At 72.5% G+C, this 56726-nt stretch carries 50 protein-coding genes and 2 tRNA genes (2 of these 52 only partly in view); 20 read left to right on the top strand and 32 right to left on the bottom strand.

Annotation, left to right across the window (positions count from 1 at the left end):
* From WBQ80_RS12665 to WBQ80_RS12650, 4 genes are all read right to left on the bottom strand, one after another.
* Nucleotides 1–643, bottom strand: the 5' portion of a protein-coding gene (locus WBQ80_RS12665; RefSeq protein WP_336572183.1) for a carbohydrate ABC transporter permease. It extends 299 nt beyond the left edge of the window; 643 of the gene's 942 nt are visible here — the first part of the coding sequence; it begins with the start codon at nucleotides 641–643; the stop codon falls past the left edge of the window.
* Nucleotides 640–1647 (bottom strand): carbohydrate ABC transporter permease, encoded by a 1008-nt coding sequence (locus tag WBQ80_RS12660; protein WP_336572184.1) that lies wholly within the window; start codon nucleotides 1645–1647, stop codon nucleotides 640–642. The genes WBQ80_RS12665 and WBQ80_RS12660 overlap by 4 nt, the downstream gene beginning before the upstream one ends.
* Entirely contained in the window at nucleotides 1647–3032 is a 1386-nt protein-coding gene (locus WBQ80_RS12655) for an ABC transporter substrate-binding protein (protein ID WP_336572185.1), read from the bottom strand. The genes WBQ80_RS12660 and WBQ80_RS12655 overlap by 1 nt, the downstream gene beginning before the upstream one ends.
* 158 nt (nucleotides 3033–3190) lie before the next feature.
* The gene (locus WBQ80_RS12650) at nucleotides 3191–4372 is read right to left on the bottom strand and encodes an alcohol dehydrogenase catalytic domain-containing protein (protein ID WP_336572186.1); all 1182 of its coding nucleotides are present in this window, start codon (nucleotides 4370–4372) and stop codon (nucleotides 3191–3193) included.
* A 104-nt stretch (nucleotides 4373–4476) separates the two neighbouring features.
* On the opposite strand from WBQ80_RS12650, the gene WBQ80_RS12645 reads away from it, so the two are divergent.
* Nucleotides 4477–4800: a DUF7882 family protein gene (locus tag WBQ80_RS12645; protein ID WP_067948241.1), complete on the top strand. Its 324-nt coding sequence runs from the start codon at nucleotides 4477–4479 to the stop codon at nucleotides 4798–4800.
* 27 nt (nucleotides 4801–4827) lie between these two features.
* On the opposite strand, the gene WBQ80_RS12640 is transcribed toward WBQ80_RS12645, so the two are convergent.
* Complete coding sequence (locus WBQ80_RS12640) at nucleotides 4828–5031, bottom strand: hypothetical protein (protein WP_336572187.1); 204 nt, start codon at nucleotides 5029–5031, stop codon at nucleotides 4828–4830.
* A gap of 139 nt (nucleotides 5032–5170) precedes the next feature.
* On the opposite strand from WBQ80_RS12640, the gene WBQ80_RS12635 reads away from it, so the two are divergent.
* On the top strand, nucleotides 5171–5749 hold the full coding sequence (locus WBQ80_RS12635) for an SRPBCC family protein (RefSeq protein WP_336572188.1): 579 nt from the start codon (nucleotides 5171–5173) through the stop codon (nucleotides 5747–5749).
* Nucleotides 5750–5753: 4 nt separating this feature from the next.
* On the opposite strand, the gene WBQ80_RS12630 is transcribed toward WBQ80_RS12635, so the two are convergent.
* Both WBQ80_RS12630 and WBQ80_RS12625 read right to left on the bottom strand, forming a co-directional pair.
* The gene (locus WBQ80_RS12630) at nucleotides 5754–6119 is read right to left on the bottom strand and encodes a DUF7882 family protein (RefSeq protein ID WP_336572189.1); all 366 of its coding nucleotides are present in this window, start codon (nucleotides 6117–6119) and stop codon (nucleotides 5754–5756) included.
* Between the two features lie 78 nt (nucleotides 6120–6197).
* Nucleotides 6198–6362: a hypothetical protein gene (locus WBQ80_RS12625; RefSeq protein ID WP_204391644.1), complete on the bottom strand. Its 165-nt coding sequence runs from the start codon at nucleotides 6360–6362 to the stop codon at nucleotides 6198–6200.
* A 279-nt stretch (nucleotides 6363–6641) separates the two neighbouring features.
* Between WBQ80_RS12625 and WBQ80_RS12620 the strand changes: the two genes are divergently transcribed.
* The 4 genes from WBQ80_RS12620 to WBQ80_RS12605 all read left to right on the top strand — a co-directional run bounded on the left by WBQ80_RS12620 (nucleotide 6642) and on the right by WBQ80_RS12605 (nucleotide 10077).
* Nucleotides 6642–7523, top strand: a complete 882-nt coding sequence (locus WBQ80_RS12620) for an SDR family oxidoreductase (protein ID WP_336572190.1) — start codon at nucleotides 6642–6644, stop codon at nucleotides 7521–7523.
* Nucleotides 7524–7557: 34 nt separating this feature from the next.
* Nucleotides 7558–7830: a DUF7218 family protein gene (locus WBQ80_RS12615; RefSeq protein ID WP_336572191.1), complete on the top strand. Its 273-nt coding sequence runs from the start codon at nucleotides 7558–7560 to the stop codon at nucleotides 7828–7830.
* Between the two features lie 10 nt (nucleotides 7831–7840).
* A complete protein-coding gene (locus tag WBQ80_RS12610) occupies nucleotides 7841–8821 on the top strand; it encodes a DNA topoisomerase IB (protein ID WP_336572192.1) in 981 nt (326 codons plus the stop codon).
* Nucleotides 8822–8970: 149 nt separating this feature from the next.
* Nucleotides 8971–10077 (top strand): fatty acid desaturase family protein, encoded by a 1107-nt coding sequence (locus WBQ80_RS12605; protein ID WP_336572193.1) that lies wholly within the window; start codon nucleotides 8971–8973, stop codon nucleotides 10075–10077.
* A 69-nt stretch (nucleotides 10078–10146) separates the two neighbouring features.
* On the opposite strand, the gene WBQ80_RS12600 is transcribed toward WBQ80_RS12605, so the two are convergent.
* The 3 genes from WBQ80_RS12600 to WBQ80_RS12590 form a co-directional block, all read right to left on the bottom strand.
* On the bottom strand, nucleotides 10147–10494 hold the full coding sequence (locus WBQ80_RS12600) for a DUF7882 family protein (RefSeq protein WP_336572194.1): 348 nt from the start codon (nucleotides 10492–10494) through the stop codon (nucleotides 10147–10149).
* Nucleotides 10495–10604: 110 nt separating this feature from the next.
* Complete coding sequence (locus tag WBQ80_RS12595; RefSeq protein WP_336572195.1) at nucleotides 10605–13091, bottom strand: ATP-dependent DNA ligase; 2487 nt, start codon at nucleotides 13089–13091, stop codon at nucleotides 10605–10607.
* 37 nt (nucleotides 13092–13128) lie between these two features.
* A complete protein-coding gene (locus tag WBQ80_RS12590) occupies nucleotides 13129–14946 on the bottom strand; it encodes a glycoside hydrolase family 15 protein (protein WP_336572196.1) in 1818 nt (605 codons plus the stop codon).
* Nucleotides 14947–15059: 113 nt separating this feature from the next.
* Between WBQ80_RS12590 and WBQ80_RS12585 the strand changes: the two genes are divergently transcribed.
* The 3 genes from WBQ80_RS12585 to WBQ80_RS12575 all read left to right on the top strand — a co-directional run bounded on the left by WBQ80_RS12585 (nucleotide 15060) and on the right by WBQ80_RS12575 (nucleotide 17780).
* The gene (locus tag WBQ80_RS12585) at nucleotides 15060–16457 is read left to right on the top strand and encodes a glucose-6-phosphate dehydrogenase (RefSeq protein ID WP_442892700.1); all 1398 of its coding nucleotides are present in this window, start codon (nucleotides 15060–15062) and stop codon (nucleotides 16455–16457) included.
* Nucleotides 16458–16461: 4 nt separating this feature from the next.
* Nucleotides 16462–17394: a non-homologous end joining protein Ku gene (gene ku / locus WBQ80_RS12580; RefSeq protein WP_336572198.1), complete on the top strand. Its 933-nt coding sequence runs from the start codon at nucleotides 16462–16464 to the stop codon at nucleotides 17392–17394.
* Between the two features lie 74 nt (nucleotides 17395–17468).
* Nucleotides 17469–17780, top strand: coding sequence for a hypothetical protein (locus tag WBQ80_RS12575; protein WP_336572199.1), 312 nt, complete (start codon nucleotides 17469–17471; stop codon nucleotides 17778–17780).
* A gap of 15 nt (nucleotides 17781–17795) precedes the next feature.
* On the opposite strand, the gene WBQ80_RS12570 is transcribed toward WBQ80_RS12575, so the two are convergent.
* The 6 genes from WBQ80_RS12570 to WBQ80_RS12545 form a co-directional block, all read right to left on the bottom strand.
* On the bottom strand, nucleotides 17796–18926 hold the full coding sequence (locus WBQ80_RS12570) for a hypothetical protein (RefSeq protein WP_336572200.1): 1131 nt from the start codon (nucleotides 18924–18926) through the stop codon (nucleotides 17796–17798).
* 71 nt (nucleotides 18927–18997) lie between these two features.
* Nucleotides 18998–19543, bottom strand: a complete 546-nt coding sequence (locus WBQ80_RS12565) for a ClbS/DfsB family four-helix bundle protein (RefSeq protein WP_336572201.1) — start codon at nucleotides 19541–19543, stop codon at nucleotides 18998–19000.
* 9 nt (nucleotides 19544–19552) lie between these two features.
* A complete protein-coding gene (gene treZ, locus WBQ80_RS12560) occupies nucleotides 19553–21319 on the bottom strand; it encodes a malto-oligosyltrehalose trehalohydrolase (RefSeq protein WP_337282573.1) in 1767 nt (588 codons plus the stop codon).
* Nucleotides 21316–23730: a malto-oligosyltrehalose synthase gene (gene treY, locus WBQ80_RS12555; protein ID WP_336573187.1), complete on the bottom strand. Its 2415-nt coding sequence runs from the start codon at nucleotides 23728–23730 to the stop codon at nucleotides 21316–21318. Before treY ends, treZ begins: the two co-directional genes overlap by 4 nt.
* Nucleotides 23727–25934 (bottom strand): glycogen debranching protein GlgX, encoded by a 2208-nt coding sequence (gene glgX, locus WBQ80_RS12550; RefSeq protein ID WP_336573188.1) that lies wholly within the window; start codon nucleotides 25932–25934, stop codon nucleotides 23727–23729. Before glgX ends, treY begins: the two co-directional genes overlap by 4 nt.
* A 177-nt stretch (nucleotides 25935–26111) precedes the next feature.
* Nucleotides 26112–26570 carry a hypothetical protein gene (locus tag WBQ80_RS12545; RefSeq protein ID WP_336573189.1) on the bottom strand — a complete coding sequence of 153 codons (459 nt, stop codon included), beginning with the start codon at nucleotides 26568–26570 and terminating at the stop codon, nucleotides 26112–26114.
* A 227-nt stretch (nucleotides 26571–26797) separates the two neighbouring features.
* On the opposite strand from WBQ80_RS12545, the gene WBQ80_RS12540 reads away from it, so the two are divergent.
* Nucleotides 26798–29227, top strand: a complete 2430-nt coding sequence (locus WBQ80_RS12540; protein WP_336573190.1) for a PxKF domain-containing protein — start codon at nucleotides 26798–26800, stop codon at nucleotides 29225–29227.
* 92 nt (nucleotides 29228–29319) lie between these two features.
* On the opposite strand, the gene WBQ80_RS12535 is transcribed toward WBQ80_RS12540, so the two are convergent.
* Both WBQ80_RS12535 and WBQ80_RS12530 read right to left on the bottom strand, forming a co-directional pair.
* Entirely contained in the window at nucleotides 29320–29964 is a 645-nt protein-coding gene (locus WBQ80_RS12535; RefSeq protein ID WP_336573191.1) for a response regulator transcription factor, read from the bottom strand.
* Entirely contained in the window at nucleotides 29958–31430 is a 1473-nt protein-coding gene (locus tag WBQ80_RS12530; protein ID WP_337282572.1) for a sensor histidine kinase, read from the bottom strand. Before WBQ80_RS12530 ends, WBQ80_RS12535 begins: the two co-directional genes overlap by 7 nt.
* A gap of 185 nt (nucleotides 31431–31615) precedes the next feature.
* Here WBQ80_RS12530 and WBQ80_RS12525 point away from each other — a divergent pair, with 185 nt between their 5' ends.
* Nucleotides 31616–32791, top strand: coding sequence for an adenosylhomocysteinase (locus WBQ80_RS12525; protein WP_336573194.1), 1176 nt, complete (start codon nucleotides 31616–31618; stop codon nucleotides 32789–32791).
* Nucleotides 32792–32810: 19 nt separating this feature from the next.
* Nucleotides 32811–33545 (top strand): IclR family transcriptional regulator, encoded by a 735-nt coding sequence (locus WBQ80_RS12520; protein WP_336573195.1) that lies wholly within the window; start codon nucleotides 32811–32813, stop codon nucleotides 33543–33545.
* Between the two features lie 17 nt (nucleotides 33546–33562).
* On the opposite strand, the gene WBQ80_RS12515 is transcribed toward WBQ80_RS12520, so the two are convergent.
* From WBQ80_RS12515 to serS, 6 genes are all read right to left on the bottom strand, one after another.
* Nucleotides 33563–33651: transfer RNA gene (locus WBQ80_RS12515), tRNA-Ser, on the bottom strand.
* Between the two features lie 87 nt (nucleotides 33652–33738).
* Nucleotides 33739–35040, bottom strand: coding sequence for an LCP family protein (locus WBQ80_RS12510; RefSeq protein WP_336573196.1), 1302 nt, complete (start codon nucleotides 35038–35040; stop codon nucleotides 33739–33741).
* 48 nt (nucleotides 35041–35088) lie between these two features.
* Nucleotides 35089–35173, bottom strand: a tRNA-Ser gene (locus tag WBQ80_RS12505).
* A 139-nt stretch (nucleotides 35174–35312) separates the two neighbouring features.
* Complete coding sequence (locus tag WBQ80_RS12500) at nucleotides 35313–36722, bottom strand: LCP family protein (protein WP_336573197.1); 1410 nt, start codon at nucleotides 36720–36722, stop codon at nucleotides 35313–35315.
* Nucleotides 36723–36820: 98 nt separating this feature from the next.
* The gene (locus WBQ80_RS12495; RefSeq protein ID WP_336573198.1) at nucleotides 36821–37666 is read right to left on the bottom strand and encodes an HAD family hydrolase; all 846 of its coding nucleotides are present in this window, start codon (nucleotides 37664–37666) and stop codon (nucleotides 36821–36823) included.
* A gap of 8 nt (nucleotides 37667–37674) precedes the next feature.
* Nucleotides 37675–38943, bottom strand: a complete 1269-nt coding sequence (serS, locus tag WBQ80_RS12490) for a serine--tRNA ligase (protein WP_337282571.1) — start codon at nucleotides 38941–38943, stop codon at nucleotides 37675–37677.
* Nucleotides 38944–39042: 99 nt separating this feature from the next.
* On the opposite strand from serS, the gene WBQ80_RS12485 reads away from it, so the two are divergent.
* Nucleotides 39043–40311, top strand: a complete 1269-nt coding sequence (locus WBQ80_RS12485; RefSeq protein ID WP_337282570.1) for a diacylglycerol/lipid kinase family protein — start codon at nucleotides 39043–39045, stop codon at nucleotides 40309–40311.
* Here WBQ80_RS12485 and WBQ80_RS12480 read toward each other — a convergent pair.
* The 3 genes from WBQ80_RS12480 to pheA are packed head-to-tail and all read right to left on the bottom strand — an operon-like array spanning nucleotide 40308 to nucleotide 42182.
* A complete protein-coding gene (locus WBQ80_RS12480) occupies nucleotides 40308–40595 on the bottom strand; it encodes a hypothetical protein (RefSeq protein ID WP_336573201.1) in 288 nt (95 codons plus the stop codon). The genes WBQ80_RS12485 and WBQ80_RS12480 overlap by 4 nt on opposite strands.
* On the bottom strand, nucleotides 40592–41218 hold the full coding sequence (locus WBQ80_RS12475; protein WP_336573202.1) for a hypothetical protein: 627 nt from the start codon (nucleotides 41216–41218) through the stop codon (nucleotides 40592–40594). The genes WBQ80_RS12480 and WBQ80_RS12475 overlap by 4 nt, the downstream gene beginning before the upstream one ends.
* A gap of 4 nt (nucleotides 41219–41222) precedes the next feature.
* A complete protein-coding gene (gene pheA, locus WBQ80_RS12470; RefSeq protein WP_336573203.1) occupies nucleotides 41223–42182 on the bottom strand; it encodes a prephenate dehydratase in 960 nt (319 codons plus the stop codon).
* Nucleotides 42183–42264: 82 nt separating this feature from the next.
* Here pheA and WBQ80_RS12465 point away from each other — a divergent pair, with 82 nt between their 5' ends.
* Together WBQ80_RS12465 and pgm are read left to right on the top strand one after the other, a co-directional pair.
* Nucleotides 42265–43554, top strand: coding sequence for a DUF445 domain-containing protein (locus WBQ80_RS12465; RefSeq protein WP_336573204.1), 1290 nt, complete (start codon nucleotides 42265–42267; stop codon nucleotides 43552–43554).
* 58 nt (nucleotides 43555–43612) lie between these two features.
* On the top strand, nucleotides 43613–45247 hold the full coding sequence (pgm, locus tag WBQ80_RS12460) for a phosphoglucomutase (alpha-D-glucose-1,6-bisphosphate-dependent) (RefSeq protein WP_336573205.1): 1635 nt from the start codon (nucleotides 43613–43615) through the stop codon (nucleotides 45245–45247).
* A gap of 12 nt (nucleotides 45248–45259) precedes the next feature.
* Here the strand turns inward: pgm and WBQ80_RS12455 are convergent, their stop codons facing one another.
* From WBQ80_RS12455 to WBQ80_RS12435, 5 genes are all read right to left on the bottom strand, one after another.
* Nucleotides 45260–46573: a glycosyltransferase gene (locus WBQ80_RS12455; protein ID WP_336573206.1), complete on the bottom strand. Its 1314-nt coding sequence runs from the start codon at nucleotides 46571–46573 to the stop codon at nucleotides 45260–45262.
* On the bottom strand, nucleotides 46570–48735 hold the full coding sequence (locus WBQ80_RS12450; protein WP_336573207.1) for a glycosyltransferase: 2166 nt from the start codon (nucleotides 48733–48735) through the stop codon (nucleotides 46570–46572). The genes WBQ80_RS12455 and WBQ80_RS12450 overlap by 4 nt, the downstream gene beginning before the upstream one ends.
* 147 nt (nucleotides 48736–48882) lie before the next feature.
* A complete protein-coding gene (locus WBQ80_RS12445) occupies nucleotides 48883–49299 on the bottom strand; it encodes a hypothetical protein (protein ID WP_336573208.1) in 417 nt (138 codons plus the stop codon).
* Nucleotides 49300–49398: 99 nt separating this feature from the next.
* Nucleotides 49399–50217 (bottom strand): M15 family metallopeptidase, encoded by an 819-nt coding sequence (locus WBQ80_RS12440; protein WP_337282569.1) that lies wholly within the window; start codon nucleotides 50215–50217, stop codon nucleotides 49399–49401.
* Entirely contained in the window at nucleotides 50217–50888 is a 672-nt protein-coding gene (locus tag WBQ80_RS12435) for an amidase domain-containing protein (protein WP_336573574.1), read from the bottom strand. Before WBQ80_RS12435 ends, WBQ80_RS12440 begins: the two co-directional genes overlap by 1 nt.
* Before the next feature lie 281 nt (nucleotides 50889–51169).
* Between WBQ80_RS12435 and WBQ80_RS12430 the strand changes: the two genes are divergently transcribed.
* The 5 genes from WBQ80_RS12430 to WBQ80_RS12410 all read left to right on the top strand — a co-directional run.
* Nucleotides 51170–52444: an ABC transporter substrate-binding protein gene (locus WBQ80_RS12430; RefSeq protein ID WP_442893187.1), complete on the top strand. Its 1275-nt coding sequence runs from the start codon at nucleotides 51170–51172 to the stop codon at nucleotides 52442–52444.
* An 84-nt stretch (nucleotides 52445–52528) separates the two neighbouring features.
* Complete coding sequence (locus tag WBQ80_RS12425) at nucleotides 52529–53506, top strand: carbohydrate ABC transporter permease (RefSeq protein ID WP_336570851.1); 978 nt, start codon at nucleotides 52529–52531, stop codon at nucleotides 53504–53506.
* Nucleotides 53507–53508: 2 nt separating this feature from the next.
* A complete protein-coding gene (locus tag WBQ80_RS12420; RefSeq protein WP_442892666.1) occupies nucleotides 53509–54450 on the top strand; it encodes a carbohydrate ABC transporter permease in 942 nt (313 codons plus the stop codon).
* Nucleotides 54447–55904, top strand: a complete 1458-nt coding sequence (locus tag WBQ80_RS12415) for a GH1 family beta-glucosidase (RefSeq protein WP_336570850.1) — start codon at nucleotides 54447–54449, stop codon at nucleotides 55902–55904. Before WBQ80_RS12420 ends, WBQ80_RS12415 begins: the two co-directional genes overlap by 4 nt.
* 57 nt (nucleotides 55905–55961) lie before the next feature.
* Nucleotides 55962–56726, top strand: partial view of a LacI family DNA-binding transcriptional regulator gene (locus WBQ80_RS12410; RefSeq protein WP_336570849.1) — the 5' portion only. Its footprint extends 261 nt past the window's final position; only the first 765 of its 1026 coding nucleotides appear in the window; the start codon lies at nucleotides 55962–55964; the stop codon falls past the right edge of the window.

Genomic DNA, 56726 nt, shown 5'->3' with positions numbered 1-56726 from the left:
CGCCCCATTGGCTCGCGCCGTCGATGCGCGCCGCCTCGAACAGGTCGCGCGGCAGGCCGAGGAAGAACTGCCGCAGCAGGAAGATGTAGAACGCGCTGCCGAACAGGTTGCCCGCCCACAGCGGGGTGAGCGTGCCGACCTGGCCCAGCGCGTTCCAGATCAGGAACGTCGGGATCATCGTGACCGCGCCCGGCAGCATCATCGTCGCCAGCACGAGGCCGAACAGGAATCCGCGCCCGCGGAAGCGGAAGTACGCGAAGCCCCACGCGACCATCGCGCTCGAGATCGTCACGGTCACCGCCGCGAGCACGGTCACGATCGCAGTGTTCAGGAGCCAGAGGGCCAGCGGCGCCTCCTGCCAGACCTGGATGTAGTTGTCCCACGTGAAGGTCTCGGGGATGAGCCGGTTGTCGAAGACGTCGCTGCGGGGCTTGAACGAGGCGCTCACGAGCCACACGAACGGGTACACGAAGACGATCCCGACGAGCGTCAGCGCGATCCACGCGACCACCGTGCCGACCCGGCGCCGCGTGCGCGCCGGCCCTCGCCCGGCCGGGATGGTCCGCCGCGGGATCTCCGTGCCGTCGCCGTCGAGCTGCACCGCCTGCGATTCGGCGGCCGCCACTCGGATGTCGGTGCTCATCGGTCCCCCTCGTAGTAGACGAGCCGGCGCGAGACCACGAGCTGGATCGCGGTGATCACCATGATCACGAGGAACAGCAACCACGCCATGGCGGAGGCGTAGCCCATGTTCAGGAACTCGAATGCCTGCTGGAACAGGTAGATGACGTAGAACAGCGCGGCGTCGTTGCTGTACGTGGAGTTGCCGGCTCCGAAGAACGCCGTGTACGCCTCGTCGAAGGTCTGCAGGGCGGCGATCGTGTTGACGACGATGATGAAGAAGAGCGCCGGGCTGATCATGGGCAGGGTCACGCTCGTCGCCTGTCGCCAGAAGCCGGCCCCGTCGAGCTGGGCCGACTCGTACAGCTCCTTGGGCACGTTGCGGAGCGCCGCGAGCAGGATGATGATCGACGCGCCCACCGTCCACAGCGACATGAGGACGAGGCCGGGCTTCACCCAGGCCGGGTCCGTGGTCCATGCCGGTCCGTCGATGCCGAGCCATCCGAGCGCGGTGTTCACCATGCCGTTGGAGCCGTTGAACAGCAGCAGGAACAGCACGCCGACCGCGACCGGGGGCGTCATCTTCGGCAGGAAGAAGATCGTCCGGTAGAAGCCGGACGCGCGCCCGGCCCGGTCGAGCAGCAGTGCGAGCGCGAGCGAGACGACCACGTACAGCGGCACCTGCAGCAGGGCGAAGAACACCGTGTTGCCGAGCGCGAGGAGCAGCTTGTCGTCCGCCGCCATGTCGACGTAGTTCTGGATGCCGACGAACTCCGGATCGTTGATCACGTCGTAGTCCGTGAGCGAGAGGAAGGCGCTGTAGATCATCGGCCACGCCGTGAAGACGAGGAAGCCGATCATCCACGGGCTGAGGAAGAGCAGCGCCGACAGCAGGTTGCGTCGCCGTGCGCGACCGCGGTTGCGGGGGGCCGCCCCGGCCGGCGCCGCGCGGCGCGCGCCGCCGGCCGGGGTCTCGGACTCATCCGGCTGGGAGCCGACGCCCCCGGGCCGGGCCACGGTGGTCATCACTCACCGCCCTCGAGCTCCGCCCATCCCTCGTCGAGCGCCGCCTGCGCCGTCTCCTGGGCCTCGGCGAGCGCCTCGGCCGGTTCGGCCTGGCCGTTCAGCACGCGGTTCACGGCCTCCTGCATGGCGTCGTCGAACTCCGCGTCGGCCGGGTTGGCCGGCAGGGTCCGGGTGTTCTGGTTCGCCTCGTACATCGCGGCGACGCCCGAGCTCCACGGCTCCTCGTCGGCGCTCGTCATGCCCTCGATCTCCTCGTCGGCGACGGTGTTGCCGGTGAGGATGCCCGTGAAGGGCAGCCCGTCCTCCTCGCGCAGGGCGACGCGGGCGTCCGCCGCGGCGCGCCATGCGTCGACCGAGGTCATGGCGCGAGCCCAGCGGCACGCGGCCTCGGGGTTGTCGCTGCCGGCGGGGATGGCCCACGCCGACCCGCCGGCGAAGGCGATGGGCTCGCCCTCGGTCGTGCGGACCGTGTCGAAGGCCATCGGGGCGTCGGGCGAGACCTCGTTCAGCACGTTGAGGTACCACTGCTCCATCGGCATCGCGCCGAGCGTGTTCGTGGCGTACTGGTTGCCGCCGCCGAAGAAGTCGGCCGCGTCGCGGGTCGCCTTGACGGCACTGAAGCCGCCCTGCGCCTCGTAGATGCCGACGGCCCACTCGAGCGCCTCGACGGTGGTCTCGTCGTCGAGCTGCGCGGTGCGGCCGTCCTCGCTCATGACGGAGCCGCCCGCGGCGGCCACCCAGAGCGGCAGGAACTCGGGGAGCTTGGAGTCCACGCCGATGACGGTCACGTTGTCGCCCTCGCGCTGCACCATGGCACCCGCGGCCTCGGTCATCGCCTCGCGGTCGGACCCGTTGACGTCGTCGATGGTCACGCCGGCCGCCTCGAGGAGGTCGGCGTTCGCCATCGTCAGCTGGACGGTGTTGAACTCGGGGATGCCGTAGACCGTGCCGTCGAGCGTCACCTGGTTCAGGGCGGACTCGACGAAGTCGCCGGTCTCGATGCCCTCACCCTCGATGCAGTCCTCGAGCGGGAGGATCGCGCCGCGCGCGGCGAGCGATCCGATCTGGTCGCGGTCGGCGTAGAGGAGCGAGGGCGGGTCGCCCGTGGCGACCGCGGAGAGGAACTGCTGGATGTCGAGCTCCCCCTCGATGAGCTCGACCTGGACGTCGCCCAGTTCGGACTCCGCGAGTTCCATGCGCGACGTCGCGACCTCGTCGACGCCCGAGAACCCCATCACCGTGAGGTCCCCCGACAGCTCCGCACCGGAGTCGAATTCGGCGTCGGTCTCAGCGGACTGGCCTCCGGTGCCGACGGCGCAGCCGCTCAGCAGCAGGCCTGCGGCGGCGACCACCCCCAGTGCACGCGCCCCTCGATCGATTCGCATCCCAACCCCATTCGCTCGCGTCCCAGGTCCCCCGGACGCTGCAAAGCTAGGCCGGGCGAAGCGCTTGCCAGAAGGGCCTTGACAGAACCGCTTCCCTGGAGAAGCGCTTGTCCCCCGGCAGGGGGACGGCCGTCGTCCTCGGTTCCGCGCGCGCGGACTCAGGGCTTCAGGACGACCTTGATGCAGCCCTCCGCCTTCTCCTTGAACAGGTCGTACATCTCGCGGGCCTGCGACAGCGGCGCGCGATGCGTGGCGAAGTCCTCGAGCCCGAGCGGGTCGTCGTCGGACTCGGCGAGCGGGAGGAGGTCGTCGAGCCATCGCTGCACGTTCGCCTGCCCCAGGCGCACGGTGAGCTGCTTGTCGAAGATCGTCATCATGGGCATCGGGTCCGCGTTGCCGCCGTAGACGCCGACCACCGAGAGCGTGCCGCCGCGGCGCACGGCGTCGATGCCGAGCTGCAGCGCCGTGAGGCGATCGACGCCGGCCTTCATCAGCATGGGCTTGGCGATGCCGGAGGGCAGCGAGCCCACCACGTTCTGCATCAGCGCGATGCCCGGGCTGCCGTGCGCCTCCGTCCCGACGGCGTCGATGACGGCGGCCGGACCGGCACCCCCGGTCGCACCCGCCAGCTCGCCCACCGCCTCGGCGTGGTCTGCGTAGTCGAACACCTCGACCCCGTAGCGCTCGGCCATCAGCCGGCGCTCGGGCACGGGATCCACGCCGAGCACCCGATGGCCGCGGTGCCTCGCGATGCGCGCGGCCATCTGCCCCACGGGGCCGAGGCCGATCACGGCCACCGTGTCGCCGGGCTCGAGGCCGGCGTACTCGACCGCCTGCCATCCGGTCGGGGCCACATCGGTCAGGAAGAGGTAGCGCTCGTCGGGCAGGTCGCGCCCCACGACGCGCAGGTTCGCGTCGGCGAGCAGCACGCGCAGCGCCTCGGCCTGGCCCCCCATGACGCGACCGTAGAGCTCGGTGTAGCCGTAGAGCTTCGCACCCGTGCCCTGGTCGTCGTTGCGCGTCGTCTCGCACTGGGTCGTGAGCCCGGCACGGCACATCCGGCAGGCTCCGCACGAGATCACGAAGGGCACGATCACGCGGTCCCCCACCGAGACGCGGTGCACCCCCGACCCCACCTCCTCGACGACGCCCATCGCCTCGTGGCCGAGGATGTCGCCGCGGTGCATCACCGGGCCGAACACGTCGAGCAGGTGGAGGTCCGATCCGCAGATCGCGGTCGACGTGATGCGCACGATCGCATCGGTCGGGTCGACGATCCGCGGATCGTCGACCTCGTCGACGCGGACGTCGCGGGCGGCGTGCCAGGTGACGGCTCTCATGGCACAACATCCAACGCGCGCCCCGCCGCCGCGTCACGGGGTTGACACCCGCCACGTCCGGTCACGGTGCGGTACGCCGCCCTCGCGGGCATTAGAGTCTCGGCATGGGCAAGCTCATCTACAACTCCTCGAACCGCGAGATCGAGATCGAGGACCGGACCCTCGCGCACCTGCGCGTGGCGATCATCAACAAGCTGCGCCGCTCCGAGAGCTTCGCCATGACCTGGGAGCACGGCATCGAGCACGGGAGCGGTCGCACGACCCTGTGGCTCCACGAGTCCATCCCGCTGCAGTTCGTCTTCAGCGGCAACCGGCCCCCGAAGCTCAACCGGCTCTGGATCGAGCAGCTCCTGCTCTCGGCGAACAGCACGGCCGGCCTGCAGTACGTGCCCGAGCCCACCGAGGACGAGCCGCTCGAGATCGAGTGACGCCCCCTGACGGATGACGCGGGTCGGTCAGTCGACCGACCCGATCTGCGTCCGGATGAAGAGCACGTCCGCGGGCGGGAGCCGCTCGGGCGCCGCTCCCCCGGAGAGCCGCGCGATCTCCGTCCGCACGTCGTCGGACAGCGCCCCCTCGGGATCGTCGAGGATGGCGTGCTTCGATTCGATCGAGAGTTGCGGCCACCACCGCTCGGCACTCGTCGCCTGTTCGCCCATCGCGCACCCCCGAGCACTCGTGTCCGTGACTCCGTGGTATCAGCGGCCGACGGATGCTGCAACCCCTCGACCCCTCGGAGGCTCCTGCCTAGCGTGAGGGATGGGCGCGCACCCCGCGTGCCCGGAACGGAGGATCAGCATGAGCACGACCGTCACCGCTGACATCGAGGTGGACGTGCCGGTTCGCGTGGCCTACGACCAGTGGACGCAGTTCGAGTCGTTCCCGGAGTTCATGAGCGGCGTCGAGTCGGTTCGCCAGATCGACGACACGACCACGCACTGGGTCGTCTCGATCGCCGGCGTCAAGCGCGAGTTCGACGCCGACGTCTCCGACCAGGTTCCCGACGACCACGTCGCCTGGCGCAGCACCGCCGCCGAGGTCCAGCACCGCGGCCGCGTGGACTTCCGTCCGGGGTCGGACGGCCGGACGCGGATCGACCTCACGATCGAGTGGGAGCCCGAGGGCTTCATCGAGAAGGCCGGCGCCGCGCTGCAGCTCGACGACGCCCAGGTCAAGCGCGACCTGCACCGCTTCAAGGAGTACATCGAGAAGCGCAACACGCCCACGGGCGCATGGCGCGGCGAGGTCCACGGCGGCCAGGAGACGACTCCGGGCAGCGGCACCACCGGCGTGGGCGGCACGACCGCCACGCCCGGGACGGTGAACCCGCCCACGAGCGGCGGGGTCGCGGGCAGCGACCCCGACCTGCGCGCGTGACCGACTAGTCCACGCGCACCCCGGCACCGGGTTCGATCGCGAGCGGGTCCACCGCCGCGATCGGCCCGGTGTCGAGCTGTTCCGGCACGAGCTGGATGCCGCCCGTGGAGTTCGCGGAGCGCATGAGCTCCTCGATCCACGCGCGGCTGAGGTCCGGCGGCTCCGGGTCGTCGAACACGAACCGGAGCGGGATGTTCGGGTGGAGCCACAGCGTGGAGCGCCCCCGCGGCTGGTCGTCGGAGTGTCGCCACGACACCGTGAACGACTCCCCGCGCCGCAGCTTCGTGACGATCGCGACCTTGAGGTGGGCGAGCGCGCGGTCCTCGATGCCGATCGGGGTCGCGGCGTCGCCGTAGAACAGCGTGCCCATGCCATGAGGGTACCGCCGACACGACGACGGCGGGCGCCTCCGAGAGGAGGCGCCCGCCGTGAGGTCGGGGTCGGTCGGTCAGACCGCCTTCTTCCCGCCGAGGTAGCGCACCAGGAACACGATGACGGCCAGGACCGCGAGCACGAGGCCGACCCACAGCAGGAACTGCAGGGACTGCACGGCGCCGCCCGTGATCAGCAGCACGATGGCGGCGACGGCGATGATGGCGATGAGGATGTTCATGATCTCTCCTTCGGTTCCGTCGCGTGGACGGTTCACGGCCCGCCGGGGTCGGCGGGCCTCCGAGGCAGCCGATGGCCTCGTGGACTCGACGGTACGGGGCGCCGCCCGGCCGGCGCGAGGGGTTGCCCCCCGTTCGCGGGGCATGGTACTCGTGGGCCGGTCGGCTGCCGGTACCGGACGCGCCGCCGTCGTGAGCGGGCTGTCAACCCTTCGCGAGGCGCCCGGGCCCGAGCGTACGGTTGCAGGATCCCCTCGAGCGGAACCGACTGAGGAGGTCCCATGACCGACCACCTGATCGACCCGACCACCAAGCACGCCACCGAGCCCTTCCCGCGCCAGGAGCAGCAGCCCCCGGGCCTCACGCCGGCCATGTCGCCGCAACCCGACCACGGGGAGTACAGCTACCGGGGTTCCGGTCGGCTCGCCGGTCGGCGCGCGCTCATCACGGGCGGCGACTCCGGCATCGGCCGTGCCGTCGCGATCGCCTTCGCCCGCGAGGGCGCCGACGTGGCGGTCTCGTACCTGGAGTCCGAGCAGGCGGATGCCGAGGAGACCGCGCGCTGGGTCACCGACGCGGGACGTCGCGTCGAGCTCCTCCCCGGCGACCTGCGCGACGAGCAGCACTGCGCCGACCTCGTCGATCGCACGTGCGACGCCTTCGGGGGCATCGACCTCCTCGTGCTCAACGCGGCCCACCAGCGCGACCGGGGCGGCATCGACGAGGTGCCCTCGGCCGACTTCGACTCGGTCATGCGCGTCAACCTCTACGCGAGCGTGTTCCTCGCACGGGCCGCGGTCCCGCGCATGCAGGCGGGCGCCTCCATCATCACGACCTCGTCGATCCAGGGCTTCGACCCGTCGTCGCGGCTCGTCGACTACGCCATGACCAAGGCGGCGCTCGTGGCGTTCACGAAGGCGCTCGCCGAGGAGCTCGGGCCACGCGGCATCCGGGTCAACTCGGTCGCGCCGGGTCCGATCTGGACTCCGCTGATCCCGGCCACGGGATGGCCCGACAAGCTGCCGAAGTTCGGACAGGACACCCCGCTCGGTCGCGCCGGGCAGCCGGCGGAACTCGCGGGGGCGTACGTGTACCTCGCCTCGGACGACGCGTCCTACACGTCCGGGGCGATCCTCCCGGTCACGGGGGGCAAGCCGCTCTGATCGACGGGCGGCTCGGAACAGGAAGGAGCAGGCGATGCCGGCGAATCGACGGGGGCAGTCGTCCCTGAAGGATCCGGAGTTGTACGAGAAGCTGCGCGACCAGGGCGACTCCAAGGAGAAGGCGGCGCGCATCTCGAACGCGGCCGCCGCGCGCGGCCGCAGTGCCGTCGGCCGGAAGGGCGGCAGGTCGGGCGACTACGACGACTGGACGGTGCCCGAGCTGAGGAACCGGGCGAAGGAACTGGGACTCACGGGCTACAGCGGCAAGCGCAAGGGCGAGCTCATCGACGCCCTGCGCAACCACTGAGGGGCGGCGGATGCCACGGCTGCGACGCGTCGAACCGTACGCGTCGCCCGGCATCACCCGCCAGCGACGCGGTCGCGGGTTCGCGTACCGGCACACCGACGGCACGCTCGTGGATCGCGTCGACCGCAACCGGATCGCGGACCTCGCGATCCCGCCCGCCTGGAACGACGTCTGGATCGCGGAGGCGCCGAACGCGCACATCCTCGCGGTCGGGGTCGACGCGGCCGGGCGCCGGCAGTACCTCTACCACCCGGTGTGGCGCGAGCAGCAGGACATGGAGAAGTTCCTGCGCATGACCGCGCTCGCCGAGGCGCTTCCCGGCGCGCGCCGGGGCGTCCGCCGCGATCTCGCCCTCGACGAGCTCGTGCGCGAGCGCGTGCTCGCGGCGGCGTTCCGCACCCTCGACCTCGGCGCCATCCGGATCGGATCCGAGGAGGCGCTCGCGACGGCGCGCAGCCGCGGCCTGACGACGCTCCTGGTGCGCAACGCGCGCCTCGAGGGCGACGACGTGGTGCGCCTGAAGTTCCGGGCGAAGGGCGGGATCGCGCAGGACCTCACGCTGTCGGACGATGCGCTCGCGGCGTTCGTCGCCGCGATGGAGGGCCGCTCGCCCTCGTCCCGGCTGTACGCCTTCACGCATGGGCGGCGCCTGCGCCCCCTCGGACCGGTCGACGTCAACGAGGACATCCGACTGCGCACGGGCGGGGACTTCACGGCGAAGGACTTCCGAACCCTCCGGGGCACGGTCGCGGCGGCCGACCGGCTCGCGCAGCTCGGCACGGCGGGGACGAAGCGGGCGCGGGCCGCCTCGGTCAAGGAGGCGATCGTCCACGCGAGCGAGGTGCTCGGCAACACGCCCGCGATCGCGAAGGCGAGCTACGTCGACCCGCGCGTCATCGAGGCGTACGAGCACGGCCGGCTGGTGAGCCTCCGGGGCCTCCGCGAGACGGCGCTCCTGCAACTGCTCGTCGACGACGCCGGGGAGGGATGAGCTCCCATCCCGTGTGCAGGGTGACGGTCTGCTGGGGATCCGCCGGACATTCCGCACCGCGTACACGTGCCGACGTACGCTGGCCATATCTATTCGGGTGATCGCCCGTGACTCACCGGCTGGGAAGTCGACGACGACGGGCCGGCATCATGTCCACCGCATCTCTCTCCGTCCCCGGCCGCCTCGGCGCGGTCCGCGACACGAAGGCCCGCGGCGATCGCCCCGCGGTCACCCAGAGCTATTCCGCCCTCTCCCACGTGGTGAAGGAGAGCGGCCTGCTGCGGCGGACGCCGTGGTTCTACGGCCTGCTCGTCGGCGGCCTCGCGCTCGCGCTCGGCGGCGCGATCACGGGATTCGTGCTGCTCGGCGACTCGTGGTTCCAGCTGCTCATCGCGGCGGCCCTGGGCATCATCTTCACCCAGTTCGCGTTCTTCGCCCATGAGGCCTCGCATCGAGCGGTCCTGACCTCCGGCAAGGCGAACGACCGGGTCGGCCGCGTGGTCGCGACGGCCGTGGTCGGCATCAGCTACCAGTGGTGGATGACGAAGCACACCCGTCACCACGCCAACCCGAACCAGGTCGGCAAGGACCCCGACATCGCGTTCGACACGATCTCGTTCACCGAGGAGTCGGCGGCGGAGCAGCGCGGCATCGTGCGGTGGATCACCCAGCGCCAGGGCTGGCTGTTCTTCCCCCTCCTCACGCTCGAGGGCATCAACCTGCACGTCACGTCGATCCGCTCGCTGTTCGAGCGCCGACCGGTGCAGGGCCGTGCGCTCGAGCTGGGGCTCATCGCGGCGCGACTGGTCCTGTACGTCGGCGTCGTGTTCTGGTTCCTCCCGGTCGGCATGGCCTTCGCGTTCCTCGGCGTCCAGCTCGCCGTGTTCGGCGTCTACATGGGCGCGTCGTTCGCGCCGAACCACAAGGGCATGCCGCTCGTGCCGGCCGGCGCCAAGCTCGACTTCCTGAGCAAGCAGGTGCTGACCTCGCGCAACATCACCGGGCGCTTCACCAGCACGCTGATGGGCGGCCTCAACCACCAGGTCGAGCACCACCTGTTCCCGAGCATGCCCCGACCGCACCTCGCCAAGGCGCGCGACATCGTGCGGGAGCACTGCCGCTCGCTCGGCATCCCCTACACCGAGACGACCCTCATGCGCTCGTACGGCATCGTCGTGGAGTACCTGAACCGCGTCGGACTCGCGGCGCGCGACCCGTTCGACTGCCCGGCCGCCGGCGAGCTGCGCCGACGCTGACGGAACGACACGACGCCGGTCCGCTCCGAAGGGAGCCGACCGGCGTCGTGGTACGAAGGAGTCGTCGGGTCAGGCCGCTTCGACGGGCTTCGGCCCGACGTGCCGGCCGAGCTCGGACGCCATCCGCTCGGGATCGAGCTGGATGCCGCCGCCCGAGTTCGCCGAGCGCATCAGGTCCTCGATCCACTCGCGGCTGAGGTCGCCGGCCTCCACCTCCTCGAAGACGAAGCGGAGCGGGATCGCGGGGTGCAGCCAGAGCGAGCTCCGGCCTCGGGGCTGGTCGGGGCCGTGCCGCCACGAGAGCATGAAGCTCTCGCCGCGCCGCAGCTTCGTGGTGATCGCGATCTTGAGGTGCGCCAATGCGCGGTCCTCGACCTCGACCGGAGTGCCGGAATCGCCGTAATAGAGAGTGCCCACGGCCTCACGGTACCCCCGTTCGGGGGCATTCGCACGCTTCTTGTTCCACAATGGACCGGATGTTCGCGGATTCACAGGTCGTTCAGCCAACCGGCGTCCGCTGAACGACGTCATCCGTCGCGCTCCGGCGCCCCCGACGGCTCCTCGAGCCGGACGTCCTCCGGCCGCTTGTCGGGCCGGAGCCCTCGCCAGCGCGGATGGCGCGCGACGCCGGTGCGCGTCCACTCGCCGAACTCGATCTCGCCCACGAGCGCGGGGCGCACCCACACCGCGTCGACGAGGTCCTCGGCGGGCACCCCGTCGATCGGCGGCCCGGGCACCGTCATCCCGTCCAGCCGCTCCAGCAACCGCTCGGCGTCGCGTTCCCGGAGGCCCGACCCGACGCGGCCCGCGTAGCGCCATCCGCCGTCCACCGTCGGCACGCCGAGCAGCAGCGAGCGGATGCGTCCGGTCCGCCCGCCCGTGCCCCGGCGGTACCCTGCGACCACGACCTCCTGGGTGCGCGACAGCTTGACCTTCAGCCAGTCGTCGCTGCGCACCCCGGGGCGGTAGAGGGACCGGCGCCGCTTGCCGACGACGCCCTCGAGCCCGCGTCGACGGGCCTCCTCGACCGCCGCCTCGGGGTCGGCCTCGATCGCGGCGGGAACGTCGACCGAGCTGTCGTCGCGCCGGCGCACGAGCCGGTCGAGCCGTTCCCGCCGCCGCTCGTACGGCTCGTCGACGGTCGGGATCCCCGCCACCTCGAGCACGTCGAACAGGTGCAGCACCACGGGCACGGATGCCGCGGCCGCCTCGACCTCGCGCGGCTTCGCCAGGTTCATGCGCCGCTGCAGCAGCCCGAAGTCCGGACGCCCGGACCCGTCGAGCGCCACGATCTCGCCGTCCACGATCGCATCGGCCCGAAGCACCCCGGCGAGGTCGCCGAGCTCGGGATACGTCGCCGTGACGTCGATGCCGTTGCGGCTCACGAGCCGAGTCACGCCGTCGTCGACCTGCGCGATGACGCGGATGCCGTCCCACTTCCACTCGAGGGCCCAGTCGTCGCCGGCCAGCCGTCCGATCGCGCCGGGGGTGGCGAGCATGGGCTTGGGCACGGCGGGCATGCGCGCGGATCGCGCGGTTCCGGCGCCGCCCGCACGCCTCCGCGCCGACGCCGCCGCCTCCGTCGGCGGCGCCTCGGCCCTCGTCGGCACCGCCTCGTCCGCCGGGGCACCGGCGTGCTGCTCCTTCATGCGGTGCAGCAGCCACTGGCTCTTCTCGCCCGCGCCCTCGGTGCGGATGAGCGCGAGCCTCACCCGGCCCAACGGCCCGCCGACCCGGCCGGTGAGCGTGAAGATCACCTCGTCGTCGCGCCACTTCTCGGCCTCGTAGCTGCCGGTGTCCCACACGGTCATCGACCCTGCGCCGTACTGCCCGTCGGGGATGGTGCCCTCGAACACGAGGTACTCCATCGGGTGGTCCTCGGTCTGCACGGCGAGGGTGTTGCGGTCGGTCGTCTCGGGGACGCCCTTCGGGACGGCCCAGCTCTTCAGCACGCCGTCGCGTTCCAGCCGGAGGTCGAAGTGCCGTCGGCGGGCGTGGTGCTCCTGGATGACGAACCGCGGCTCGCCGTCGTTCGCGACGCCCCAGGCCGACTCGGGCATGGGCTCGGGCGTCGCCCCGGCGCTGCGCATCGAGAGGTACGTGCTGAGCGGGCCGTCGGCGGACGCGCCGGTGACCGCGAGCATCGGGTCGCCCCGCTCGGCCACGAGCGCGACGACCTCGTCGGCCTCGAGGTGCCGGAGGCCGGGGTCGTCGAGCTCCTCCCACGTGCGGGGCGCCGCGACCGTCGGCCGGAACCGCCCGCGCAGGGAGTACGGCGCGATGGTCGTCTTCTTGCCGTTGTTCTGGCTCCAGTCGATGAGCACCCGGCCGCCCCGGATGCTCTTCTTCATGCTCGACACGATCAGGTCGGGGTGGTCGGCCTCGAGCGCCCGCGCGAGCTCGTGGGCGACCGCCGACACCTGGTCGGAGGTCTGCGAGCCGTCGAGCGCCGCGTACAGGTGGATGCCCTTGCTGCCGCTCGTGACGGGCACGGCGTCGAGCCCCATGCCCTCGAGGATGGCGCGCACCATGCGCGCGACCTCGGCGCACTCCGGCAGCCCCATGCCCTCGCCCGGGTCGAGGTCGAACACCATCCGATCCGGGTCGCCCTGCTCGCCCGACGGCGTGAACCGCCACTGCGGCACGTGCAGCTCGATCGCGCCCATCTGCGCGAGCCACACGAGCGTGGCGCGGCTGTCGGCCATCGGGTACGACTTGTCGCCGTCCGAGTGGTGCTGCACGCCTCGGCGGATCCACTCGGGCGCGTGCTCCTCGAGGTGCTTCTCGAAGAAGGCCTGCTCCGGATGCCGCGGCGTGCCCACGCCGTTCACCCACCGCTTGCGCGTGATGGGCCGTCCCGCCATGTGCGGGAGCATCACGGGCGCGATCCCGGCGTAGTACGCGATCATCTCGCCCTTGGTCATGCCCGTCTCGGGGTACATGACCTTGTCGAGGCTCGTCAGGCGCAGCCGCCGTCCGTCGACGTCGACCAGCTGGTACGGGCCCTGCGCCATCACCCCATCCTGCCCTCTGGATCCGGCCGGCGGCCGATCACTCGCCCCGGACCTCGGGCAGCTCGTCGGCCTCCCCGTGCGCGACCTTCGCGATCGCGTCGGCGGCGCGCACGAGCGTGAGGTGGGAGAGCGCCTGCGGCGTGTTGCCGACGTGCGCGCCGGTCCGGGGGTCGACCTCCTCGCTGAGCAGTCCGACGTCGTTGACGAATGCGGTGAGCCGACGCATGAGCGCCTTCGCCTCGGTCAGTCGGCCCGACGCGGCGTACTGCTCGACCAGCCAGAAGGAGCACGCCAGGAACGGGTTCTCGCCCGGCGGGAGCCCGTCGACGTCCGACTCGGTCCGGTACCGCAGGAGCAGGCCGTCCTGCGACAGCTCCTGCTCGATCGCGGCGACCGTGCCGAGCATGCGCGGGTCGTCCGCGGCGATGAATCCGATCTGCGGAAGCTGGAGCAGCGCGGCATCCGTGCCCGCGCCGCCGTAGTACTGCGTGAAGGTGCCGCGGTCGGCGTCGTAGCCGTGCTCGACGATGTCGTCGCGGATCTCGTCGCGGACGCGACGCCACGTCGCCAGGGGTCCGGGCAGCCCGAACTCCTCGACGCCCATCACGCCGCGGTCGAAGGCGGCCCACGCCATCGCCTTCGAGTGGGTGAAGTGCCGGTCGGGGCCGCGGATCTCCCAGATCCCCCGATCCGGTCGGCGCCAGTTGTCGGCGAGGTAGCCGAGCAGCGCGACCTGCTGGGGCCACGAGAACTCGGTCTCGTGCAGTCCGGCCGTGCGCGCGGCGTGCAGTGCGATCATCACCTCGCCGTACACGTCCCATTGCACCTGCGTGTACGCGGCATTGCCGATGCGCACGGGCCTCGAGCCGGCGTAGCCGGGCAGGTGGTCGAGCTCGACCTCCGGGAGCCGCCGGGTGCCTTCGACGTCGTACATGATCTGGATCTCCGACGGGTCGCCCGCGATCGCGCGAAGGAGCCATCGCCGCCACTTCTCCGCCTCCTCCCGGTAGCCGTGGACGAGGAGCACCTCGATGGTGAGGGCAGCGTCCCGGAGCCAGACGTAGCGGTAGTCCCAGTTGCGGGAGCCGCCGAGCTCCTCGGGCAGGCTCGTCGTCGCGGCGGCGACGACGCCGCCGGTCTCGTCGTGCGTGAGGCCGCGGAGCACGAGCAGGGACCGCTGCACCTCGCGGTCGTAGGGCGAGGGCGGCCTGCTCCGGGCCGCCCAGTCCTGCCACCAGTCGACGGTCCAGTCGAGGATGTCGGCCACGTCGATCGGCGTCGGCGGGTCGAGGTGCGAGGGGTAGCGCGTGAGCCCGATGTCGACGATGCCGCTCGCGTCGACCCGGAACTCGGCGACGTGCGCGCCGTCCACCGGCTGGTGCAGCGGCCCGCGGACGATGATCGCGTCCGGACCGGCCACCGCGAGGATCGCCGGACCGGTCGGCTCCTCCACGCGCCGCACCCACGGACGCAGCGCGCCGTAATCGAAGCGGAGCCGCAGGACGCCCCGGAACTCCATGGAGCCCGCGACGCCCCGGATCCGGCGGACGAGGTTGCTGCGACCGTCGCGGAACGGCATGAAGTCGAGGACCTCCGCCTCGGCATCCGCGGTGCGCCAGGTCGTCCGGAGCACGAAGGTGCCCGGCACGTACTCCCGCGTCGCCGTGGCCGTGCGGTCGGTCGGCCGCAGCGACCAGTGCCCGGCCTCGGGGCCGCCGAGGAGCGCCGCGAACACCGACGGCGAGTCGAAGCGCGGCAGGCAGAGCCAGTCGATGCTCCCGTCGCGCGAGACGAGCGCCCCCGACGCCCCGTCCGCGATGAGCGCGTAGTCCTCGATCGGCGTGGGGCCCTCCATCGTCCGACCATGACGACCCCGGCGCGACCCTGTCAACCCCGGGCGGCGGACGGGTGGGCCGCGCGGCTCCGGGACTACGTTGGGGGCACGGCGCGTCGCTGACGCGGAGGGGGATGGTCATGGCGGCTACGACACTGCTCATCCTCGGGGCCGACGGGGACCTGACGAAGCGGCTCCTCCTCCCCGGCCTCGGCACGCTCCTCGCGGTCGACGACGTCGACCTCGAGGTGATCGGCTCCGGACTCCGCGACATCGGCGCCGGCGAGTGGCGCGAGCTGGTCGGCGAGGCGTTCGCGTCGGTGCCCGAGCCGCGGCGCTCCGACCTGGTCGAGACGGCGCGGTACCTCCGAGCGGATGCCACCGAGGCGAGGGCGCTCGCGGGGCTGCTCGCCGCCTGCGCGGCCACCCCGATCGTCTACTTCGCCCTCCCGCCGGCGGTGACCGCCGCGGTCTGCCGCACGCTGGCCGGGCTCGACACGGCGGACGGGATGCGGCTCGCGCTCGAGAAGCCGTTCGGCTCCGACCGGGAGAGCGCCCGCGAGCTCAACGCGCTGCTCACCCGGATCGTGCCCGAACGGCAGGTGTATCGCATCGACCACTTCCTCGGTCGCGCCACCGTGCTCAACATCCTCGGCACCCGCTTCGCCAACCGGCTCATCGAACCGGTCTGGAACCGCCACACGATCGAGCGCATCGACGTCGTGTACGACGAGACGCTCGCGCTCGAGGGGCGCGCCGGCTACTACGACCACGCGGGCGCGCTCGTCGACATGATCCAGAGCCACCTGCTGGCCGTGCTCGCGCTGACCGCGATGGAGCCCATCGAGCGGGTCGACGAGGTCGTGCTCCGCGATGCGGTCGCCGCGGTGCTGCGCCGGACCGTCGTGTGGGGGGACGATCCGGTGGGCGCCGGCCGCCGCGCCCGCTACACCGCGGGCGAGATCGAGGGCCGCCCGCTGCCGGCCTACGCCGACGAGCCGGGCGTCGACCCGTCGCTGCAGACCGAGACCCTCGCGCAGGTCGTCGTGGCCGTCGACACGGACCGCTGGCGCGGCGTGCCGTTCGTGCTGCGCTCGGGCAAGGCGCTCGGCCGGGGCCGGAAGATCGCCCGCGCGGTGTTCCGTGCCGCGGCGCCCGTCGAGGGGCTCGAGGGCCGGCCGCGTTCCGACTGGATCGAACTCGACCTCCGGTCCGGCGAGGTGCGGATCGGGTTGACGATGAACGGCGGCGGCGACCCGTTCGTCCTCGAGCAGACCACGCTCGTCGCGCAGCAGGTCCCGGGCGCCCTGCTGCCGTACGGCGAGGTGCTGAAGGGGATCCTGCACGACGATCCGACGCTCTCCATCCGCGGCGACATCGCCGAGGAGTGCTGGCGGATCGTGGATCCCGTGCTCGCCGCCTGGCGTGCGGGGCGCGTGCCGCTCGAGGAGTACCCGGCGGGGTCCGGGGGTCCGGACGGGTGGGACGAGACCGCAAGGGGTACCGCTTCCGCCGCCCAAGGTGTCTACTGAGACCATGCGAGCCGTCTGGAAGGGGGCGGTCACATTCGGCCTGGTCAATGTGCCCGTCAAGCTGTACAGCGCCACCGAGGACCACGACGTGTCCCTGCACCAGGTGCACGACAAGGACGGCGGGCGAATCCGCTACCAACGCGTGTGCGAGATCGACGGCGAGGTCGTGCCGTACCAGCACATCGACAAGGCGTACGACGACGGCGAGCGCACGGTCATCATCACCGACGACGACCTGAAGTCGCTGCCCGCCGAGCGGAGCCGCGAGATCGAGGTCGTCGAGTTCGTGCCCACCGAGCAGATCGACCCGATCATGTTCGACCGCAGCTACTACCTCGAGCCCGACTCGGCGTCGAACAAGGCCTACGTGCTGCTGCGCGAGGCGCTCGAGTCGACCGAGCGCACCGCGGTCGTGCGGATGGCGCTGCGGCAGAAGACCCGGCTCGCGGCGCTCCGCGTGTTCGGCGACGTGCTCATGGTCCAGACGCTCCGGTGGAGCGACGAGGTCCGGGAGGCGAAGTTCCCCGCGCTGGACGAGCCCGCGAAGATCACGTCGAAGGAGCTCGACCTGTCGAAGCAGCTCATCGAGAGCCTCTCGAACGACTTCGACCCCGAGGAGTTCGTCGACGAGTACCAGCAGGAACTGCGCACGCTCATCACGGCCAAGCTCGAGCAGGGCGACGCCATCGACACCGCGGCGACGTTCGGCGAGCAGCCCGAGGACGAGGGCGGCGGCGAGGTCATCGACCTGATGGAGGCGCTCCGCCAGTCGATCGCGGCCAAGCGCGGCGGGGCGGATGCCGAGGCCGAGCCGGCTGCGAAGAAGCCCGCGCCGAAGAAGTCGGCGTCCAAGGCCCGCGGCGCCTCGGGCGACAAGTCGGCCGCGGCCGACGAGAAGCCCGCGCCGAAGCGCAGGACCGCCAAGAAGGCCGGCTGACCCCGTCCGATGGAGACCGGCGCGGGCCGGTCAACCCCTGTGCCGCCTCGGCAACCCGGACGTACGGTGGCGGCATGAGCGACAACGACGACATCCTCGAGCGCTTCGCAGCCGGCGAGGGAGAGCAGGGCCCGCCGCCGCCGAACGCGGGCGCGCCGGATTCCGGCGACGACATCGCCGGGGCCAACACGAACCCGGACGACGATCGCACGAGCCCGAGCAGCGAGACCGAGACGGCGGCGAAGCAGGCCGACCCGATCCCCGACCAGGTACGGGAGGACGTCGACGAGTCCCGGATCCGCGCCGTGCCCGGCACGGGCGGGCCGGACGACCCAGGCGACGTCGACGTCGACCCCGGCGAGCTGAACCTGCCCGGCCGGAGCTGAGCCACGGCGGCCGGGTCAGCGGGGAAGACCGGCCGCGATCTCCTCCGCCACGGCGAGCGCCCAGTCCTGCTCGGCGGAGGTGACCTGGATCCAGTCGGGGCCGACCAGCAGGTCGACGCCGCAGACCCCGCGCTCCGGATCCCAGCGGACGAACGCCCGGTCCGCGCCCGCGACGGCCAGGTCCGACGGCGCGGGCACCAGCGCGCCCGCCGCCTCGATGCGATCGAAGGCCCACACGCCGCCGCGCACCCAGGCGGCACCGACGACGACCTCATCGGCGCCCGAGGGCATCCACCGGCAGCCGAGGTCGCCGGCGATCGCCATCGCCTCGGCCCACTCGCTCCATCCGCCGGCGGTCGTCTCGGCGACCAGCCCCGCGCTGCCCGTGATCGACTCGACGGTCGCCACCGGGACCAGCCCCTCGCAGTCGTCGGGGATCCCGCTCGGGACCTCGGACGCCGCCGCAGGCGGACTGGCGGAATCGACCGCGGCCACCGCCGCGTTCGCCACGCCGTCGGCGCCGACCGGGAGGATGGCGTTCGGTCCGCCGATGGCCGCGATCGCGATCCACGCCCCGGAGGCGACCCGCGTGATCGAGCAGAAGTCGGCGCCGCAGTCCGTGCCCGGCGCGGGCAGCCCCGCCCCGGTCGCGCGGTCGGACCAACCCGCGTCCTGCGGCGGCACCACGGTGACGAGCACGCCCGTGTACGGCGTCGTCGTCCCGAGCTGGCTGTTGTACGCCTCCCCGTTGCTCCACTCGCAGGCGAGCCCGCCGATGCTGAGGGCCGACGTCATGCGGGGCACGGAGAGACCCGCGGACGCGGCCGTGACGAGCGGGTCGACCGGGGCCACGGCGACGTCGAACATGTCGGAGATGTTCGCCGGCGGGACGAGCTCGTCGCACGTCAGGTCGTAGCGCGACGCGGGTCGGACCGTTCCGGACGCCGGCGCCGGCGCCGGCTCCGGAGACGGCGTGGCCGTCCCGCTCGGTGGAGGCGCCTCGGTGGTCGCGGTGGGCTCGGGCGAGGTGGCGCACGCGCTCAGCGCGAGCGCGGCGAGCGCGAGGACGGCGGCGACGGAGGCCGTCCGAGGGCGTCGGGTCGTGCGAGCGCGTCGCCGGGAACGCTCGGGATGAAGGGTCTCCATGGCCGAACCGTAGGGGTCGTCGCGGGCACCGTCCTCAGGGTGCGCACCGAACCCGCGCGGTGCCGGCGAGCTCAGTGCGGGGCCGGGAGCGCGGGCAGCGCACCGAGCGCCCAGGCGTAGTGCCCGCCGAGGCATTCGTGCACCGGCTCGGCGAGCGTGGCCCCGCCGAGCCAGGCCCTGCCGTCGGAGAAGATCGCGGCGTCGCCGAGGGCGTCGAGCCGCGCGAGCACCGAACGGTGGCTCGCCTGCAGCCTCCTCCACGCGGCGGCGAGGTCGCCGTCGCCGCGATGGCGGTCGCGCAGGTCGCGGTTCAGCCGGTCGAGGTCCCTCCAGGTGTAGCCCTCCGCCGGGTAGGCGGGCCGTCGCCCGGCCGCGTCGGCGTCGAGCCAGTCGAGGAGGAGTCGGTGCCACGCGTGCAGGTGGTTGAGCACGTCGGCGGCGTCGCGATCGCGCGCGGCCGGTGCGGCCGAATCCGTCGTGGGGCCGGCCGACGCGACGGGCGGCGTGCCTTCGGCCGGTGCGGGTGCCGCGAGGAGCTCGTCGACCTCGTCCGCCAGCCGGTCGAAGCGTTCCTCCGCCTGGCGGACGAGGTCGGCGCGATGGGTGGGGATGCTCACGGCACCACCCTACGAGGACCTCCGGACGAGCAGCACGGCGGCGGACTCGGCCGGCAGCACGAGCACGCGGTCGGCGGGGACCTCGTCGGCGAGCGCCGGCCCGGTGGCGAGCAGCACCTCGGCGGGGCCGTCGGGCTGCACCTCCCACGGCGTCAGCCCCAGGTTCACGAGGACGACGACGCGTTCGGGCGCGTCCGGGGCGCCGCGCTCCATGCGGAACCGCCTGTCGGCGTCATCCGCCCACGCCGTCGTGTGGTCGAACGACGGGTCGGTCAGCTCGGGGCGGGCGCGCCGCAGGGCCAGGAGCCGGCGGTGCAGGTCGAGCAGGCGGGCATGCGACGAATCGGGGTCGTCGGCCTCCGACCAGTCGAGCTTCGACCGCCGGAACGTCTCGGGGTCCTGCGGATCGGGCACGACCGACTCGTCCCACCCCATGCGTGCGAACTCGGCGATGCGTCCCGCGGCCGTGGCCCGGCCGAGCTCGGGTTCCGGATGCGACGTGAAGAACTGCCACGGCGTCGATGCACCCCATTCCTCGCCCATGAAGAGCATGGGCGTGAAGGGCGTCGTGAGGTTGAGCACGGCCGCGACCGCGAGCCGCGGCTCGGACAGGCTCTGCGAGATGCGGTCGCCCGTCGCGCGGTTGCCGATCTGGTCGTGGTCCTGCGTGAACGTCACGAGCCGCCACGTCGGCATCGCCGGGTCGATCGGGAACCCGTGGTTCCGCCCGCGGAAGGACGAGAACGTGCCGTCGTGGAAGAACCCGCGGGTCGTCGTTTTCACGAGCGCGTCGAGCGGGGCGAAGTCGGCGTAGTAGCCGACGGTCTCGCCGGTGAGCGCGACGTGCATGGCGTGGTGGTGGTCGTCGCTCCATTGCGCGGCGAGTCCGTAGCCGCCGGCATCGCGCGGCGTGACCAGGGTCGGGTCGTTGAGGTCGGACTCGGCGATGAGCGTGAGCGGCCGCCCGACCTCGGCGGCGAGCGCGTCGGCGTGGTCGGCGAGCTCCTGCAGGATGTGCGGCTCGGAGCCGTCGCGGAGCGCGTGCACCGCGTCGAGGCGCAGGCCGTCGACGTGGAAGTCGCGGAGCCACATCATGGCGTTGTCGACGATGTACCGCCGCACCGCGGGCTCGTCGAGGTTCACCGAGTCGCCCCACGTGTTCCGCTCGCTCGTGCGCAGGTACGGCCCGAAGCGGGGCAGGTAGTTCCCGCTCGGACCGAGGTGGTTGTAGACCACGTCCTGGATGACGGCGAGTCCCCGCGCGTGGCATGCGTCGACGAAGCGCTGGTACGCCGCCGGTCCGCCGTACGCCTCGTGCACGGCGTACCACAGCACGCCGTCGTATCCCCAGTTCCACGTGCCGTTGAAGGCGTTGACCGGCAGCAGCTCGACGAAGTCGATGCCGAGCTCGACGAGGTGGTCGAGCCGCTCGATCGCCGCGTCGAGCGTGCCGTCGGGCGTGAAGGTGCCGAGGTGCAGCTCGTAGATCGATCCGCCCGCGAGCTCGCGGCCCCGCCACGCGGCATCCGCCCAGGCATGGGCACCGAGGTCGACGGCGGCGCTCAGCTCGTGCACGCCGCGGGGCTGCCGGCGGGATCGCGGGTCGGGCAGGGCGCGCTCGTCGTCGTCGAGCACGAACCCGTACTCGTCGCCGGGGGCGAGCTCGACGTCGGCGCGCCACCGCCCTCCGTCGCCGCGCTCCATCGGGAGGTCGTCGCGGCCCGGCCGGCGCAGCGCCACGCGCTGCGGGAGGGGCGCCCAGAGCTCGACGGTCATCGGGTCCCCTCGGCGTCGGCGGGTGCGAGCAGCGCCACGGGATAGGTCGCGAGCAGCTCGGCGAGATGGATGGCGCCGCCGTCGAAGCGACGGCCGGTGAGCACGTCGTGCAGCGGCAGGCGGCGCACGAGGACCTCGGTGTCGCCCCACGCATCGGGCGCGACGGATGCCGCGGGCTCGGCGCCGTCGCGTGCGCCGAGGCCGACGGGCAGCCGCGTCGCGACGGTCACGGCGCCGCCGCGGTCGAACGCGATCGCGTGCCGCGCCGCGACGCCGACGACCTCGAGCGGCGTGTAGCGCGTGAACCACTCGGGGCGGTCGCGGCGGAGCCGGAGGGCGCGCGAGGTGACGAGCAGCTTCGCCGACGCCGCCTGGTCGACCGGCGGGAGCTCGCCGCGTTCGACGTCGGCGTCGAGCTCGCGCAGCATGCGCCGCCGCAGGTCGAAGTCGATGGGGCGCCGGTTGTCGGGATCGACGAGGCTCGTCTCCCACAGCTCGCTGCCCTGGTAGACGTCGGGCGCGCCGGGCATCGTGAGCTGCAGCAGCTTGGCCGCCAGCGAGTTCGACCACCCCGCGGGGGCGAGCCATGCGACGAACGCATCGAGGCGCTCGCGTACGGCCGGCACGTCGAACGCACGGTCGATCACCTCATGCATGCGCCGCTCGAAGGCCTCGTCGGGTGCCGTCCAGTGCGTCGACACCGAGGCCTCGCGCGAGGCCTTCTCGGCGTAGGCGTGCGCCCGCTCGCGCTCGAGGGGCCAGGCGCCGACGATCGCCTGCCAGAGCAGCGCGTCGAACGGACCGTCGCCCGTGGACCCCGCGGCGGCCCGCAGGCCGGCGAGCTCGGTCGACCAGCGCTCGGGGATCTCGGCGAGGACGTCGATGCGGGCGCGGACGTCTTCGCCGCGCTTGGTGTCGTGCGTCGACAGCGTCGTCATCGAGTGCGGCCACGCCGCCTGCCGTCGCAGCTGACGCGCGTGGAACGCGGCCGCGTCGATCGCGAACTCCGACGGGTCGCCGCCCACCTCGGTGAGCGAGCCGAGTCGCGTGTACCGGTAGAACGCGGTGTCCTCGACGCCCTTGGCCATGACCATGCCGCTCGTCTGCTGGAACCGGATCGCGACGGGGTCCGACGGGTCGGCGAGCACGGGCAGCAGGGCGTCGACGGATGCCGCGAGGTCGGGCCGGTGCGCGCGGGCCAGCCGGGCGGCGTCGTCGAGGTGCTCGCGCCCGGCGGGCAGGTAGGAGCGGTACACCGGGAAGCACGCGAGCAGCTCGGCGAGCGCGTCGGCGGCCTCCGCCGGGCGCGGGTCGGGGAGCATCCGCTCGAGGCGCAGCACCTCGCTGCGCAGGATGCCGTCGGCGATGCCCCGCTTGGTCTCGTGGATGAGCTCGTGCCAGTCGGTCGGGCCGGCGATGCCGGTCTCGGCGCGCAGGCGCGCGTCGAGCGCGTCGAGCGCCGCCTCGCCCGCCGGGTCCACGAGCAGCCGATCGATGTCGGCGAGGGCGTCGTAGCCGGTCGTGCCGTCGGTGCGCCAGTGCGGCGGCAGCGGCTCGTCGCCCTCGAGGATCTTCTCGACGAGCACGTACGCCCCGCCGGTGGCATCCGCCAGCCGGTCGAGGTAGTCGCCGGGGGCCGCGAGCCCGTCGGGATGGTCGACGCGGAGGCCGTCGGCGAGACCGTCGCGCACCCACCGGACGATCTCGGCGTGCGTGGCGTCGAAGACCTCGGGCCGCTCGACGCGGAGCCCCGCGAGCTCGTTGACCGCGAAGAAGCGCCGGTAGTTGAGCTCGGCGTCGGCGCGCTGCCAGTTCACGAGCTCGTAGTGCTGCCGGGCGTGCACCGTCAGCGCGTCGGCCCCGTCGCCGGCCGTGCCGGGCGCGAGCGGGAAGCGGTGCTCGAAGTACCGCAGTTCGCCGTGCTCGATCCGGAGGTCGCCGTCCGCCGCGGCCTCGTCGGCCGTGCCACCGAGGACGGGCAGGCGCACCCGGCCGCCCGTGAGGGCCCAGTCGACGTCGAACGCGTCGGCGTACGGCGACCCGGGGCCGAGCTGCAGGAGGCTCCACCACCCCGGGTTCTGCGCGGCGTCCGCGACGCCCACATGGTTCGGCACGATGTCGACGAGGACCCCGCGGCCGCGTGCGTGCGCGGCATCCGCCAGCGCCTCGAAGCCCGACTCGCCGCCGCGCGCCTCGTCGACCCGGTCGTGGGCGACGACGTCGTAGCCGTGGTCGGAGCCGGCCCGCGACGGCAGGATCGGCGACAGGTACACCCAGTCGGCACCGAGCGCATCGAGGTAGTCGACGACGGATGCCGCATCGTGGAGGTCGAACGACGGGCGCACCTGGAGGCGGTACGTCGACCGGGGCTCGCGGCGGGGCGCCCGCGCGCCGGCGGGCTCGCGGGTCACGCGCGCGCCTCGCTCTTCGGCGCCGGCGACTCCTCCTTGTTGCCGGCCACCATCGCCGACAGCGACGCGGCCACGGAGTGGTCGACCTCCTCCGGCGTCGGATCGTGCTGGCACAGCACGACGAGCGACCGCTGCTCGAGCGGGATGACGCCACCCGGCTCGATCGGGTCGCTGTCGGCGCGCTTGCCGGCGGTGTCGATGAGGACCTCCCACTCGGGCGATGCCTCGTGGATCGGGATCGTGAACTCGACCACCTCGTCGTGCGCGTTGAAGAGCACGATGAAGTGCCGGTCGACGATCCGCTCGCCGCGGCGGTCGCGCTCGCGGATGCCCTCGCCGTTCAGGAACACGCCGATCGCCTTGCCGAAGCCCGCGTCCCAGTCCTCGGGCTCCATGATCGACCCGTCCGGCCGCAGCCACACGATGTCGGGCACCGGGTCGCCCTCGCCGCGGCGTACGGGGCGACCGTCGAAGAACCGGCTCCGGCGGAACGTGGGGTGCTCGGCGCGCAGCTTCGCGACCGCGGCCGTGAACTCGATGAGCGGCTGGTCGGCGTGCTCCCAGTCGATCCAGCTCAGCGCGTTGTCCTGCGCGTACACGTTGTTGTTGCCCTGCTGGGTGCGGCCCAGCTCGTCGCCGTGCGAGAGCATCGGCACGCCCTGCGAGAGCAGCAGGGTCGCGATGAAGTTGCGCTGCTGCCGCCCGCGGAGCGTCAGGATCTCGGGGTCGTCGGTCGGCCCCTCGACGCCGAGGTTGGAGGAGCGGTTGTGCGATTCGCCGTCGTTGTTGTCTTCCCCGTTGGCCTCGTTGTGCTTCTCGTTGTACGAGACGAGGTCGCGCAGCGTGAACCCGTCGTGCGCCGTGACGAAGTTGATGGATGCCACGGGCCGGCGACCCGAGTGCTCGTACAGGTCGGCCGAGCCGGTGAACCGCGAGGCGAACTCGCCGAGCGTCGCCGGCTCGCCGCGCCAGAAGTCGCGGACCGTGTCGCGGTACTTGCCGTTCCACTCGGTCCACTGCGGCGGGAAGTTGCCCACCTGGTAGCCGCCGGGTCCGACGTCCCACGGCTCGGCGATGAGCTTGACCTGCGAGACCACCGGGTCCTGCTGCACGAGCTCGAAGAACGTCGACAGCTTGTCGACCTCGTAGAACTCGCGCGCGAGCGTCGAGGCGAGGTCGAACCGGAACCCGTCGACGTGCATCTCGAGCACCCAGTAGCGCAGCGAGTCCATGATGAGCTGCAGCGAGTGCGGGTGTCCGACGTTGAGGGAGTTGCCGGTGCCCGTGTAGTCCATGTAGTACTGCGGGTCGTCGTCGACGAGGCGGTAGTACGCCGCGTTGTCGATGCCGCGCATCGAGAGGGTCGGGCCGAGGTGGTTGCCCTCGGCGGTGTGGTTGTAGACCACGTCGAGGATGACCTCGATGCCCGCCGTGTGCAGGGCCTTCACCATGGCCTTGAACTCCTGCACCTGCTCGCCGCGCTGGCCGGTGGAGGCGTAGGCGTTGTGCGGGGCGAGGAAGGCGATGGTGTTGTAGCCCCAGTAGTTCGACAGCCCTTTTTCCTGCAGGGTCCCGTCGTTGACGAACTGGTGCACGGGCATCAGTTCGATCGCGGTCACGCCGAGCTTGACGAGGTGGTCGATCACCGCCGGGTGGCCGATGCCCGCATAGGTGCCGCGGATCTCGTCGGGCACGCCCGGCAGGGTCTGCGTCAGGCCCTTCACGTGCGCCTCGTAGATGAGCGACGACGCGTACGGGGTTCGCGGGTGGCGGTCGCCGGTCCAGTCGAAGAACGGGTTCGTGACCACGCCGAGCATCATGCTCTTCGCCGAATCGGCGTCGTTGCGTTCGCCCGGCTCGCCGAACTCGTAGCCGAACAGCGATTGGTCCCACTTCAGCTGCCCGTCGACCGCCTTGGCGTACGGGTCGAGCAGGAGCTTGCTCGGGTTGCAGCGCAGGCCGCGCTCGGGGTCGTTCGGCCCGTGCACGCGGTATCCGTACCGCTGGCCGGGCTGGACCTGCGGCAGGTACGCGTGCCAGATGTAGGCGTCGACGTCGATGAGCTCGACCCGGGTCTCGCGTCGCCGGTCGTCGAACAGGCAGAGCTCGACCCTCTCGGCGACCTCGCTGAACAGGGCGAAGTTCGTTCCGTTGCCGTCGAACGTCGCCCCGAGCGGGTAGGTGGAACCGGGCCAGGTGTGCATGCATCCCCCAACGGTCAGCCTCAGGACATCGTAGGCGGCGGCGCCTGCGCAACCGCCCGACGGTCGCCCATGCGCCCGCTCGGGCGGGAACACGGCGGACCGGCGGCACGGAAACGGCACGGACCGGGTGCCGATGTCGCATCGCACCCGGTCCGTGCCGGTCACGGCATCGGACCGCTACTCGTCCTCGCCGCAGGACGCGGTGACCTCGCCCGCGGCCTCCTGGATCGCGGTCTGGCGCTCGGCCAGTTCCTCGGGGTCCTGCTCGATGGCGGTGACCGACGGGTCCTCCTCGGTGGGCGCCTCGGTCAGCCCGCCGGCGTACTCGCCGACGGCCTCGAGCTCGCCCTTGAAGTCCTCGACGGCCGACGCGAGCTCGTCGTTGTCACCCGCCTCCTCGACGGCGGCGTCGACGCGCGACTGGGCGTCTTCGAGGTAGCTCTCGATCTCGTCGACCGACGACGCGGACGCGAGGGTGTTCTGCACGCCGTTCGAGACGTCGCGCACCTCGCTCGCGACGGTGGTGCAGGCGTCGGTGCCCGATCCGGCGGTGTCTCCGCCGCCTTCGGCCGCGCAACCCGACAGGGCGAGTGCACCGGCGAAGACCAGTGCGGCAGGCATGGCGATACGTCGCATACGCATTTCCTCCGTGTTCTCGTGAAACAGATGGAGTCTACTCAGCGCCGACGACACCGGCGCGGGGTTGCGCGGGGCGCCGCGTTCAGGGATCTGAACGCGGAGCGTCCGAGCGTTCAGGCATTTGAACGCCTGAACCGTTCCACCGCCCGCCCGCCCCGCCTAGCGTCGGAACCGACGCCACCCCGGCGGCACGACCTGCGCACCCCAGAAAGCGGAACCCACCCATGCAACGAACCCTCACGCGACTGGGGATGGCCGGCACGATCGCCGCCCTGACGGTCGCCTCCGTCCTCGGCAGCTCGCTCGTCGCGCAGGCCGATGTCCTCCAGGACACGATCGCCGACAACGTCGAAGCGGCTCTCGTCCTGGAGCCCGGCAGCGCCACTGGCAAGACGGCCGGTATCCAGGTCCTCGGCAACAACTCCGCGGGGCCCGATTCCGATCCCGGCTGCAACATCGATCGAGACGAGGCGCCCCTCGTGTTGGACATCGTGGCACCCAACGGCGTCACTGCGAATCCGAGCCGGGTCAGCCTGACCGCGTGCGAAGTTCTCTACACCGTCACGTTCACGGCGTCCGCAGCGGCGACGAGCGGCACCGCGACAGTGTCGATCGTGTCCATGCCCGGCGGGGGCGGCACGTTCTACAACCACGTGGGGATCCCGATCAAGATCGGGTCCGCGAACACCAAGCCGTCCGTCGCCGTCCAGGGGGTCACAGCGGGCGACTACGAGATCGGCTCCGAGCCGATTCCGAGCTGTACCGTCACGGACAAGGAAGACGGCAACAAGACCGTCGCCGCCGCCGTGACCGGCACCCTCTCGCACGGGCTCGGGACACTGACGGCGACCTGCGACCACACCGATCTCGGCGGCCTCGCCGCCGACACGAAGTCCGTCACGTACCGCATCGTCGACACCGGACTCCCCACGATCTCGCACGAGCTGAAGGGCACCGGGCCGAACGCAGCCGGCTGGTACCGCAACTCCGTCCTGGTCGACTACCTCTGCTCCGACAACGGCTCGGGCATCGAGTCCTGCGGGCCCGACGTCACCCTCGTCGAAGGCGAGAACCAGAGCAGCACCGGCACCGCGGTCGACTGGGCGGGCAACTCCGCCCAGGACGGCGTCGCCGACCTCGACATCGACCTCACGGCTCCCGGCATCACCGCCGCGCTCACGCCCGGCACCGGGCCGAACGCCAACGGATGGTACAACCGCAGCGTCGACGTGGACTTCTCCTGCACCGACGACCTCTCCGGGGTCGAGACGTGCACCGGCGACACGACGGTCGGCGAGGGCGTCGCGGGCTCGGCCACCGGTTCGGCGACCGACGTCGCGGGCAACTCCGCCACGAAGACCGTCTCGGGCCTCAGCATCGACGCCACCGAGCCCACCGCGGGCTACTCGCTGCGGTCCGAGTCGACCCCGCGCAACGGCTGGTACCGCACGCCGGTGACCGTCGACTTCACCTGCGACGACGCGCTGTCGGGCATCGACACGTGCGTCGGCGACACGGAGCTGCGCGAGGGCGCCGACCAGTCCGCCCCCGTCACGGCGACGGACAAGGCGGGCAACGTCTTCACGCGCACCGTCTCGGACATCGACGTCGACCTCACGGCTCCCGGCATCACCGCCGCGCTCACGCCCGGCACCGGGCCGAACGCCAACGGATGGTACAACCGCAGCGTCGACGTGGACTTCTCGTGCACCGACGACCTCTCCGGCATCGAGACCTGCACCGGCGACACCACCGTCGGCGAGGGCCTCGCCGGCTCGGCCACCGGTTCGGCGACCGACGTCGCGGGCAACTCCGCCACCAGGTCCGTCTCCGGCCTCGACGTCGACGTCACCGCCCCGAGCGTCGGCTACTCGCTGGTCTCGACCTCGACGCCGCGCAACGGCTGGTACAACGCGCCGGTGACCGTCGACTTCACCTGCCTCGACGCACTGTCCGGCGTCGCGACCTGCTCCGATGACGCGCAGCTCGGCGAGGGCGCGGGCCAGTCGTCGACCGGCACGGCCACGGACCGCGCGGGGAACGCCGGCTCGAGCACGGCGAGCGGGATCGACGTCGACCTGACCGCCCCCACCGTCGGCTTCGCACCCGGGTTCGGCACCTCGTACCACTTCGGCGCCGTGCCGACCGCGCCGACGTGCCAGGCCTCCGACGAGCTGTCGGGCCTCGAGAAGTGCCAGGTGAGCGGATACGGGAGCGACGTCGGCACCCACACGCTCGTGGCCACGGCGACCGACAACGCCGGCAACGTCCGGACGGCCTCGTTCACCTACCAGGTGCTCGCGTGGAACCTGAAGGGGTTCACCAGCCCGGTGGACATGAACGGCACGTGGAACACGGTCAAGGGCGGCAGCACCGTGCCGTTCAAGTTCGAGATCTTCCGCGGCGCGACCGAGCTGACCGCCACGACGGCGATCGAGAGCTTCACCGCCGTCACGGTGGCCTGCCCGAACTCGCTCGGCACGGTCGACGAGATCGAGCTGGTCGCCACCGGCGGCACCTCGCTCCGGTACGACGCCACCGCAGGGCAGTTCATCCAGAACCTCGCGACCCCGAAGAAGCCGGGCGCGTGCGTCAAGGTGACGATGACCGCGCTGGATCACTCGGTCCTGACCGCGAACCTGCTGCTGAAGTAGGCGGCGTCCGCCCGCTGAACGGCCCCGAGCCGGCCCACCGCCGCTCGGGGCCGTTCCGCGTCCTCCCCGGCGCACGGGCGACCGACGCGGCGTCACTCCCCGCCGAGCAGCCGGAACGCGGACTCCCGATCGCGCACCGCGAGCTTGCGCAGGACCGACGACACGTGGACGCGGACCGTGGTCGGCGAGAGGAACAGCCGGGTCGCGACCTCCTCGGTGCTGAGGCCTCGGCCCAGCATCTCCATGACCTCCCATTCGCGAGAACTGAGCTTGGCGGCCGCCCGCGACGGACGGCTGAAGCGCCGCCGGTCGGGGGCGCGGAACTCGTCGAGCACGCGGGTCACCAGCGCCGGCGGCATCGCCGCCTCGCCGGCGAGCACGCCGCGGAGCATCCCGGCGAGCGTCGACGGGTCGGCGTCCTTCAGGAGGTAGCCCACCGCGCCGGCGCGGAGCGAGTCGAACAGGTCCTCGTCCTCCCGGGACTGGGTGAGCATGACGATCGCCGTGTCGGGCACCGCCCGGCTGATCTCCTGCGCCGCGCGGATGCCGTTGCCGGGCATGTGGATGTCGAGCAGGACCACGTCGGGCCCGTGCTCGACCGTACGGGCGATGGCCTCGGTCGCGGTCGCAGCCTCGGCCACCACGTGGCATCCGCCCGCCTCGAGGCCGGACCGGACGACGCCGCGCATGCGCGCGTCGTCGTCGGCGATGACGGCCCGGAACGTCTCGGCTACCACTCGACCGTCACCACGCATCCCTCGCCCGGCGCGGAGGCGATCCGCAGCTCGCCGGGCAGCCCGCGCGCGCGATCGTCCATGCTGACGAGCCCGTACCCGCCGGGGCCGGTCCTCGTGGACCAGTCGGGAATCGTCGAGGGATCGAACCCGGAGCCGTTGTCGGAGATGGAGAGCCGGCGGACGCCGGCGGCGCGCTCGAGGCGGATCCGCACGTGGTCCGCTCCCCCGTGCCGCACGCCGTTCAGCACCGCCTCGCGGGTGATCCGCATGAGCGCGTGCCGCTGGTCCTGGTCGGCCTGGACGGCGTCGTCCAGGTCCACCTCGAGATCGACGCCGTACCGCTCGGCGAGGTCGCGCGCCGCACGGTGCAGGACGAAGCCGAGCGACTCGTCGCCCACGTGTCCGAGCGCGTTGACGGCGGCGCGCGCCTCGTCGAGCGCCCGGTCAGCGGCATCCGCGATCTGCTGCTTCGTCGACGTGGTCGCCGGGATCCGGTTCGACTCGATGCGGATGTAGGCGAGCTCCTGCAGCAGGCCGTCGTGCAGCTCGCGCGCGAGCCGTCGGCGATCCTCGCGCACCGCCGCACCGGTCTGCGCGACCCAGTAGAGCTGGAGCTCGCGGAGCGCGCCGATGAGCAGGAGCAGGTACGAGCCGGTCCGGAGCAGGTCGCCCGTGTACAGCCAGTCGGTGTACAGCGAGGGGAAGAGCACGTAGTGCACCCGCGCGAACGCGGCCAGGGCGAACGCCGGCGCCAGCCAGCGCAGCAGCTCGTCGTCGCGTCGCGCCGCCTGCCGCGCGAACGCGATCGACGCCGTGACGAAGGCGGCCGCGGCGAGCGCCTGCGCCGCGAGGAGGGCCGGGTGCCCGCTGATGAGGGGGCTGATCGCGTCGGCGGGCGGCTCGACGGCGACCGGGAGGGCCCCGCGCAGCGCCCAGACGGCCACCGCGCAGGCCGCGAGGTACAGCGCCGGCGCGGCGACCGTCCAGCGCCGGAGGGCGCGAGGACCGGGCCGGGAGCCGCAGAACGCCGCGACGAGGATGAGCAGGGCACCGGACACGCGCACGACCAGCGGGAGCCACACGTTGAGCCGTCCGTCGCGGATGCCGAGGAGTTCCTCGAGCGCGAAGCCGAGGCCGAGCCCGGCCACGGCGAGGAGGATCATGGCCTGGGACAGCAGCCAGTCCTGCAGTCGGCGTCCGCGCGCGAAGCGGTTGTGCAGCAGGTACGCGACGAGCAGGGCGATGCACGCGTCGATGGCGTCGAGCACGAGGTGGAGCGACCGGTTCGGGAATCCGAACGGCAGGAACGGGCTCCAGAGCAGCGCCGCCGTCACGACGAGGCCGGCCGCCCACGCGCCGACGGTCAGCGGATACCAGGGCCCCGCGGGCCGTGGCGGCGCGCCGTGCGCGCGGGCACGCGCGGCCGCCGAGGCCGATCGCCACGCCGTCGCGCCATCGCCGCCCATGTCCAGCTCCGAAGGTTGCGCTTCCCCCGGGCGGCGGACCCGCCGCCTCGTGGCGCGAGTCTATCCGCGCGGCAGGGGCGGCCCGCGAGGGCTTGACGCGCGCCGCGGACGCATCCGGGCGGTGGCGGCACGTGATATCCGTTACCATATGTGAAAGTCCTATTCGCAAGTGAAAGCGAGGCGCGATGAGCGAGCTCAGCGAGCGTGGTGCATCCCGCATCACCTGGATCAGGTCCCGGATGCCGCTGCTCGCCGAGACGCGACGGGAGTTCGCCGAGCGGCGACCCCTCGCGGGCCGACGCGTGGGCATGTCGCTGCACGTCGAGCCCAAGACGGCCGTGCTGCTCGAGGTCCTCGCCGCGGGCGGCGCCGAGATCGTCGCCACGGGCAACCACGGCTCGACGCAGGACGACGTGGTCGCCCACCTCCGAGACCAGGGCATGACGGTGTTCGGCGCGCGCGACGACAGCCTCGACCGGCACCACGCCAACGTCGCGGCCGTCGTCGACGCGCGGCCCGACATCCTGCTCGACAACGGGGCCGACCTCGCGGCGGCCGTCGTCGCGGCGGGGTTCGCCGACCGGGTCGTCGGCGGCACCGAGGAGACGACGAGCGGCGGCATCCGCCTGCGCACGGAGCTCGCCGGTCGTGTGCCGTTCCCCACGATCGTGATCAACGACAGCGCGCTCAAGGCCATCGGTGAGAACCGCCACGGCGTCGGGCAGTCGGTCGTCGAGAGCCTCATGCGCATCACGAACCTCATGATCCCGGGCCGACGGTTCGTCGTGGCCGGGTACGGCTGGTGCGGGCGCGGCATCGCCCAGTACCTCCGCGCGTTCGGCGGGCGCGTCGCGGTCGCCGAGATCGACGAGATCAAGGCGTTCGAGGCGGCGCTCGACGGGTACCGCGTCGACGAGCTCGGCAGCCTCGCCGAGTGGGGCGAGTTCTTCATCACCGCCACCGGGCGCGCGGGCGTCATCACCGATGAGATCGTCGACCGGATGCCGAGCGGCGCCGTCCTGGCCAACGCCGGCCACTTCCCGTGGGAGATCGACGTGCCCGCGCTCACGTCGCGGGCGACTTCCGTCACCGAGCTCGACGCCGCGATCGAGCGCGTCGACCTGCGCGGCGGCCGGCACGTCATCCTGCTCGCGGGCGGGCGCATGGTGAACCTCGCCGGCCGCGAGCCGAAGGGCAACTCGCTCGAGGCGATGGACCTCGGCTTCCTCCTGCAGTCGCTCTCGCTCGAGCGCGTGGCGACGGATGCCGCGTCGCTCCCGCCCGGCGCGCAGCCGGTGCCCGACGACCTCGAGCGCGAGATCGCGCGCCGTTTCGTCCGCGCCCTCGGCGCCCGCATCTGATCGACGGGGAGGACCGCCGATGCCCGCACGCAGCACGACCGACTACGCCGCCCCCGCCCTCGACAAGGCGCTCGACATCCTCGAGCTGCTCGCGGGCGAGGCATCGGCGCTCACCCAGACCGAGATCGCCGAGCGCGTGGGCCGCAGCGTGAGCCAGATCTACCGCGTGCTCGCGACGCTCGAGCGCCGGGGCTATCTCACGCGTGACCGCTCGGGCGCGTACGTGCTCTCGATGGCCCTCTTCGACCTGGCGCACCGGCACCCGCCGCTGCGCGGCCTCGTGCGGCTCGCGGCCGGGCCGATGCGCGAGCTCGCCGACGCCGTGCGCCAGTCGTGCAACCTCGGGATCGACGACGCCGGAGCGGTGCGCATCGTGGCGCAGGCCGAGTCCCCGGCCGACTTCGGCTACCAGGTGCGTGTCGGCGCCCGGTTCCCGCTCGAGGGGACCGCCACGGGCGCGGTCCTCCGCGCCGCCGCGGCCGAGGGAGCGGCCGGCGGCCTCGCTCCGGGCGAGGCAGACCAGCTCGCCGACGGGTACCTCGCGCGTCCCGACCGGCTGCAGGCCGGGGTGACGGATGTCGCGGTCGCGATCACCGATCGCCACCGCCACGCGATCGCCGCACTCACGGTTCCCTACGTCGCGACGTCGTACAGCAGCGTCGGGCTCGACGAGGTCGTCGCCGCCGCACGCCGCACCGCGGCGGAGATCTCGGCGCAGCTCGGCGGTGCACCGGCGGACCGGGCGGAGAACTGAGCCCGAGGGGCTCGGAGCGGAGACGGCGGGATTTGAACCCGCGGTCCCCTTACGGGGACTCCACCTTAGCAGGGTGGTGCACTCGACCGGACTATGCGACGTCTCCTCGCGCGAGCCCTGAGGCGCACGCGACTGCCATCATAACCGGCATCCGTTCGAAAGACGATTCGAGGGCGGATGCCGCGCCGCGGACCTACTGGTCGTCGAGCGTGCGGCCGGCCGAGCAGCGCGCCTCGGCGGCGGTCTGGCCGGCGACATCCGACGGGAGGACCTGCTCGGTCGGCGCCGGCGTCTCGGTGCCGTCGCCGGTGGCGGGTTCGGCGGTCGGCTCGGCGGCGCCGTCCGCGGGCTCCTCCGGAGCGGGCGCCGGCGCGTTCGGGTCGGCGACCGAGGCGAAGGAGTTGTCCTCGAGTGCGCTGGGGTCGAGCGTCATCGGCAGGTCCTGCTGGAGGGCCAGGTTGACGGCCTCCGCCGACTCGGTGGGCATGACGGCGCTCCAGTCCTCGGAGTACGCGGTCGGGTACTGCACGAACGCGATCTTCGCGAGGTCGATGTCCTTCGCGGCCTTGGCGATCGAGACGAGCTTCGCGGGGTCGGCGAGCGAGTCGGAGAGCTGCATGTTGTCGAGCGCGGCCTTCGCGATCGAGTACAGCTTGACGGGGTCGGTCAGCGTGCCGGCCGACTGCAGCTCTCGCGCGAGGGCCGACATGAAGACCTGCTGGTTCGAGATGCGGCCGAGGTCGGAGCCGTCGCCGACGCCGTAGCGCGTGCGGAGGAACTGCAGGGCCTGCAGGCCCTTGAGCTCGTGCGTGCCCGCCTCGAGGTAGAGGTCGGTGTGCACGTCCTCGATGGGCTCGGCGACGCAGACCTCGACGCCGCCGACGGCCTCGGAGATCGCCGCGGCCCCCATGAACTGCACGATGCCGGCGAACGGGATGGTGACGCCCGTCAGCTCCTCGACGGTCTTGACGACGCACGGCATGCCGCCGTAGTCGAGGACGGAGTTGATCTTGACGTCGTACTGCTCCCAGAGTTCCTCGCCCGTGTCGGGGTCGGCGCAGCCGGCGGGCACGTCGACGAGCATGTCGCGCGGGAAGCTCACGACCTCGACGTGCGAGTGGTCCTCGGAGATGTGCAGGAGCAGGTTCACGTCGTTGAGGACGGCGGTCTCGACATCCGGATCGCCGAAGCCGTCGCCCTGGCCCTGGCGGCTGTCGCTGCCGATGACGAGCAGGTTCACGCCGCCCTCGATCGCCCCCACGTCGGGCACGCCGTGGAGCGCCGACTCGTTGCCCAGGGTCACGGTCGGCTTCGCGGTGGCCGCGAGGTCGAACGCCGCGTACGCGGCGACCGCGGTGCCCGAGGCGAGCACGACCGCGAGGACCGAGGCGGCGGCCTTCGCGACCGTGGTCCACACGCCGTTGGCGCGGAGCCGGCCGTGACGGGCGATCACCGGTGCGTCGTCGGCGCCTTGGGGGGTTCGCTGGCGGGTCACTCCGGGGGATCTCCTCTCGGCTCGTCCGGTTCGTCTCGTGGTGGTGCGCGGAGGGCGTGGGATTCGAACCCACGAGGCATTGCTGCCCACCGGTTTTCAAGACCGGCTCCATCGGCCGCTCGGACAGCCCTCCTCGTCGCCTCGGCGCCCGTGGGACGGGTGCCGATGGCCGGACAGGGCCCGATTCTAGCCGACGGCCGCTCTCGACAGCCTGCCACGGCGCGCCTGTGCGACTCCTGAAACGGATGCCGCACGGCCGCCGCCCGGCCGGGTCAGCCGGAGTTCGCCGTGGCGCAGCGCTCCTCGTCGGCGGTGAGGCCGGTGACGTCCTGGGGCAGCTCCTCGGCTCCGGGGGTCGCGGGAACGCTCGGCGTCGGCGTGGTGGCGGGGTCGGACGCGGGGGCCTGCGTGGCCCCGTCCGTCGGCGTCGCATCGGGGTCGACCGTGCCGTACGACGCGTCGGCCCCGGCGTCGGGGTCGAAGACGACGGGCTCGTCCTCCTGCAGCGCACGGTTCACGACCTCGGCCGACGCCGTCGGCTCGACCGCCGAGAAGTCCCACGTGTACGCGGTCGGGTACTGGATGAAGGCGATCTTGCCGAGGTCCACGTCGCCGATCGTCCGCGCGATCGAGATGAGTCGGCCGGGATCCTGGAGCGAGGTCGAGAGCGTCATGTTCTGCACGACGGCCTGCGCGATGCCGTAGAGCTTGACCGGGTTGCGCAGCGTCCCGTCGGACCGGAGGGTGCGGGCGAGCGACGCGAGGAAGGCCTGCTGCGCCGCGATGCGGCCGAGGTCGCTGCCGTCGCCGACCCCGTGCCGCGTGCGCAGGAACGCGAGCGCGGTGTAGCCCGAGATGCTGTGCCGTCCGGCATCGAGCTTCAGCCCGGACTGCGGATCGTCCACGGCATCGACGAGGCACACCTCGACGCCCCCGACCGCCTCGGAGAGGGCCGCGACGCCCTTGAACTGCACGATCCCGCCGACCGGGACGGTGGTGCCGGTGAGCTCCTCGATCGTGCGCGCCACGCACGGCAGCCCGCCCCATCCGAGCACCTGGTTGAGCTTCACGCCGTAACCCGGCGGGAGCGTGTTCGACGCGTCGGCCGGGTCGGGGCATTCGGGCACGTCGACGAGCATGTCGCGCGGGAAGCTCACGACCTCGACGTGCGAGTGGTCCTGCGAGATGTGCAGGAGCATCGTGACGTCGTTCAGCTCGGCGGAGTCGATCTCCGGGTCCCCGAACGAGCCGTCGGCGGGGCGCTTGTCGCTGCCGACGAGCAGGAAGTTGAGGCCGCCCTCCATCGCGCCGATGTCGGGCACGTCGTCGAGGATGTCCTCGCCCTCGAACACCACGCCCGGCTGCACGCCCCGCACGAGGTTCCCGACCGCGTAGGCGCCCACGGCCGTGGCGCTCACCGCGACCACGGCGACCATGGCGCCGGCGACCTTCGCGAGGGTCCGCACCGTCGAGCGCCTCGAGAGCCGCCCGTGGCGCGCGGGCGGGATGTCGGCCTCGTCGAGCACCGGGGTCCCCACCTCGGTGCGGGATGCGGCCGGGGGCACGAGCGTGCCGACGAGTACGTCGCCCTCGACCGGTCCGTCGGGGGACGCGTCGGACGCTCCGTCGCCCGCGCCCTCGGGCGACACGTCGGACGCGCCGTCGCCGGACGCCGCCGGCACCGGTTCATCCTGCTCCGCGTCGCGCGGACCCGGACCCTCATCGCCCATTCGCGTGCTCCCCCTCGGCCGATCCTACTCGCGGCGCTGTGAGGGAGCCGTCAGGGCAGCGAGTCGAGGACCGCGGCGAGTCCCGCGTCGTCGATGGCGCCGGTCGTCTCGCTCGCGGCGTCGAGCACCTCGGCGGGGGCCTGCCCCATCGCGACCGCACGTCCGGCGGCCTTCGCCCAGTGGAACATCTCGATGTCGTTGCGGCCGTCGCCGACGGCGATCACGCGCCGCAGCGGCACGTCGAGCCATCCGCGCACGCGTTCGAGCGCCGTGGCCTTGTTGACCCCGTCGGGGGCGATGTCGAGCCAGGCGGTCCAGCCCACCGCGTAGCTGACGTGGTTGAGGCCCATCTCGTCGACGATCGCGAAGAACTCGTCGAGCTCGTGGTCGATCGACGTGGCCACGACGCGGATGGCGGGCTGCCCGAGCAGCTCGTCGAACTCGACCTTGCGGGCGCGCTCGAGGTTCCAGTCGGTCATGCCCTCGGTGAAGAGCCGGTAGCCGTCGGCGAGCTCGACGAGGAACCGCCCGCTGGGCAGCACGTCGCGGATCTGCCGGAGCACGGGCGTCGCGTCGAACGTCTCGACGTGCGCCTGCACCCACCCGTCGGGCGACGCGGGGTCGCGACGCAGGGTCATGGCGCCGTTCGCGCACACGACGTACTCGGGGTCGAGCTCGAGGTGCTCGAGCACGGGCCTCGTGGTCGACCACGAGCGCCCGGTCGCGAGCGTCACGCGGTGCCCGCGGGCGACGGCGGATGCCACGGCGTCGGCCACGCGCGCGTCGATCGACTCGTCCTCGTGCATGATCGTGCCGTCGACGTCGAGCGCGACGAACCAGCGATCGGCCTCGGCCGCGGGGCCGGGCGCGTCCCGTCGATCCGCGCTGCGCGGCATCCGCTCGCTCATCGCTCGACGGGGCGGAGCACCTCGAGGCCGCCGAGGTGGCCGCGCAGGCCCTCGGGCACGATCACGGACCCGTCGGCCTGCTGGTGCGTCTCGAGGATCGCGACGATCCAGCGCGTGGTCGCGAGCGTGCCGTTGAGCGTCGCGACCGGCGCCGTCTTCCCGGACTCGGTGCGATGGCGGATGTCGAGGCGGCGCGCCTGGAACGTGGTGCAGTTCGACGTGGACGTCAGTTCGCGGTACGCCTGCTGGGTGGGCACCCACGCCTCGACGTCGAACTTGCGCGCGGCGCTCGAGCCGAGGTCGCCCGCGGCGACGTCGATCACGCGGTAGGCGAGGCCGAGCGCCTGGAGCATCTCCTCCTGCCAGGCGAGGAGCCGCTCGTGCTCGACCTCTGCGTCGGCCGGGTCGACGTACGAGAACATCTCGAGCTTGTCGAACTGGTGCACGCGGATGATGCCGCGCGTGTCCTTGCCGTGGCTGCCCGCCTCGCGGCGGTAGCAGGTCGACCAGCCCGCATAGCGGATGGGACCGTTCGACAGGTCGAGGATCTCGTCGGCGTGGTACCCGGCGAGCGCGACCTCGCTGGTGCCCGTGAGGTAGAGGTCGTCGGCCGGGAGGTGGTAGACCTCCTCGGCGTGCGCGCCGAGGAAGCCGGTGCCCTGCATGACCTCGGGGCGCACGAGCGTGGGCGTGATGAGCGGCGTGAAGCCGTTGGCGATGGCCTTGTCGAGGCCCATGTTCATGAGGCCGAGCTGCAGGCGGGCGCCGACGCCCTTGAGGAAGTGGAAGCGCGCGCCCGACACCTTCGCGCCGCGCGGCATGTCGATCGCGTCGAGCAGCTCGCCGATCTCGAGGTGGTCGCGCGGCTCGAACCCGAATGCGGGGATCTCGCCGACCTCGCGGAGGACGTCGAAGTCCTCTTCGCCGCCGGCGGGCACGCCGTCGATCACGACGTTGCCGATGCGCTGCACGGCCGCGGCGAACGCCGCTTCGGCGGCGCTCGCGTCGGCGCTGGCCTGCTTGACCTTCGCAGCGAGTTCCTGCGCCTGCGCCACGAGCGCGGCCTTCTCGTCCTTCGGGGCCTTCGCGACCTGCTTGCCGAACGCGTTCTGCTCGGCGCGCAGCGACTCGAACGACGCGATGGCCGCGCGGCGCGCGGAATCCGCTGCCACGGCCTCGTCGACGAGGGCGGTCGACTCGCCGCGCGCCTCCTGCGAGCGCTTGACCAGGTCGGGGTTCTCGCGAAGCAGCACGGGGTCGATCACCCGTGCAAGTGTAGTCGCGGCATCCGGCGCGCCGACCGGGCGCGGTCAAGCCCCCCGCTCGCACGGCCGGCGCACGCGCCCATGCCCTAGATTCGAGCCATGAGGGCTGGCGAAGAACAGGTGACGGATGCCGCGGGCGGCGGCAGGCGCGCCGCGGTGATCTTCAACCCGGTCAAGGAGGGCGTCGAGGAGCTCCGCGCCGTCGTGACCGGGATCGAGAAGGACCACGGCTTCGGCCCGACGCTCTGGATCGAGACGACCGAGGACGACCCGGGCACGGGCCAGGCCCGCACGGCGGTCGAGGAGGGCGTCGACCTCGTGATCTCGGCGGGCGGCGACGGCACCGTCCGCGCCGTGGTCGAGGGCCTCGAGGACTCGGGCATCCCGGTCGGGCTCATCCCCCTCGGCACGGGCAACCTCTTCGCCCGCAACCTCGACATCCCCGTCAACGACATCCCGGCCGCCGTCGCGCTCGCGTTCACGGGCGTCGACCGCGCCGTCGACGTGCTGCGCGCCCGCGTGCGCCGGCCCGACGGCACCACCGACACCGAGGTGTCGCTCGTCATGAGCGGCATCGGCTTCGACGCGGCCATGATCGCGAACACCGATCCCGACCTGAAGAAGCGCGTCGGCTGGCTCGCCTACGTCGACGCCGGCATCCGCGCCATCCCGAACTCGGCGCCGTTCCGCGTGGCGCATCGCATGGACGACGGACGCACCCACCGGTCGCGCGTCGCGAGCGTGCTCATCGCGAACCTCGGCTACCTGCCGGGCAACATCGAGCTGATCCCGGAGGCGGCGATCGACGACGGCCGCCTCGACGTCGTGCGGCTGCAGCCGCGCAACGTCTGGGGCTGGCTCATGGTGTGGCGCAAGGTGGCCTGGGAGAACCGGGTGCTGCGCAAGAGCGCGCTCGGCCGCCAGCTCATCGACCTGACCGGCGGCAACAAGCGCCGCGAGGTCGTCTACGCGAGCGGCCGCACGGTCGACATCGTGATCGACGGCGACCCGCAGGAGTTCGAGATCGACGGCGAGGAGATGGGGCAGATCACCGCTGCGCGGTTCGCGATCGACCCCAGGGCGCTCGTGGTCCGCGTCGCGGAGCAGGCCGCCGAGCGAGCCTCGGAGGAGGCGACGCAGCGCGCGACCGAGCAGGCCGCGGCCGGCGAGCCGCCCGCGGACGAGGAGCTCGACACCGAGCTCGACGAGGCCGAGCTCGAGGCGGCCGAGGCCGCGGCCGAGGAGGCCGTGGCGACGCAGCCCGTCACGGGCGAGATCGCCGCCGCCGACATCGCCGAGGCCGACGCGACGGCCGGCGCCTCCGAGTCGGGCGCGCCGGCGGACGGCGCCCCGCGCGAGTCCCGCTAGGGGGCGTCGCGGCGCGAGCGCACGATCGCGGCGTACCTCGCCCCGACCACCAGCGGCAGGCCGACGAGCGCGGCGACGACCAGGGTCGTCGCGGCCGGGCTCAGCAGGAACGGCAGCATCCACATGAGCTCGAGCGCCCCCTGCCCCTCCTCGCCGGGCGGACCGCTGCGCGCGAGCTCGTCGGCCGCGAGGCTCCACGACACGAGCCGCCAGAGTCCCGCGGCGCCCACCGCGGCGAGCACCGCGAGGGCGATCACGGACCGGTCGAGCAGCGCCCGGATCACGCGCCGCCCTCCTCGCCGGCCGACCTTCGAGCGGGCGCGAGGTCGCGGGCCCTGCGGAGTCCGTCGACGACCGTGAGCACCACGACACCGAGGAGTCCCGTGGAGAGGAGGCTCGGGGCCGCGTACTGCGCCAGGGCCTGGACGACCATCTCGCCCGAGTCGGCGGGCTGGCTGAAGAGCGGGACCCGGGACGCGAGCGACCAGACCAGTCCCGCGCCGGCGAGCGTCGCGCCGACCGCCACCGCCCAGGCGACGCCGAGCGCGATGCGGACGACGCGCGCGGCGGGATCGTCGAGGGAGTCGGCGGGGTCGGCGGGGTGGGCGGGGCCGACGGGTTCGGCGGGACCGTCCGGGTCGTCCGAACCGTCCGGGCGGTGAGACGCGGGCGGCGGCGTCGCCGCCACGCGGGCGGGCGGCGGATCCGGCGGCGAGGGCGCGGGCGGACCGGCCGGACCGTCGGACGCTCGAGCGCGGCGTGGCGACGCCGGCTCGGGAGACGGCACGGCGGGCTCGGGACGGAACCCGGGCCCGATCTCGGCCGGCGCCGTGGCATCCGTCGGCCCCTCGACCCAGCCTCGCTGGTAGCGCGGGTCGTACCGTGGGTCGAACTCCGCACCGCTCATCGCGTCAGCCCTCCTCGGGCTCTCCGCTCAGGACCCCGCGAAGCCAGTCGCGCGCCTCGATGAAGATGTCGTCCTCGTACTTCGAGTGGTACTGCGCCTCGCGCCGGTCGGCGCGCGCGTACGAGCCCAGGAAGATGACCTTGGGACTGAACCGGCGGAGGCCGAGCAGCGCGTCCGCGACCCGCTCGTCCTCGACGTGCCCCTCGAGGTCGACCACGAACCGGTACCGCCCCATCTCGTCGCCGATCGGTCGGGACTGCAGGAGCGAGAGGTTCACGCCGCGCGTCGAGAACTGCTCGAGCATCGCCAGCAGCGAGCCCGGCTCGTCGTCGGGCAGCTCGACGATGAGGCTCGTCTTGTCGGCGCCCGTGCGCGGGGCGATCCGCCGCGACCGGCTCACGAGCACGAACCGCGTCATCGCGTTCGGGTTGTCGCCGATCGACTCGGCGAGCACCTCGACGTCGAGGTGGTCGACGATGCCGGGCGGGGCGACCGCGGCATCCGCCAGGCCGTTCTCGAAGAGGGATGCCGCGGCCTGCACGTTGCTCGTCGCCGGCATGTGGCCGTGCTCGGGCAGGTTGCGCTCCAGCCAGCCGCGGGACTGCGCGTACGCGACCGGGTGCGCGTTGACCACGCGGACCTCGTCGAGGCGCGTGCCGGGACGCGCGACGAGCACGAAGTTGACCGGCACGAGGTACTCGCCCACGATCCGGAGGCCCGGCACGGTCGCGAGCGCGTCCTGCGTCGCGGTCACTCCCCCGTCGACCGAGTTCTCGATCGCGATCATGGCCGCCGTGGAGCGCCCCTCGACGACGTCGGCGAGCGCCTCGCCCACGTTGTTGACGCTGCGCCAGTGTCGGCCCGCGGCCTCCGGCACCTGCTTGAGCGCGGCCTCGGTGAAGGTGCCGGCCGGGCCCAGGTACGAGTACGTCTCGTCGGGTCGTGGCGCTGCGGCATCCGTCATGCGCCAAGCCTACGGCCGTGCCCGACGGTGTTTCAGGGCCGCCGTCCGGGTGGGAGGGGCAGAATCGCTGCAGGGGGTGACGATGACCCGGACGATGGAGACCGCCGGACGACCGCGGACGGTGCCGACCGATGCCGAGCGCCTCGCCGCGCTCGTGCGCATGAAACGACTCGCGACCTCGCTGCTGCTCGTCGCCGCGGTGGTCTTCGCCGTGGCGTTCTCGCTGCAGGAGTCGGTGCCGTGGCTGGGCTTCGTGCGGGCCGCCGCCGAGGGCGCGATGGTCGGCGCGCTCGCCGACTGGTTCGCCGTCACCGCGATCTTCCGACACCCCATGGGGCTCCGGATCCCGCACACGGCGATCATCCCCAACCGCAAGGACGAGATCGGCGCGGCGCTCGGCGCGTTCGTGCAGGACGAGTTCCTCCGCGACGACGTCGTGCGCGACAAGCTGCAGCGCATGGGCCTCTCGCGCCGGGCGGGCGAGTGGCTGCGCGAGCCCGCGAACGCGGAGCGGGTCGTGGAGGAGGCGTCGGTGGCCGGTCGCGGCGTGCTCACGCTGCTCGAGGACGACGACGTCGCCGACGTGCTCGAGCAGCTCGCCCGGAGGCACCTGCTCGAGCCCGAGTGGGGTCCCGCGATCGGGCGCGTGGGCGCGCGGCTCGTCGCCGCCGACCAGCAGCGCGCGGCCGTGGACGCCGCGTTCGAGCGCGCGGAGGCCTGGCTCGCCGAGCATCCGGAGGCGTTCGGCAGCATGGTGTCCGAGCGGCTGCCGCGCTGGATGCCCGAGTTCGTCGGGCGCGTGGTCGACGACCGGGCCCATCGCGAGATCGTCGGGTTCGTCGCCGGGGTCCGCGAGGACCCGCGGCATCCGCTCCGCCTCGCGATCGACGACTGGCTCGCCGAGCTCGCCGACGACCTGCAGCACGACCCGCAGGTCATCGCGCGCGTCGAGCAGCTCAAGCACGACCTCGCCGACAGCCCGCGGCTGCGCGAGTTCGCCGGCGAGGCCTGGGCCTCGATCAAGGAGACGCTGACGACGGCCCTGGACGACCCGGACAGCGACCTGCGGCGCCGGGCGCGGCGGGCGCTCGTGGAGCTCGGCGGGCGGCTCGCCACCGATCCGCAGCTCGACGCGAAGGTCGACGCCTGGGTCACGGATGCCGCGACCTACGTCGTCGGCCGGAGCCGCCACGAGATCGCCGCGCTCATCACCGAGACCGTCGAGCGATGGGACCCCACCGAGACGACCGAGAAGCTCGAGCTGCAGGTGGGCCGCGACCTGCAGGTGATCCGCATCAACGGCACCGTGGTGGGCGCGCTCGCGGGCCTCGCGATCCACGCGATCGCGACCACCCTCCAGTCGCTCGCGTGAGCGTCGGATGACGCCGCAAGGGGTGTCGCCGACGGAGCGCGACCGGCAGGATGGGGGCATGCACGAGCGAGCGGGAACTCCGGCGACCGAATCCGACCTGATCGACGTGGAGGCCCTGCTCCGGGCGTACTACGACCGGCATCCGGACGTCTCGATCCCCGAGCAGCGCGTGGTGTTCGGCACGTCGGGGCACCGGGGGTCGTCGCTGAACACGGCCTTCAACGAGGACCACATCCTGGCCGTCACGCAGGCGATCGTCGACTACCGCACGGGCCAGGGCGTCACCGGTCCGCTGTTCATCGGCGCCGACACGCACGCGCTGAGCGGCCCCGCCCAGACCACCGCGCTCGACGTGCTCGTCGCCAACGGCGTGCGCGTGCTCTCCGACGAGTACGACGACTACGTGCCGACGCCGGCGCTGAGCCACGCGATCCTGAAGTGGAACGACGACCCCGCGAAGCGCGCCGAGGGCGAGGCGGACGGCATCGTCATCACGCCGAGCCACAACCCGCCGCAGGACGGGGGCATCAAGTACAACCCGCCCCACGGCGGCCCCGCCGACTCGGACGCCACGAACTGGATCGCGAACCGCGCGAACGAGCTCATCGCCGACGGGCTCCGCGGGGTGAACCAGGCCGAGCCGAGTGCCGTCGAGACGTACGACTTCCGCGGCGCGTACGTCGAGGACCTCGCGCAGATCATCGACTTCGACGCCATCAGGGCGAGCGGCATCCGGATCGGGGCCGACCCGCTCGGCGGCGCGTCGGTCGGCTACTGGGGCGCCATCCGCGATCGCTACGGCATCGACCTCGAGGTCGTGAACGAGAAGGTCGATACGCGCTGGTCGTTCATGACGCTCGACTGGGACGGCAAGATCCGAATGGACCCGTCGAGCCCGAACGCGATGGCGTCGGTGCTCGCGAACCGCGACCGCTTCGACATCCTCACCGGGAACGACGCCGACGCCGACCGCCACGGCATCGTCACGCCCGACGGCGGGCTCATGAACCCCAACCACTACCTCGCGGTCGCGATCGAATACCTCTACGCCCACCGGCCCGACTGGCCGGCGGATGCCGCGATCGGCAAGACGCTCGTCTCGAGCTCGATGATCGACCGGGTCGCCGAGTCGCTCGGCCGGAGGCTCGTCGAGGTGCCGGTGGGCTTCAAGTGGTTCGTGCCGGGCCTCCTCGACGGGTCGGTCGCGTTCGGCGGAGAGGAGAGCGCGGGTGCGTCGTTCCTCCGCAAGGACGGCACCGTGTGGACCACCGACAAGGACGGCATCCTGCTCTGCCTGCTCGCGTCCGAGATCCGCGCCGTCACCGGCAAGAGCCCGTCGCAGCTGTACGCCGAGCTCGTCGAGCGGTTCGGCGATCCCGCGTACGAGCGCACGGATGCCGCCGCCTCCCCCGCGCAGAAGTCGGCCCTCTCGAAGCTCGACGGCGACGCGATCGGCGCCACCGAGCTCGCGGGCGAGCCGATCACGGCGAAGCTCTCGTCGGCGCCCGGCAACGGCGCAGCGGTGGGCGGCGTCAAGGTCGCGACCGAGCACGCGTGGTTCGCCGCTCGCCCGAGCGGCACCGAGGACGTCTACAAGATCTACGCCGAGTCGTTCAAGGGACCGGAGCACCTCGCCGAGGTGCAGGCCGAGGCGAAGCGCATCGTCGACCAGGCCCTGCAGGCCGCAGGCTGACGCCGGGTCGCGTCAGGCCGCCGACCGTACGCCCGTCACGAGGGCGTCGTACGCGAGCTCGGGGCCGGGCCGGGCCGACTGCCGGGCCGCGGCCGCCTCGAGCCGGTCGCGCGCGTCGCCGTCGAGCCGGAGCACGCGGTCGACGGCCACCGCCAGGTCGCCGGCGGATGCCGCGTTGGGGTCGAGCACGACGCCGAACCCGGCGCCCTCGATCGAGGCGCCGCCGGCGAACTGGTCGGTCGAGAACGGCAGCACGACGAGCGGCACGCCGGCGCCGACGGCCTCGGTGACCGAGTTGTTCCCCCCGTGCGTGACCGCCGCGGCGGCCGCGTCGAGCAGTCGCACTTGGGGGAGGTAGCGTCGCACGAGCCAGTCGGCCGGGAGGTCGCCGAGCTCCGCGGCATCCGTCGACCCGGTCGCGATCGCCGCGCGCACCCCGCCCGAGCGCAGCGCGTCGACGACGCGGCGGAGCACGTCGCCGCGGACCGAGAGGAAGCTCCCGAAGCTGACGTAGACGAACGGGCCCGCGTCGGCGATCCACCGCTCGACGTCGGCGTCGACGCGCTCGACGCGTCGCGCCGAGCCCAGGAACCGGTGGGGCGACAGCAGCCCGAGCCGGTCGTCGTCGGCGAGCTCGGACGGGAAGTTGTACAGCACCAGCGGGCCGTGCTCGCCGAACGCGTCCTCCGAGGGCGGATGCGACGGCGCGAGCTCGCGCGCCGCCGCGTTCCACTCGTCGGTGAATCGGCCGGCCACGCGCTCGCAGAGCGCACGGAGGTCGGCGAGCTCCCCCGGGTCCGGCGCGAACGCCGTCGGCCACGCGGGAGGGAAGCCGTACACCTCGTCGCCGACGGGCAGCGCACTGGGATGCCCGAGGACCACGTCGCCGTGTGGCACGCCCGCCGCCTGCAGGCCGAGGCGGGCGCTGAACGCGAGGTGGTCGACGATCACCTGGTCGGGCGCGACCTCTTCGACGATGCGCAGCGTCGCGCGGGCCGCCTCGACCGGGCGCCACATGAGGTCGGTGAGGCGCTCGGCCGCCTGGTAGGCGAGCGTCGGCACCGCGCCCTCGCGCGTCGCGGCGAAGAAGCCCCGGAGCGAGTCCCCCTCGTCGGCCGGCTGGTCGTCGGCGGCGATCACGCCCGGATTGCTGCCGCGGCCGAGGCGCAGGTCGACGTGCTCGAGCCCGAACTCCTCGACGATCGCGGCGGTCGCCGGTCCCGTCGCCACCACGACGCGCTCTCCGCGGTCGCGCCACGCCGTGGCGAGCGTGGCGAGCGGGAGCAGGTGCGAGGCGTAGTCGGGGCTGATGACGAGCAGCGTCATGCCACGGCCTCCACGCGCTCGAGCAGCTCGGCCTCGGCGCGCGCGACGCCGTCGTAGACGCCGGCGAGCGCGTGCGACATCCGCTCGATCGTGAACTCGGCGCGGACCATGGCGCGGGACAGGTCGGCGCGCGAGTCGTCGCCCGCCTCGGCCTCGCCGGCCGCGATGTCGAGCGCCGCCGCGAGAGCGTCCCCGAGGCGGGCGGGGTCGGAGGTCGCCGTGAGGATCCCGGTGACGCCGTCGTCGATGTACGTCGCCGGACCGCCGCCGTCCGGGGCGACCACGAAGAGGCCCGTCGCCATCGCCTCCAGGATGGCCAGTCCGAACTCCTCCTTCATGCTCGCGCAGGCATACACGCCGCCGGGCGCGGCGAGCCCGGGCAGCCCGTGGCGTGCGGCGGCCATCCATCGCGCGGTGACGCCGTTCGGCCGGTGGCCCGCGAGCAGCAGCCCCGCCTCGGCCCGGCGGGCCGCGGGGACGACCCGCTCGATGCGGTCGAGCTGCTCGCGCTCGTCGGGCGACGGCTGCTCGAGGTCTCCGCCGACGACGAGCAGGTTCGCCCGCTCCGCGAGCCCGCTGCCCGCCCAGGCCTCGACAAGGGCGGCCATGCCCTTGACCCGGTGCAGCCGGCCGGCGGTCACGACGAGGGGGAGGCTCCGGCGCGCGGGCACGAGGGATCCGACGAGATCGCGGAGCTCGGCGAGCGCCGGCGACGGCTCGGACCCCGCGGCGTGGTCGGCCGCCTCGGCGAGCGCGGCGTCGACCGTCGCGAGATCGACCCCCTCGGGCACGATCGTGTGGCGCTCGGCATGCGCCGTGAGGTCGACGCCCACGAGCCGGAGGAGGTCCTGCTCGAGGTGCGGACGCGGGAAGAGGACCGTGTGGGCCGCGTTGGCCGCGACGCGCTGGACCAGGCGAGCGCGGAACCAGAAGTGCTCGACGAGGTCGGTGCGGCCGAAGTTCTCGCGCGTGAGCCGGCCGGCGCGGTCGAGGGACTCGATGACGCCGTGCGGGTCGGGGGCGAGCGAGAACACGACGGGGATGCCCAGTTCGCGCGCGGCCTCGACGGCGGCGAGCGTGCCGACGTCCGCCATCCGGAGGTGGAGCGCGGAGACTCCGCCGGCAGCGCGGAGGATTCGGCGCGTGGCGCGCTTGGCGGCGACGCGGAGCGGCCACGCCGCCGCGGACGGCACCGGGTCGTGCAGGAGCGGGGTCCGCCCGTACACGTGACCGGGCGCACCCGAGCGGAGCGTCTCGAGACCGTCGATCGCCTCTCGGACCGAGCCGCGCGACATGGTCAGCACGCGGCGGATGCCGGAGTCCGGGTCGGACGCGAGCGCGTCGCCCAGTCGAACGAGGAGGGTGGCGATGCCCCCGTTGTCGCCCGCGCCGGCCGCGCTGAGGTCGGGATCGATGTCGGCGTGGAGGAACAGCTGGGCGACGGTGAGTCCGTCATCGGTCTCCGCGGGCGGTGCGGCCGCCTGCTCGAGGTCGACGACGGCCAGCCGCGCGACGTCCCCGAGGAGTCCGCCCGCACCGGCGAGCCGGTCGAGCGTCTCGGTCGCCTCGGCGCTCGCCGGCCGGTCGCCGAGCGCCGCGACCGCGGCGACGCGCACGGGCTCGGGCTCCGAGGCGTCCGTCGCCGCTCGCAGCAGCGCCGACTGCGCGATCGGATCGCGGACGAGTCCGAGCGTCTCGATGAGCCGCGCCCGCGCCGCGGGCTCGTGGACCCCGAGCAGCGCTCCCTCGACCCCGACGAGCAGCGACTCGGCGCTGCCCTCGGCCCACTGCTCGAGCGTGCGCTGCGCGAGCATGCCGGTGAATCCGCCGTCGACCACCAGGCGCAGCAGCGCCCCCATCGCCTCGGCCCTCGGCAGCCCGGACGCGAGCGCCCAGGCCGCGTGCTCGCGGAGGAAGGCCCGTTCGTCGGACAGCAGGCGGACGAGCAGTCGTGCCGCCCCGGCGTCGAAGACCCCGGCGAGCGCGTGCGTCGCCGCGATCGCGGTGAGCTCGTCGTCGTGCGCGAACGCCTGCGCCAGGACACGGACGGTCCGCAGCCCGGGATCGCGTCCTGCCTCGAAGGCGAGGTCGTCGGCCAGGCGCATCGCGTCGACGATGCCCGGCGCCCCCGTGACGGCGTCGAGCGCGGTCTGAACCCCCAACGGTGCTCCCCTCCTCGGCACGCACGGGCCGGAGGTCCGCGGCGTGACGCCGATGCGGGCGCGAGTGCCGCCCTCCCGCGGATCATATTGGCGGGAGGTTGACGTTTCGCCGCGTCTTGCTGGGAATGCGGTGAGGGCCGGCGCGCGTCAGCCGGCGAGGACCGTCCGGCGGGCACCGCTCGTCGCACGCCGATTGCCGATCCGGTCGGCCCGGTGCCGCGGGTGCCGTGCCCGGTCCTCCGACGGCGCCACGACGAACGAGGTGCGCACGACCTGCGGGCTCGGCGCCTCCCGGGCTTCACGGTCGACCCGGCTCGCGGCGACATCGCGATCGGCGGTCACCTCGGCGACGAGCCGCTCCTCGACGAGCCGGCGCTGCTCGACCAGGGCGGTCGCGATCGACTCGGTCCGCAGGTCGGCGAGCTGGGCGAGCTCGGCGGCGGGCCGGCGGTCGTCGTCGGTGTTCGCGCCCGGGAGCGCGAGGTCGAATCGGGCCGCGGCCTCGGGATCGGGCGCGCGGAAGGTCGAGCGTCGGGACGCGGGGAGCTGGAGTCTACGGAGCACGGTGGGGAAGGTCTCGGTGTCGGCATTAAGGGGGACCCGACCATGAGACCACGCCCGCGTGTGAGCAACCCTCACGGGTGCTGGGAACTCGATGAACGCTCAGCCGGCGTACTCGGGCGCCGGGGGAAGTCCGAAGAACTCCTCGAGCGTCGTGATGCCCTGCTTCCGCATCTCGGCGGCGAGGTCCGTCCCGACGTACCGGAAGTGCCATGGCTCGAACTGGTAGCCGGTCACCGCCTGCTTGTCGGCCGGGTACCGCAGGACGAACCCGAACCGGTGCGCGTTGTCGCGGAGCCACTGTCCCTCCGGAGTGTCCGCGAAGCACACGTCGAGCGAGCACACGCCGGATTCCGCGCCGACGTCGATCGCGAGGCCGGTCTGGTGCTCGCTGAATCCGGGCCGCGCGGTGAGTTCGTCGTCGCCGTCGTAGATGTTCTGCTGCGCCCCGAACGACCGGTAGGCGCTGTTCGATGCGAGCGCGAGGCCCGCCTCCTGCGAGGCCGCGCCGAACATCGCGACGACCGCATCGGCCGCCTCCTGGCGCAGCACGGGCTCCCACGTGTGCGCGACGGGCACGGGCACGAGGTCGGCGGGCTCGTACTCGGCGGGCTGCAGCGGGCGCAGCTTGTCGACGACCACCCAGATGCTGGCGGGGTCGTCGATCGACCGGGCCGCCTTGTCGAACGGCGGGATCACGGGCTCGGGCGTCGCGGTCGCCGTCGGCGACGGGCGCGACGCCGGCTCGCCGGTCGGCTCGGCGGATGCCGGGGAGCGGTCGACGGCGGCCTCGGAACCCCCGGAACCGGCGCCCGTCGCGATGAGCACGGCGAAGGACCCGACGATCAGGATGGCGCTCAGCACGGAGGCCACCACGAGCCGACGACGCTGGACCTCGGGGCTCGGTTCGTTCCCGCCCATCAGCCGGCCAGGCGCCAGTAGTACACCGAGGCGCCGGGGTGCTCCTCGGTGATCGCGACGTCCACGTCGCGGTAGTCGCTGTCGAGCGTGTGGCCCGCGAAGTACACCTTGACGTCGGCGTCGCTGCGCTCGATGCGGGTCACGATGCCGGTGTGGTCCCGGTCGCCCGAGTCGTCCCAGTCGAACTGGACGATGTCGCCGAGCTGCACCTCCGCGCGGCGGCTGTCGTCGAGCGGGGTGGCGAGGTCGGGCCGGCTCGCGAGCCAGTCGTGCATGGCCGTCGAGCTGCGCCACGTGGGGCTCGACGCGTAGGGGTCGCCGCCGTGGTACCAGTCGTCGTCCTGCTCCCAGCCGCGAACGACCAGCGCCTGGCTGGTGAAGTTCACGCAGTCGTTGCCCTCGAGCACGCCCCACTCCTCGTCGTTGTAATCCGACCAGTATGCGAGGACGTACTCGAGCTGCGCCATCACGGCCGGATCGGTCGTCTCGTCCGCCACGTACGCGGGCGTCGGCTCGGGCTCCTCGCTCTCGATCGCCTGGTCGGTACCCGGGACGGAGGCGGTGGCATCCGGGGAGGTCGCCTGCGGGGGCAGCGGCGGGATCCCGGCGCAGCCGGTCGCGCACAGGGCGAGCCCCGCGGCGAGGCCGGCGGCGAGGAGGCATCGGATCACGCGGGCCACGCTAACCGGACCGGCTCCGAGGACGCCGGGAGCGGCATCCGCTGGACCTGTGTGCCGGGCGGACGATCGCCGGGTCGCCGTGCGGCGGCATCGCACCGGATCCCGCCGCACGTGCGCCGGGTCACGATCAGGTCACGACGCCGAATCCGTGAGAGCGCTCTCTTGACAACGCCCGACGCGGCTCCCTAACATCGGGAACCGCATCGTGAGAGCGCTCTCACCGACGAGTGGAGCGCGCCCGCGAGGCCCCCGTCAACCACGCACACAAGGGAGTGACCGTGAAGCTTTCACGACGCACCAAGGCGTTCGCGGCCGTCGCCGGCGCCGCTTCGTTCGCCCTCATCGCCACCGGCTGCGCCGCAGGCGCCGACACCGCCGCCGAGGAGGGCGGCCCGGTCGAGCTGACGCTCGCCACGTTCAACGACTTCGGCTACACCGACGAGCTCCTGCAGGAGTACATGGACGAGAACCCGAACGTCACCATCGTCCACAACCGCGCCGCGACGTCGAACGACGCGCGCGCCAACTACTTCCAGAAGCTCGGCAAGGAGGGCCTCGCCGACATCGAGGCCGTCGAGGTCGACTGGTTCACCGAGGCGATGCAGTACTCCGACCTGCTGGCCGAGGTGCCCGACAGCGCGAAGGGCCGCTGGCTCGACTGGAAGGAAGCGGCCGCGACCGACGCCGAGGGCCGCCTCGTCGGCTTCGGCACCGACATCGGGCCGCAGGGCGTCTGCTACCGCGCCGACCTCTTCGAGGCCGCGGGCCTGCCGACCGACCGCGCCGAGGTCGCGACGCTCCTCGAGGGCGACTGGAACAACTTCTTCGACGTGGCCGACCAGTACACGGCCGCGACCGGCAAGCCGTTCATCGACTCCGCGAACTCCGTCCTCCAGGGCATCGTGAACCAGCTCGAGACCGCCTACGAGGAGCCCGACGGCACGATCGTCGCGACCGAGAACGCCGACATCGAGGACGCGTACAACACCGTCGTCGAGCGCGCGGTGCCGATCTCGGCCTACGCCGGCCAGTGGAGCGACGACTGGTTCGCCTCGATGGCCAACGGCGAGTTCGCCGCGATGCTCTGCCCCGGCTGGATGCACGGCGTGATCTCCGGCAACGCCCCCGAGGTCGAGGGCTGGGACATCGCCGACGTCTTCCCCGGCGGCGGCGGCAACTGGGGCGGCTCGTACCTGACCGTCCCGGCCAACGGCGAGAACGTCGAGGAGGCGCTGAAGCTCGCCGACTGGCTCACCGCTCCCGAGCAGCAGGTCAAGGCGTTCGCCAACGCCGGCACGTTCCCGAGCCAGGCGGACGCCTACGAGGACGAGGACCTCACGGGCTTCACGAACGAGTACTTCAACGACGCCCCCACCGGTGAGATCGGCATCGCCCGCGCCGAGGCCGTGACCGTCGCGACCTTCAAGGGTCCGAAGTTCTTCCAGTTCCACGACGCACTGCAGAACGCGGTCACGCGCGTCTTCGACGGCGTCGAGGACCAGAAGACCTCGTGGAACACGTGGGTCACCGAGGTCGGCGCCTTCTAGTCCCCCGCTGACCGGGTGGGGGCCGCGCACCCGCACGGCCCCCGCCCGCCCTCGATCGCCCGCCGCACACCCCCGGGAGTCCCCGTGACCGCCACCGCCACCAGGCCGCCCGCCGCACCGCCGAACCGGACGGCGCGCCAGCCGCGCGTCATCTCGTTCAGCCAGCGGCTCAGCCGGTGGGACCTCAAGGTCTCGCCGTACCTCTACATCTCGCCGTTCTTCATCATGTTCGCGGTCGTCGGGATCTTCCCCATCGCGTTCACGGCCGTCATCTCGTTCATGGACTGGGACCTCGTCCGCAACTCCGGCGAGTTCATCGGCTTCGACCAGTACGCCTGGATCCTCGGCCAGCCCCAGTTCTGGACCGCCCTGCGCAACACCTTCAGCATCTTCCTGCTCTCGAGCGTGCCGCAGCTCATCGCCGCGCTGTTCATCGCCGCCATGCTCGATCGCAACATCCGGGCCAAGACCTTCTGGCGGATGGGCGTGCTCGTGCCCTTCGTCATGGCACCCGTCGCCGTCGCGCTGATCTTCAGCAACATGTTCGGCGACAACCACGGCCTCGTGAACAACGTGCTCACCGACCTCGGCCTCCCGGCGATCCAGTGGCACAAGGACGCCTTCTGGAGCCACGTCGCGATCGCGACCATGGTGAACTTCCGCTGGACCGGCTACAACACCCTCATCCTGCTCGCCGCGATGCAGGCGATCCCGCGCGACTACTACGAGGCCGCGAGCATCGACGGTGCGGGGCCGTTCCGGCAGTTCCGCAGCATCACGCTGCCCTCCCTCAAGCCGACCCTCATCTTCGTGATCATCACGTCGACCATCGGGGGCCTGCAGATCTTCGACGAGCCGCGCATGTACGACCAGTTCGGTCGCGGCGGCGCGGCGCAGCAGTGGCTCACCATCACGCTGTACCTCTACGACATCGGCTGGGGCCAGTGGAACTTCGGGCGGGCCGCCGCGCTCGCCTGGATCCTGTTCCTGATCATCCTGATCATCGGCCTCATCAACCTGCTCGTCACGAGGCGACTCGTGCGCGACGAAGGGCGGCGATAGCCATGACCGCACTCGACACCTCCCCCGCGTCGGCCCCGGCCTCCGAGGTCGTGCCCGGTGCGGCCGAGCGGATGCCGCGGGGCCGGCGACCCCGCGGACTCCGCGGCACCACGCGCATCCGCGGCGTGCGGGCCGGCTTCTGGGTGTACGCCGGACTCGCGGCCGTGCTCCTCGCGTCGCTGTTCCCGTTCTACTGGTCGCTCCTCATCGGCTCGGGGGACGCCTCGACCCTGAACGACCCGAACATGTCGTGGATCCCGGGCGGGAACTTCCTGGCGAACGCGGCGACCGTCGTCGACGACCCGGCCGTGAACTTCTGGCCCGCGCTGTGGAACTCGATCTACAGCTCGGCCCTCATCGCGGCCTCCGTCGTCATCACGTCGACCCTCGCCGGATGGGCCTTCGCCAAGCTGCGGTTCCCGGGCTCGAAGCCGCTGCTCGTGTTCGTCGTCGCCACCATGGCGGTGCCGATGCAGCTCGGCGTCGTGCCGCTGTACATCCTGTTCGCCGACCTCGGCTGGACGGGCAGCATCGGCGCGATCATCGTGCCCGCCCTCACGAGCGCCTTCGGCGTGTTCTGGATGACCCAGTACCTGCAGCAGGCCGTGCCCGACGAGCTGATCGAGGCCGCGCGCGTCGACGGCGCGTCGATGATCCGCACCTTCTGGACCGTCGGCGTCGTCGCCGCCCGTCCCGCCGCCGCCATGCTCGCCCTGTTCACGTTCGTGACGGCCTGGAACAACTTCTTCTGGCCGTTCATCGTGCTCGACCGCAGCGACCCGACCCTGCCCGTCGCGCTCTCGCTCCTGCAGTCCAACCACTTCGTGGACTACTCGATCGTGCTGGCCGGCGTGCTGCTGTCGACCCTCCCGCTGCTGCTGCTGTTCGTCGTCGCGGGCAAGCAGCTCGTTTCCGGAATCATGCAAGGAGCCGTCAAGGGATGACCATCACCCACCCCGCCGCCGAACCCACCGCCGCCGCGGTCCGCCGCTTCCCCGAGGGCTTCCTGCTCGGGGCGGCCGCGGCCGCCTACCAGATCGAGGGCGCCGCCCACGAGGACGGCCGCACCGATTCCATCTGGGATGCGTTCAGCCGCGTGCCCGGCGCCGTCGTGAACGCCGACAACGGCGACGTCGCGTGCGACCACTACCACCGCTACCGCGACGACGTCGCGCTCATGCGCGAGCTCGGGCTCAACGCTTACCGGTTCTCGACGTCGTGGGCGCGCGTGCGCCCCGACGGCGGGCCGGTCAACGCGAAGGGCGTCGACTTCTACTCGCGCCTCGTCGACGAGCTGCTCGAGTCGGACATCACCCCGTGGCTGACGCTCTACCACTGGGACCTGCCGCAGGCGCTCGAGGAGCAGGGCGGCTGGGCGAACCGCGACACGGCGTTCCGCTTCCGCGACTACGCGCTCAGCGTGCACGACGCGCTCGGCGACCGCGTGAAGATCTGGACGACCCTCAACGAGCCGTGGTGCTCGTCGTTCCTGAGCTACACCGCCGGCGCGCACGCACCCGGGCGGCAGGAGGTCGCGGCCGGCCTCGCGGCGGCGCACCACCTCATGCTCGGCCACGGCCTGGCCGTGCGGGCACTGCGCGAGCGGGACGCCTCGCTCGACCTCGGCATCACGCTGAACCTCACGGTCGCCAAGCCGGTGGACCCGGCCCACCCGGGCGACCTGGACGCGGCGCGACGCATCGACGGCCAGTTCAACCGGGTGTTCCTCGACCCGATCTTCCGCGGGCGCTACGCGGAGGACCTGCTGGCCGACGTCGGGCACCTCGGCCTCGACGCCGTCGTCCGGCCGGGCGACCTGGAGGTGATCGCCACGCCCATCGACGCACTCGGCGTGAACTACTACCACGGCGAGTACGTGAGCGACCGCCCGGCCGCCGAGCCGATCGAGGGCCAGGCGCCCACCGACCGGGCGACGCGCTCGCCCTTCCCCGCGGCCGAGGGCGTGCACTTCCACTCGCAGGGGCTGCCCCGCACGGGCATGGGGTGGGAGGTGCAGCCCGACGGACTGCGCGAGCTGCTCGGCCGCGTGCACCGCGAGTACGCCGGCCCCGCCGGCGTCCGCCTGTTCGTCACCGAGAACGGCGCCGCCTACGACGACGAGGCGGCGCCCGACGGCGCGATCCACGACGTCGAGCGGACCGGGTTCCTGCTGTCGCACCTGTCGTCGATCCTCGACGCCATCGACGAGGGAACGCCCGTGCACGGCTACTTCTACTGGTCGATCCTCGACAACTTCGAGTGGGCGTGGGGCTACGACAAGCGCTTCGGCCTCGTCCGCGTCGACTACGAGACCCAGGAGCGCACCGTCAAGGACAGCGGGCTGGCCTACCGGGCCGTCATCCGCGACCGCGCCCTGCCCGCGGCATCCGCTCGCTGACCCCCGCCGGACCCCCGGACCCGACCACCGCATGCCACCCGGAAATAGACTGACGGCATGCAGGGGGTGATCGGGTCCGGGGCGCGTCCGCCCGCGCCGACCCTCGAGATGGTCGCGCGAGAGGCCAACGTGTCGCGTGCGACGGTGAGCCGTGTCGTGAACGGCTCGCCCAAGGTCTCCCCCGAGGTCGTGCGCGTGGTCAACGAGGCCATCGCGAAGCTCAACTACGTGCCGAACCGCGCGGCGCGGTCGCTCGCCAGCCGCACGTCCGGCGCGATCGCGCTCGTGGTCCCCGAGGACACCACGCGGTTCTTCGGCGACCCGTACTTCGCGGCGATCGTGCAGGGCATCACGCGGCGCCTGGACGTGAGCGAGTACCTGCTCAACCTGCTGCTCTCCACGAGCGACCCGACGCGCAAGACGCTGCGCTACCTCCGGTCCGGCGTGGTGGACGGCGCGCTCGTCGTCTCGCACCACGAGGGCGACCACTCGCTGCACGAGGCCGCCCACGAGATGCCCATGGTGTTCGGCGGTCGCCCGCCGAACATCGCCGACGACGACATCTACGTCGACGTCGACAACATCGAGGGCGGATTGACGGCCACCGAGCGCCTGCTCGCCATCGGCCGGCGCAGGGTCGGCACGATCACGGGCCCGCTCGACATGCCCGCCGCCGTCGACCGGCTCGACGGCTTCCGGCGCGCGCTGGCGACCGCCGGCATGCCCGACGACGCGGTCGAGACGGCGGACTTCTCGGTCGCCGGCGCGGTCGCCGCCACCCGGCGGCTGCTCGACCGCGTCCCCGACCTCGACGGCGTGTTC

The sequence above is a fragment of the Agromyces sp. CCNWLW213 genome, from assembly GCF_037199545.1.
Taxonomy (GTDB): domain Bacteria; phylum Actinomycetota; class Actinomycetes; order Actinomycetales; family Microbacteriaceae; genus Agromyces.
Note: the sequence above shows the minus strand (reverse complement) of the source record. Positions and strands in the feature narration are given on the sequence as shown.

Bases quoted from the DNA above. Each gene is read 5' to 3' on its own strand.
- WBQ80_RS12545 (WP_336573189.1), bottom strand. From the start codon at position 26,570: ATGCGACGTATCGCCATGCCTGCCGCACTGGTCTTCGCCGGTGCACTC.
- WBQ80_RS12610 (WP_336572192.1), top strand. From the start codon at position 7,841: ATGCCACGGCTGCGACGCGTCGAACCGTACGCGTCGCCCGGCATCACC.
- WBQ80_RS12575 (WP_336572199.1), top strand. From the start codon at position 17,469: ATGAGCGACAACGACGACATCCTCGAGCGCTTCGCAGCCGGCGAGGGA.
- WBQ80_RS12615 (WP_336572191.1), top strand. From the start codon at position 7,558: ATGCCGGCGAATCGACGGGGGCAGTCGTCCCTGAAGGATCCGGAGTTG.
- WBQ80_RS12525 (WP_336573194.1), top strand. From the start codon at position 31,616: ATGAGCGAGCTCAGCGAGCGTGGTGCATCCCGCATCACCTGGATCAGG.
- WBQ80_RS12540 (WP_336573190.1), top strand. From the start codon at position 26,798: ATGCAACGAACCCTCACGCGACTGGGGATGGCCGGCACGATCGCCGCC.
- pheA (WP_336573203.1), bottom strand. From the start codon at position 42,182: ATGACGGATGCCGCAGCGCCACGACCCGACGAGACGTACTCGTACCTG.
- WBQ80_RS12570 (WP_336572200.1), bottom strand. From the start codon at position 18,926: ATGGAGACCCTTCATCCCGAGCGTTCCCGGCGACGCGCTCGCACGACC.
- WBQ80_RS12455 (WP_336573206.1), bottom strand. From the start codon at position 46,573: ATGACGCTGCTCGTCATCAGCCCCGACTACGCCTCGCACCTGCTCCCG.
- WBQ80_RS12660 (WP_336572184.1), bottom strand. From the start codon at position 1,647: ATGACCACCGTGGCCCGGCCCGGGGGCGTCGGCTCCCAGCCGGATGAG.
- WBQ80_RS12485 (WP_337282570.1), top strand. From the start codon at position 39,043: ATGAGGGCTGGCGAAGAACAGGTGACGGATGCCGCGGGCGGCGGCAGG.
- WBQ80_RS12605 (WP_336572193.1), top strand. From the start codon at position 8,971: ATGTCCACCGCATCTCTCTCCGTCCCCGGCCGCCTCGGCGCGGTCCGC.
- glgX (WP_336573188.1), bottom strand. From the start codon at position 25,934: ATGCACACCTGGCCCGGTTCCACCTACCCGCTCGGGGCGACGTTCGAC.
- WBQ80_RS12625 (WP_204391644.1), bottom strand. From the start codon at position 6,362: ATGAACATCCTCATCGCCATCATCGCCGTCGCCGCCATCGTGCTGCTG.
- WBQ80_RS12620 (WP_336572190.1), top strand. From the start codon at position 6,642: ATGACCGACCACCTGATCGACCCGACCACCAAGCACGCCACCGAGCCC.
- WBQ80_RS12530 (WP_337282572.1), bottom strand. From the start codon at position 31,430: ATGGGCGGCGATGGCGCGACGGCGTGGCGATCGGCCTCGGCGGCCGCG.
- WBQ80_RS12585 (WP_442892700.1), top strand. From the start codon at position 15,060: ATGGTCATGGCGGCTACGACACTGCTCATCCTCGGGGCCGACGGGGAC.
- WBQ80_RS12420 (WP_442892666.1), top strand. From the start codon at position 53,509: ATGACCGCACTCGACACCTCCCCCGCGTCGGCCCCGGCCTCCGAGGTC.
- WBQ80_RS12595 (WP_336572195.1), bottom strand. From the start codon at position 13,091: ATGGCGCAGGGCCCGTACCAGCTGGTCGACGTCGACGGACGGCGGCTG.
- pgm (WP_336573205.1), top strand. From the start codon at position 43,613: ATGCACGAGCGAGCGGGAACTCCGGCGACCGAATCCGACCTGATCGAC.
- ku (WP_336572198.1), top strand. From the start codon at position 16,462: ATGCGAGCCGTCTGGAAGGGGGCGGTCACATTCGGCCTGGTCAATGTG.
- WBQ80_RS12495 (WP_336573198.1), bottom strand. From the start codon at position 37,666: ATGCCGCGCAGCGCGGATCGACGGGACGCGCCCGGCCCCGCGGCCGAG.
- WBQ80_RS12645 (WP_067948241.1), top strand. From the start codon at position 4,477: ATGGGCAAGCTCATCTACAACTCCTCGAACCGCGAGATCGAGATCGAG.
- WBQ80_RS12640 (WP_336572187.1), bottom strand. From the start codon at position 5,031: ATGGGCGAACAGGCGACGAGTGCCGAGCGGTGGTGGCCGCAACTCTCG.
- WBQ80_RS12650 (WP_336572186.1), bottom strand. From the start codon at position 4,372: ATGAGAGCCGTCACCTGGCACGCCGCCCGCGACGTCCGCGTCGACGAG.
- WBQ80_RS12465 (WP_336573204.1), top strand. From the start codon at position 42,265: ATGACCCGGACGATGGAGACCGCCGGACGACCGCGGACGGTGCCGACC.
- WBQ80_RS12475 (WP_336573202.1), bottom strand. From the start codon at position 41,218: ATGAGCGGTGCGGAGTTCGACCCACGGTACGACCCGCGCTACCAGCGA.
- treZ (WP_337282573.1), bottom strand. From the start codon at position 21,319: ATGACCGTCGAGCTCTGGGCGCCCCTCCCGCAGCGCGTGGCGCTGCGC.
- WBQ80_RS12520 (WP_336573195.1), top strand. From the start codon at position 32,811: ATGCCCGCACGCAGCACGACCGACTACGCCGCCCCCGCCCTCGACAAG.
- WBQ80_RS12440 (WP_337282569.1), bottom strand. From the start codon at position 50,217: ATGGGCGGGAACGAACCGAGCCCCGAGGTCCAGCGTCGTCGGCTCGTG.
- WBQ80_RS12630 (WP_336572189.1), bottom strand. From the start codon at position 6,119: ATGGGCACGCTGTTCTACGGCGACGCCGCGACCCCGATCGGCATCGAG.
- WBQ80_RS12655 (WP_336572185.1), bottom strand. From the start codon at position 3,032: ATGCGAATCGATCGAGGGGCGCGTGCACTGGGGGTGGTCGCCGCCGCA.
- WBQ80_RS12415 (WP_336570850.1), top strand. From the start codon at position 54,447: ATGACCATCACCCACCCCGCCGCCGAACCCACCGCCGCCGCGGTCCGC.
- WBQ80_RS12590 (WP_336572196.1), bottom strand. From the start codon at position 14,946: ATGGAGGGCCCCACGCCGATCGAGGACTACGCGCTCATCGCGGACGGG.
- WBQ80_RS12635 (WP_336572188.1), top strand. From the start codon at position 5,171: ATGAGCACGACCGTCACCGCTGACATCGAGGTGGACGTGCCGGTTCGC.